Source organism: Streptomyces sp. NPDC046862, assembly GCF_040704615.1.
Lineage (GTDB): Bacteria > Actinomycetota > Actinomycetes > Streptomycetales > Streptomycetaceae > Streptomyces.
Genome location: NZ_JBEYXP010000010.1, coordinates 115344 through 172590, shown reverse-complemented (window position 1 = coordinate 172590; position 57247 = coordinate 115344). Strand labels below are relative to the sequence as shown.

The window sequence follows — 57247 nt, the reverse complement described above, 5'->3', positions numbered from 1 at the left end:
GACGACGGCGTGCGGAGGTCCGGCCGGCGAGCGGACGAGGCCCAGGTACTGCTCGTAGAACGCCTGCGAAGCGTCGAGGTCGCGCACTTGGAACGAGATGAAGTCGGGGCCGGTGGCGGGCATGGTGACGCTCCTTCTTTTGATGTCAGTTTTCTGACATGCGGCAAGCTATGTCAGAATGCTGACATGAGTCAAGAAGGTGTCGGCGTCGACCTGGAGACTTCACTGGGCTACCTGCTCAAAGAAGCGTCGAGCGCGCTGCGCGCGGCCATGGAGGAAGTGCTGCGGCCGCTCGGGATGAGCGTGACGCACTACTCCTGCCTCGAACTGCTGGCGCAACGGCCGGGCTTGTCGAACTCCGAGCTCGCGCGGGGCGCGTTCGTGACACGGCAGACGATGAACGTGCTGCTCCAGGCCCTGGAACGAGACGGCTACGTGACCAGGCCCGCGGAGGCGCCCGTCGGGAAGGTGCTTCCCACGCGGCTCACGCCTCGCGGCCGACGAAGCCTCGAGAAGGCGAGCGCAGCCGTCCGGTCCGTCGAGGCCAGGATGCTGGCCGGCCTGACCGGGACCGAGCAGTCAGAGGCGTTCCGGATCCTGCAGAGCATGATCCATTCCCTGCGCGGTGACAACGAGGGTGCATAGCTCGTTCCGCGGCGCACGTCTCGTCGCGCTCGGACAGGAGTGCAGCCGAGCCTGAAATCCGTGTCGGCGACCTCGAAAACCGGCAGACCCCGACTGCACCCTCTCCTGCGACGAGCCCCTGAACCCGGCCCATCGTCCGACCCCGGCCACGCCGACACGGGAGTGGCCGTCACCGTCAGGCGATGGCCCCCGGCCCGAAGCCGCCGTCGGCGACGATCTCGGAGCCGGTTGCGAAGCGAGCCTGGTCCGAGGCGGCGAACAGGATGAAGTCGGCGATCTCGTCCGGGGTGGCCCGGCGGGGGACGGCGAAGTTGTCGACCGGCACCAGTTCGTCGCCGCCGGGGCCGTAGGCCAGGGGTGTCTCGATGATGCCGGGGTGGACGGCGTTGACGCGGATGCCGTCGCGTACCAGCTCTTTGACGGCCGCGCGCATGAGGCCCCGTAACGCCCACTTGCTGCTGCTGTAGGCGACGAGTCCAGGAGCGACCGCGAGCCCGGCAATGGAGTTGACGTTGACGACCACGCCGCCGCCGGCCTTGCGCATCGACGGGGCTGCGGCGCGGATGCCGAGCAGTGCGCCGGTGAGGTTGGTGTCGACCACGCGCCGGAACTCGTCGACCGGGATGCTCTCCGTTGTGCCGACGCGCAGGTAGGCGGCGTTGTTGATCAGGATGTCCAGCGGTCCGAAGTGCTCCTCGGTCCGGGCGATCGCCTCGGCCCAGTCGGACTCGCTGGTGACATCGAGGCGAACTCCGAGACTGGAGGAGCGGCACACGTACGGCGGCTGTCCTTGTGGGCCGGGCTGGAGCGACAGCGGCCCATCGACGTGGAGGTCGAGGAGTACCGGCGGAACGTCGCCGCGATCAAGGCCGCTCAGGAAGCGGGCCAGGTCCGCGCCGACATTCCGGCGATAGAGCTGATGGCCATGGTGATCGCGTTGGTGATCAGCTGGGACACCGCCTCCTGGTCACTGAAGGCGCTGAGAGCGGAGACCGGTCACGCGTCCTTCACCGGCCGAAAGGCCGCAGTGGCGGCCGCCGTGGCCGGACTCGTCCAGCCGCCCCGGATCCACTCCTGAGGGTCGACTGCACGGCCGTCCCGGCGAGCACGCCGATGAAGCCGGCACGGAACCCCCGCGGATGCGGTCGGCCCTCGACGGCAACTCGGCGCCGCGCCGATCTCGGGGACCGGCGGCGCGGCCCTCAGGGGACGGGAATGGGTAGGGGCGGTGGGGGCGAGGAATCCTGGCCGGTCGCCGACGACGACTGCTCGGCCCCCACCCGCCCTCTCAACGGCGCTTCCCGCAACGGCACCGGCCGCGCGGCAACAGGCTCCGCGAGAGGCAGCGGCTGCCGCAGGGACGTACCCCCGACCGTAGACGTAGACGTAGACGTAGACGTAGACGTAGACGTGGACGTGGACGCAGACCCCGACCCGGACTCGGACCCCGACGCCGACCCGGACCCCGATCCGGACGAACACGCCGACGTGGGCCAGGAATCAGACTCGTCCCCACCCCCCGACACCTCCACCCGGGCCACCCCGCACGCCACCACCCCGGTCGCATACGGCAGTTGAAGCACACCCTCCCTGCTCCACCGCCCCGCCCCCACCAACCACCCCTCAGGCGCCGGAAGATGAAGGACCTGCCGCCCGGCAGGGCGCCAGACACCCACCCAGCTACCCCCCGCCCCGTCCACCCGAAGGGCCACCGCACAACTCTCCGGCGTCAACACCTGCCCGGGCTGAATCGCGAACGGCGTCACCACGCAGTCCCGCAACCGCAGACACTCGGGAAAACGAATCGGCAGCGTACTGCCCAACACCCCCCACCCCAGCCGGCCCTCCCCGGGCGAGGGCGCGTCCGAGCGGATCATCAGCAACCCGCTCTCGGCATCCGCGAGCAGCAGCCGATCGTCACTGTCCTCGGCGATCTGGAGCAGTGGAGACACCGCCCCGCCGTCCTCCAGATCCACCACCACCGTCTTCGTCCGCCCGCCCAGCGACCGGTCCAGGGCGAGCATCCGTCCCGTACCGTCCAGCCACACACCCCCCGAGCACCGCCCCGCCACCTCCGCCAACCGCTCGGGCCCGCCCGCCCCGCGTGCCCCGCCCGCCACCAGCCACACCACGCTCGAACTCGGCCCCACGGCCAGGGCGTACGCGCGCTCCCCACGCGGCGCGGGCGGCAGCAGCCGCAGCCGAACCGCCGCGTCCGGACACTCGACCGAGCCGAGCGGCAGCTCACCGGTCCCAGGACCCGTCGGATAGAGGAGCGAGAACAGATGCCGCCCGCCCGCGACCCGGTGGATCAGCACCCGCCCGTCACTCATCGGGAGCACCTCGGTACCGGGCTCCTCCGGCTGGTTCATGGGCAACGGCACCGCGTACGGCTCGGGGCCGTCCAGTGTCCAGCGCTCCGGGAACCAGGACTCGCCGGCGCGGGCGAGCCGTGCCGCGTACGTCCCGTCGGCGGTGATCACGCATCCGGGCCGTGGGACTCCGACTCCGCCGTCGTCGTTTCCCTCGGCCACCTCGGTGGCACAGACCGTCATTCTTCGGTCACCTCCGGCGACGAAGGTAGTTTTCGTACGCACAGACGTGGCACCGCCGAGCCGCCGCTTCACACATAAGGGTGTTCGTCGCGCGGTTCGCCTGAGGGAACGGGGGCGGGTGTGCTGGAGGTGAGGGGGCGGTCTAAGGTTAGGTTCGCCTAAGCGTGGCCTGTGGGCGACTTGTGGGTGACTTGTGCGGTGTCTGGGCGACGCGGCCCGGGCGCCCGGGTGTCGTGACGCCGTACGCCGTGCGCCGTGCGCGGTATGTCGTATGCGGTACGCGTTACGTCGTATGCGGTACGCACACCGCACACGCGCCCCGCGCCCCGCGACCGCCGCACCACCCGAGTCCGCCCCTTCCCCAGGAGCCCCCATGCCCGTCCGCACCCCCCACCGCGGTACCACCGCCCTCGCCCTCACCCTCGTCGCCGCGCTCTCCCTCGCGGCCTGCGGGGCCGGGGCCGGGTCCGGATCGGGTTCCGGGAGCGGCGGCTCCGGATCGGGCAGGTCCGACAACGGCGGCGGCAGCAAGTCCGTCGCCCAGGGCGGCGAGGACTTCGCGAAGGCGGCAGAGGAGACGGCGAAGATGGGGACCACGGCCAAGGCCGGCGAGTTCCCGCGGACCATCAGGCACGCCATGGGTGAGACCGAACTCAAGTCCCGTCCCAAGCGGGTCGTCGTCCTCGACGTCGGCGAACTCGACAACGTCGTGTCGCTCGGCGTGAAGCCCGTCGGGTACGCGCCCACCGAGGGCTCGGTCGCCATCCCCTCGTACCTGAAGAAGGACGCGGGCGACCCCAAGAACGTCGGCACGATCAACTCCCTCAACCTGGAGGCGATCGCGAACCTCCAGCCCGACCTGATCCTCGGCAGCGAGCTGCGCGCCGCGAAGCTGTACCCGCAGCTCTCCCAGATCGCCCCCACCGTGTTCTCCATCCGCCCGGGCTTCACCTGGAAGGAGAACTACCTCCTCAACGCCGCCGCCCTGGACCGCACGACGGAGGCGAAGGCCGAGCTCGACGCGTACGAGGAGAAGGCGGAGAAGCTCGGCGAGGACCTCGGCTCCGACAAGCCGACCGTCACCATGCTCCGCTACATGCCGGGCATGATCCGCCTCTACGCGAAGGCCTCGTTCATCGGCACGATCCTTCAGGACGCCGGTATCCCGCGCCCCAGGAACCAGCAGGTCAACGACCTCGCGGCGGAGATCAGCCCGGAACGGATCGACGAGGCCGACGCCGACTGGATCTTCACCGGCGTGTACGGCGACGCCAAGAAGACCGACCGGTCGAGCGTCGAGGACAACCCGCTCTGGAAGAAGCTGGACGCCGTGAGGAACGGCCACGCCGAGGACGTGCCGGACGAGACCTGGTACCTCGGCCTGGGCGTCACCGCCGCGGACAAGGTCCTCGACGACCTCAGGACCAACCTGATCAAGTGACCCGCGGCCGGTTGGGCACGGACGCGGGGCAGGTAGCCTTTTGTGCGTGCCCCGTCTGTCTGAAGTCATCGCCGCGCTCGACGCCCTCTGGCCGCCCGAGAGGGCCGAGGGATGGGACGCGGTCGGGACGGTCTGCGGAGACCCCGACCAGGAGGTCTCGCGGGTCCTGTTCGCCGTCGACCCCGTCCAGGACATCGTGGACGAGGCGGTGAAACTGGACGCCGACCTGCTGGTCACCCACCACCCGCTCTATCTGCGCGGTACGACGACGGTGGCGGCCTCCACCTTCAAGGGCCGTGTCGTGCACACCCTCATCAAGCACGACATCGCGCTGCACGTCGCCCACACCAACGCCGACACCGCCGACCCCGGAGTGAGCGACGCCCTCGCCGGGGCGCTGGACCTGAGGGTCGTACGCCCCCTCGTACCGGACCCCGCCGACCCCGACGGCCGCCGTGGCCTCGGCCGCGTCTGCGAGCTGGACCACCCGGTGACCGTGCGGGAGTTCGCGGCCCGGGCGGCCGAGCGGCTGCCCGCCACCGCGCAGGGCATCCGCGTGGCCGGCGACACCGAGGCGCTCGTGCGCACGGTCGCCGTGAGTGGTGGCAGCGGCGACAGCCTCTTCGACGACGTGCGGGCCGCCGGCGTCGACGCGTTCCTCACCGCGGACCTGCGCCACCACCCGGCGTCCGAGGCCCGCGCTCACAGCGCCCACAGCCCACTCGCGCTGCTCGACGCCGCGCACTGGGCCACCGAGTGGCCCTGGTGCGAGCTGGCCGCCGCCCAGCTCGACGAGATCTCCGACCGGAAGGGATGGGGCCTGCGGGTCCACGTCTCGAAGACGGTCACCGACCCCTGGACCGCCCACGCGGCGTCCGCCCACCCGTCGCCTTCTTCGCCTTCTTCGCCTTCTTCTGACCCCCTGGGAGCCCCCAACTGAACGCCGAGCCCGCCGACCAGATCCGACTCCTCGACGTCCAGGCCCTGGACGTACGCCTGCAGCAGCTCGCGCACAAGCGGAAGTCGCTGCCCGAGCACGCCGAGATCGAGTCGCTGACCAAGGACCTCACGCAGCTGCGCGACCTGCTGGTGGCGGGGCAGACCGAGGAGAGCGACACCGCCCGCGAGCAGACCAAGGCCGAGCAGGACGTGGACCAGGTGCGCCAGCGCGCGGCCCGCGACCAGCAGCGCCTGGACTCGGGCGCGATCACGTCCCCCAAGGACCTGGAGAACCTCCAGCGCGAGATCGCCTCCCTCGCCAAGCGCCAGGGCGACCTGGAGGACATCGTCCTGGAGGTCATGGAACGCCGGGAGTCCACGCAGGAGCGGGTGGCCGAGCTGACCGAGCGGGTCGCGTCCGTGCAGTCGAAGATCGACGACGCCACGGCGCGCCGTGGCGCCGCGTTCGAGGGGTTCGACGGCGAGGCGGCTTCGGTGACGAAGGAGCGCGAGGTCATCGCCGCCTCCGTCCCCGCGGACCTGCTGAAGCTCTACGACAAGCTGCGCGAGCAGCAGGGCGGCATCGGCGCGGCCAAGCTGCACCAGCGGACCTGCCAGGGCTGCCGCCAGGAGCTGTCGATCACGGACATCAACGAGATCCGCGCGGCCGCGCCCGACACGGTGGTGCGCTGCGAGAACTGCCGCCGCATCCTGGTGCGCACGTCCGAGTCGGGCCTGTAGACGGCGGGGGAACTCGCGAGAGCATTCGGAGACTCGAGGACTGACGAGGACTGGCGAGGGCTGACGTCGTGCGGGAGTTCATCGTCGAGGCCGACGGAGGGTCCCGGGGCAACCCGGGACCCGCGGGCTACGGCGCGGTCGTCATCGACGCGGCGTCCGGCGAGACGCTGGTGGAGGTGGCCGAGTACATCGGCGTCGCGACGAACAACGTGGCCGAGTACCGCGGTCTGCTGTCCGGCCTGAAGGCGGCCCGCGAACTCGACCCCTCCGTCTCCGTCCGCGTTCACGTCCGCATGGACTCCAAGCTCGTCGTGGAACAGATGTCGGGCCGCTGGAAGATCAAGCACCCCGACCTGAGGCCCCTGGCGACGGAGGCGGCAACCGTCCTCCCCGCCTCGCAGGTCACGTACGAGTGGATCCCCCGGGAACAGAACAAACACGCGGACCGCCTGGCCAACGAGGCGATGGACGCGGGGCGACGGGGCGAGCAGTGGTCCGCGTCGACGTCGACGGCCGAACTGGACGCGCGTTCGGCGAGGCCCGCGACGAAGAACGAGGCGGCTGCGAAAGCCGAGGCGGATCTGCGTGCCGCGCGGAACGTGGCGGCTGCGGCCGGGCCCGACCTCGGGGCGCCCGCCACCTTCGTACTGCTGCGGCACGGGGAGACACCGCTGACGCCGGAGAAGCGGTTCTCGGGGAGCGGCGGATCGGATCCGGCGCTGTCCGACGTCGGACGCCACCAGGCGGAACGGGTCGCCGCCGCCCTGGCCGCCCGCGGCACGATCCAGGCGATCGTGTCGTCGCCGCTCGCCCGCTGCCGCGAGACCGCCGGGATCGTCGCGGCCCGGCTCGGACTCCAGGTGGCCGTCGAGGAGGGCCTGCGGGAGACCGACTTCGGCGCCTGGGAAGGGCTGACCTTCGGCGAGGTGCGCGAACGCCACCCCGAGGACCTGAACGCCTGGCTCGGCTCACCTGGCGCCCGGCCCACCGGCGGCGGCGAGAGCTTCGAGGCCGTGGCCCAGCGCGTCGCCGCGACCCGGGACGAGCTCGTCACGGCGTACGCGGGCCGCACCGTCCTGCTCGTCAGCCACGTCACCCCGATCAAGACCCTCGTGCGACTGGCCCTCGGCGCGCCGTCGGAGTCCCTCTTCCGCATGGAACTGTCCGCCGCATCCCTCTCGGCAGTGGCGTACTACGCCGACGGGAACGCCTCGCTACGGCTCCTGAACGACACGTCCCACCTGCGCTGACTCGCCTGCGTACGGGAGCCGTGTACGGGAGCCGTGTACGGGAGCCGTGTACGGGAGTCAGCCCCTCAGTCAGCGCCGTCAGCCCCTCAGCGCCGCCGCCTCCCGCGCCAGCTTCTCGACCCGCTCCCAGTCCCGCGCCGCCAGCGCGTCCTCGGGGACCAGCCAGGTTCCGCCCACACACGGGACGTTGGGCAGCGCCAGGTACTCCGGCGCCGTCGTCGGCCGGATCCCTCCGGTCGGACAGAAGCGCGCCTGCGGCAACGGCCCGGCCAGCGACTTCAGATAGGCCGTACCACCCGCCGCCTCCGCGGGGAAGAACTTCATCTCCCGCACCCCGCGCTCCAGCAGCGCCACCACCTCCGAGGTGGTCGACACCCCCGGCAGGTACGGCACCCCGGCCCCCTGCATCGCCGACAGCAGCAGATCCGTCCAACCGGGGCTGACCAGGAACCGGGCACCCGCGGCCACCGACTCCGTCACGTGCTCCGGCGAGATGACCGTGCCCGCCCCGACCACCGCCCTCGGCACCTCCGCGGCGATCGCCCTGATCGCGTCGAGCGCCACCGGCGTCCGCAGCGTCACCTCGATCGCGGGCAGCCCACCCGCGACCAGCGCCCGCGCGAGCGGCACGGCGTCATCGACGTCCGCCACGACCACCACGGGGATGACGGGGGCCAGGTCCAGTACGGAGGGAGGCAGGGCCGAGGAAGGCTGGGGCGAAGTCATGGCGACATCCTGCCCAGGGAAAGCAGTATGCGCAAAGGGCGTTGCACGTACTGCAATGCCTGCCACGCCTGTGGCATGAATCCGCTCAGTGAATCTCCGACACCACCACGTCCAGCGCCCACGCCTTCCCCGCCCGGGCGGGCGGCTCCGCCTCCACCACATACCCCAGGTCCCGCAACGCCTCGACAAGCTCCGCCGGGCTCTTGGGCGCCGCACCGTCCGTGAGCAGGGACCGTACGATCCGGCCCTTCGTCGCCTTGTTGAAGTGGCTGACGACGGACCGTTTCTCGACTCCCGTCGCCGCGTCGACCTGCGCGTGCAGCACACGCACGGTCGCCGTCCGCCCCGCGACCTCACCCTTCGGCTTCCAGGCGACCGCGTACGCCGACGAACGCAGATCGAGGACGAGCCCGTCGCCGGCCGCCTCGGGCAGGGCCGCGGCCATCGGCTCGCGCCAGTACGCGGCGAGCGCCCCCAGGCCGGGCAGCTTCACCCCCATCGAGCAGCGGTACGAGGGAATGCGGTCGGTCACGTGCACGGCGCCCCACAGGCCGGAGAAGACCAGCAGCGAGCGCCCGGCCCGCCGTTTCGCGGCCGTGTCCAGGGACGCCAGGTCCAGCGCGTCGTACAGCACACCGGTGTAGATCTCCCCGGCGGGCCGCGCCCCCGCCGTCCGCAGCCCGGCGTTCTTGGCGACCTCGCCCCGCAGGCCCTCGCTCAGGCCGAGCACCTCGCGCGCCTTGCCCTCATCGCCCGCGCACAACTCCACCAGCTCACCGAGGACGGCCTCGCGCGCCTCCGTGAGCGCCGGCAGCGACAGTGACGCCGGCTTCACCGGGGCGCCGCGGCCGGAGGCGGCCTTGCCTTCGGAGGGCGGCAGCAGGACGAGCATGGTTCTCCTAGCGAGGACGTGCGGTGAGGGCTCGCGCCAGGTTACGTGGTGGGTGCTGGGCGCACCCGCCGGACCTCCGCCACCAGCACGTCCGGCTCGTCCGCGTGGAAACGCACCAGCCGTACGGTCCGGCGCCGCCCGAAGAAGGTCAGGTACGTGACGGGCTCGGACAGTTCGAGAGTGACGGACGTCTGCGCGCCGACCACCAGATCGATCTCGCCCTCGCGCTTCTCGTGCGTCGTACGCAACTCGCGGTGCACGGCGGCGACGGAGCCGAGCGGCACGCACAGGTCGAGGGCGGCGAAGCGGCGCAGCCGCAGGGTTGTGGGGGAGAGGACGTGCGGACGGGTCACCGAGGCCGCGTGCAGTCCCACGACGATCAGGACCGTGTAGAGGTCGAGCACCAGGAAGACCTGATGCAGAAGAGGGAAGCCGCGCAGCAACACGGACAGGGCGACCGTCTCGATCACACACACGAACCCGAAGCCGAACATCATGGCCCCCTGCCCCCGCGCGTACCCGAACGCCCGCCGCCCGTCACCGAGCCCGTGCGTCCGCCGCCCCACCCACCGCACGATGCTCGCCAGCAACAGCAGCTCATGCCGTACGAGGACGGACGCGACGCGCACCGCGACCCCGACCCCGACGCCGGCCCCGACGCCGGCCCTCACCCTCGTCCCTCCGTGACCATCCGCAGCGCACGCCGGACGACCTCGGCCTGGGCCGGGGCGAAGTCGGCGTAGAGGGCCCGCAGGACACTGTTGTGCTCATCGAGGTCGCCGTTGTCCGGGACCAGCGTCTCGGGGATCGAGCCGGCGAGCATCCGGGCCGCCTCCTCCACCCGAGGATCGTCGGTGTCCGCGTCGGCGAGGTCGTCCAGCAGCGCGTACATCTGCCGCGCCCGCTCCACCGCGCCCGGCATCTCGAACGCGGACCGCAGCGAGGCCATCATCCTCTCCCGCTCCTCCGGCCCCGCCGCGGTCTCGAGGAACGCGAGCACCTCGCGGTCCTTGGCGGCCATGGCGGAGGCGTACCCTTCACCATCCCTTCCGGTCATCTCCCGGAACAGGGCGGCGAGTTCGGGCGACACGGGCCCTTCGGCGGGCAGCCGCCCGTGCTCGGCCTCATTCATGAGCGCACCCAGCCGCTCCCGCCGCTCCCGGATCGCGATCTCCTGCCGCGCCAGGTCCTCGTCCAGCTCGGCGAGCACCTCGACGAGGTCCCGCCCCGCGTCGTCCGCGAGCACGTCCCGCACCTCGGCGAGCCCGAGCCCCAGCTCGGTCAGCCGTCGGATCCGTGCGAGCACGACGGCGTGCCTCAGCGAGTAGTCCCGATACCCGTTCGACCGCCGCTCCGGCTCCGGCAACAGCCCCAGGTGGTGGTAGTGCCGCACCGTCCGCGTGGTGACACCGACGGCCGTGGCCAGCTCTCCGATCCTCATGCCCCTCAGTAGAGACGTTGACGTTGCGGCAGGGTCAAGGGAGGCAGGGTCAAGGGAGGGGGACGCGCGGGAACGAACCGCCACGATGACCGTGCCCGTGTGCCACGATCGAGGGAAGGGTTCCCGATCTCACGGACAGGTGATCCGGCGATGTCCGAGTCTGGCGAGCGACCGAAGGAGGGGCGTGACATGACTGCCATGGCCCACGAGCCGCTCACGCAGGAAGAGGTCCTGCTGGAGGGCTTTCTCGCCCTGGACACCCCGGAGGGTTTCCGGGCGGAGTTGATCGAGGGGGAGATCGTTGTGGCGCCGCCGCCGGACGGGGAGCACGAGCGCTACATCAGCCGGATCGTGAGGCAGGTGATCAAGCGGTCTCGGACCGACATGGACTTCTCCGGGAACAAGGGCCTGAAGCTGAGGAGCGGGGAGGCTGGCCCGAAGAATCACGCGATCCCGGACGTCACTCTCGCTCCTGTGGAGCTGGACATCTTCGGGACCGCCGGCTCCTGGATGCCCTGCGACGGCGTCACCATGGTGATCGAGGTGACGTCCACGAAACCCCGGACCGACCGCGAGGCCAAACGCCGCTGCTATGCCCGCGGTGGCATCCCCCTCTATCTGCTGGTGGACCGCGAAGCCTCCTCGATCACGCTGTTCAGCGACCCGGAGAAGGACGACTACCGCCAGCACTGCACCATCCCCTTCGGCAAGCCGTTGCCGCTCCCGGAACCCTTCGCCTTCGACCTGGAGACGTCGGACTTCCTCTGAGCCCATCGCGGAGCCCTTTTCGCGGAGCCCTCTCGTGAGCTGCCGGGCGTAGCCTGGGGCGGCCGGTGGAAGGGGGCGCGAGATGAGCGGACGCGGCGGCAGCGGCGACCTGCAACAGACCCACTGGACGCGCGCCCCCCTCGGCCGCGACGGCAGCCCCCTCGACCTGCTCACCGCCCGCTTCGCCCGCCACCGCTACGCCCCGCACATGCACGAGGAGTTCAGCGTGGGCATCTGCGGGACCGGCGCGTCGTTCATCGACTACAGGGGAGGCCGCGTCCACGCGGGCCCGGGCGCGATCATCGTCCTGGCCCCGGGAGAGGCACACACCGGCATCTCCGACCCCAACGGCTACGCGTACCGCGCCCTCTACCCGGCCCCCGCCCTCCTTGCCGACGGCACCCTGACCGGCACCCCCCACTTCAACGACCCGGTCATCGACGACCCGGAACTGGCCAGGGCCCTGCGCACCGCACACGCCGAACTCAGCGCCTGCCCGGACCCTCTGGAGACGGAATCCCGCCTTCCCTGGCTCCTCACGGCCATGGCCCGCCGCCACTCGACAGCCCGCCCGGCCCCGGACACGATCCCGGGAGCCGGCACCCTCGCCCGCGCCGTACGCGACCGCCTCGCCGACGAACTCCTCGCCCCGCCCTCCCTCGCCGACCTCGCCGCCGACCTGGACCTGTCCCGCTACCAGCTCCTGCGCGCCTTCCGTACGACGATGGGGATGCCGCCGTACGCCTGGCTGGCCCAGTACCGCGTCACCCGGGCCCGCACCCTCCTGGAAACGGGCGGACGCCCCGCGGAGGTGGCCGGACAGGTGGGCTTCGCGGACCAGGCGCACATGACGAGGTGGTTCAGGCGGGTGCTGGGGGTGACGCCGGCGGAGTACCGCACGGGCGTGTCCCTCAGGCGGTAGGGGCGCAACAGCGTTCAAGACGCAAGCGGCGGCCCGGGCCGAAACTCACCACATGACTGCACGCGGCTGGCTTCTCTTCTCCCTGATGGGCGTCCTCTGGGGCATCCCCTACCTGATGATCAAGGTGGCGGTGGACGCCGTGTCCCCGTCGATGGTGGTGTTCACGCGCTGCGCACTCGGCGCGGCCCTCCTCCTCCCCTTCGCCCTGCGCCAGGGAGGACTGGGCCGGACGCTGCGCACCCACTGGCGCCCCATGCTCGCCTTCTCCGTCATCGAGATCATCGGCCCCTGGTGGACCCTGACCGACGCCGAACGCCACCTCTCCAGCTCCACGGCGGGCCTGCTGATAGCGGGCGTACCGATCGTCGGAGTGATCCTGGCCCGCTTCTTCGGCGACACGGAGCGGCTGGGCGCCCGCCGAGTGATCGGCCTGACCCTGGGCCTGGCGGGGGTAGGTGTCCTCACGGCCCCGCACCTCACCGGCGGCGACGCCCGCTCCCTGGCGGAGGTGGGGGTGACGGTCCTGGGCTACGCGACAGCCCCCTTGATCATCGCCCGCCACCTCAAGCAGGTCCCCACGCTCCAGCTGATCGCCCCCTGCCTGGCCCTGTCGGCCGTGGTCTACGCCCCCGCGGCGGCAGCAACCTGGCCGACAACAATGCCCTCTGGGCCTGTCCTGGCCTCCCTCCTCGGCCTGGGCGTGATCTGCACGGCACTCGCCTTCGTCGCCTTCCTGGAACTGATCAGGGAGGCGGGCCCGACCCGAGCCACCGTCTTCACGTACGTCAACCCGGCGGTGGCGGTAGCGGCGGGCGCGATGTTCCTGGACGAACAGATCACGGCGACCGTCCTGGCCTCCTTCGCCCTGATCCTGGCGGGCTCGTTCCTGGCCACGGCGGCTGCGCCGAAGACCCCTGGGCGCCCGGTAACATGGTCGACACGGCAGACGAGCCGGGCGGACGGCCGCGTGGAGTCCCCCTGACGGGGAGCTCCCCGAGGAACGTCCGGGCTCCACAGGGCAGGGTGATGGCTAACGGCCACCCGGGGTGACCCGCGGGACAGTGCCACAGAAAGCAGACCGCCCAGCGCTCCGGCGCTGGGTAAGGGTGAAACGGTGGTGTAAGAGACCACCAGTGCCCAGGGCGACCTGGGCAGCTAGGTAAACCCCACCCGGAGCAAGGTCAAGAGGAGCCGCCTCTTCGAAAGAAGGGCGGCTCTGCGCGGACGTTCGAGGGCTGCCCGCCCGAGTCCGCGGGTAGACCGCACGAGGCCGGCGGCAACGCCGGCCCTAGATGGATGGCCGTCGCCGGGGAGTTCGTGAGGACTCCCCGGAACAGAACCCGGCGTACAGCCCGACTCGTCTGCCCCACTGCCCGGCGGGAGCGGGATGGGCGGCCCGAGGGCGGGGCGCCCCGAAACGGGCGCCCCGCCACAGGTATCGATCAGTGCACGGAGTCGGCGGCGGCGACGATGGCACGATCGACCGCTTCTGGGCTGATCGATGGAACATCATGGCCCGAGCGCGTGTAGATGAGGTGGGCGCCCACTCGGTTGGCCTCGAACTTCTGGGCGGCCGTCGGCACAGCGTGGTCCTCGGTCGCGATGACCGCCCACTTCGGCGTCTTCGCCGGCGGATTCACCGTGGCCTTGTCGGTGAACGCCGAGGATACGATGGGCTCCTGAGTCACCGAGGCGACACGGACGGCTGACTTCGACAGCCCGTTGCCGTACACGGTCCCGTACTTGTCGGCCTTGATGTACACGTCGGTGTCACCGCCGGGCAGGGGAACGGTGCGCAGGTTCTCCGGAGTGAGCCGCGACCCGGGGAACTGTCCGATCAGGGAGTTGGCCGAGTCTCCCACCTTCGGGATCAGAGCCGCCACATACACGAGGGCCTTGACCTTCGACGTCTCCGCGGCGACCTGGCTGACGACCTCTCCCGCGTAGGAGTGACCGACCAGCACCACGGGCCCCTTGATGGTCTTGAGCTGAGCCTCGACATAGGCGCTGTCGAAGGACAGGCCGCGCAGCGGGGTGTCGATCGCGTAGACCGGGTAGCCGTGACGTCGCAGGTAGCCGACCTCGCGGTTCCAGCTGGAGGAGTCGGCGAACGCCCCGTGGACCAGGACCACCGTCGGTCTCGCGCGGTGCCCCGTCTGCGAGGCGACGGCGTGACCGTTCGTCCCGGTCGTGACGGCGCTCGCGTTCGTCACGGCCAGCGAAGCTAAGACCGAGCCACTCACCAGCCCGGCAGCCGCCAGCGCTTTGATTCGAGCGGTGGAATTCATGTGGCGTTGTTCCTCTCGAGTTTTTCAGTCGAATTAGGTAGGGGAAGCGGCGTGGGCCACATGGACACGGAAGCCTTATGTGTTGCGGTCCGCAGCGCTTCGCAACATCGACTATGGCGGCCGCATCTACGGTCCGCCAATGCCGTTCCTGCTTCCCTTCATGCCGATCCGGCATTCTGAATTTCTGACGTCATGCCTGATCGGCATGACGCTTCGGGGAATCGGCATTGGCGTGACGAGTCGTGGTCCGCAATGCTCGGCGGAAGAGGAACCCTGAATGCGAAGGCACGGTAGTAGTGAAGTTTTTGTGGCGGATGGTGGATGAAACGCTCGTCGGAGCAGTGATCCATGCACTCACGTGCAGGCTGCCCCGCGGCTTGCCTCGTACGGGCGTCATCCGGGCGAACGCACAACAACCCCGAACGCCTGTACGCCGGGGCTGAAGCCCATGGGCGCCGACGCGGGCGCCAGGCTGCAACCGCCTTCCGTCTGACTGGCGGAGGGCCCGAACATCGAGAAGGTTTTCCTATGCCGAGCACTCAATGGCGCGAAGTGTTCCTGCCCGACGAGAGAACCCACCATGCGGAACAGGTGCATGTTTTCAGTGAACTGCAACGTAAGCGTCTGAAAAAACATGGCCACGGGAGAGCGCTGCACCGCAATCAAGTGGCCGCCCTGAAGGCCGCCCTCGCGGTGGAAGAAAATCTTCCTGATTATGCGAGGCAAGGAATTTTTGCCGCTCCCGCTGTCTATGAGGCGCATGTTCGGCTGTCCAACGGAAACTTCTCCGCCGACCGGGCTCCTGACATCCGCGGATTCGCGATCAAGGTGCTCGGAGCCTCGACGCCGTCGTCCGCCGGTGTCGAGCAGAACTTCACCCTGGTCAGTCAGGAGACCCTGAACGTCCGCGGCAGCGCGGACGTCGTCGGAATCGTCGATCTCTCCACGAGTGCGCCCGGCGCCGCGCTTCGCAAGGCCGCGATGAAGCCGCAGCTCACACGCAGCGCTGTCGCGAACGTACGGGACATGGTGAAACCGTTCAGCGGATTCGCCACGCATGACTTCTTCAGCATCATGCCCATCACGTTCGGGGACTACGCGGCACGGTTGAAGCTGGGCGCCGCATCGACGAAGATCAACAAAGCAGCCCGCAAGGATCTGGCCGCCGACATCTACGGGCGACTCGCGGACGACGACCTGGAGTTCCTTTTCCAAGCCCAGTTCTTCGAGGACGAGAGCCGTACGCCGATCGAAGACTCCTCGGTCCGGTGGGACGCGCCCTGGCTGACCGTGGCGCGACTGCGCCTGCCTCGGCAGGCACCTGACGAGGCGTTGGCCGAGACCGTCGAGAAGAGCAGCTTCAACCCTTGGATCGCGGCAACGGAGCATCGACCTCTCGGAGAACTGATGCGTGCTCGCCAAGCGGCCTATGCGCTCAGCTGGCGCAACCGGGGTGTCTCCAACTGACATCTGGTCCGTCATCTGGTCTGTCATCTAGTCCGTGAAGCGCGGGCTGATCTCCCGATTCACGGCACTCGCCGGCTGTCGCGTCATGGGTGCTGTGACGGGTGCGGCTACGATGCGCCCCATGGACCTCGATTTACGGCGGGTGCGCTACTTCGTGGCCGTGGCCGAGGAGTGCAGCTTCGTGCGGGCGGCGAGCCGCCTCTACATGACCCAGCCGGCACTCAGCCGTCAGATCCGGGCCTTGGAGGAGGATCTGGACGTGGTCCTCTTCCTGCGTGACCGGCAGGGCACCGTACTGACGCGGGCGGGGCACCAGTTGCTGGAGGACGCCCGGCCGATGCTGGCGATGGCGCAGGCGGTCCAGCAGCGGGTGCGGACGGCGAGCCGGGAGGTGAACCAGTTCACCATCGGCTTCATGCCGGGGGTCATCGTCACTCCCATCGTGCGGGAGTTCGCCGTGATGGCGCCGCAACTCGACATCGATGTCGTACACACCTCGATCACCGACCAGGTCGACTTCCTGCTCGACGGGCGGGTCGACGTGTGCTACGTGCGGCTGCCGCTGCCCGAGGACATGTTCGAGGTGGTCCCGCTCTTCCCGGAGCCCCGTGTGGTGGCGCTGTCCAGTGAGCACCCGTTCGCGGAACTCAAGGCGGTGCACGTCGAGGACCTGCGTGACATGACCTTGCTGCAGGATCCGCGGGACGTACCGGAATGGCGCGGGCGTGTCCCGAGCGATCCGGTGGCGCCGCCGGGGGACACCGGACGGTTCCCGGCGACGATCGAGGAATGCCTGCAGACCGTCGCCTTCGGGTCCGGATGCTATGTCATGCCGGCCGGCATGGCCGGCTTCTACCGCCGTGACGACGTCGTCTACCTGACGCTGGAGGGCGTCGCTCCCCGCATGGTCGCCCTGGCCTACTCCAAGCACCGGACCATGCCCGAACTGCTCCAGTTCGCCGAGCTCTCGCGTCGCATGCTCGGCCCGGGCCCGGGCTGACGCCCGGCGTCGGCCGTCCGGCCGCGCCCGGGGCCGGATACGAGCGCCTCGCCGTGTACGCGGAGGGCACTCTGCCGTGACCCATCCGCAACGGGGACCCCCGTGTACGTCTACTGCCCATAACGGCTCCTCTCGTTATCCTGGAGGGTCACGGCGCAATCACTGTGCGTTCTTACGGGGGAAACACGGTGTATGACGTATTCATCTCCTACGCGGCTGATGACGGTGACTGGACCGGCATGCTCGCGGAGCGTCTCAGCGCACATGGTGTGCGTGTCTTCTTCGACAGATGCAGCCTGCGGCCGGGTGACATCGTGGTGCACGAGCTCGAAGAGGCGATCCGTGCGTCCAAGCACGGGATTCAGGTCGTCGGCCCGGGGACCATGACCGAACCGTGGGCGCGGCAGGAGTACGCGGCGCTCGTGCAGGCGTCGGCCAGGCGCGGGCTGAGGCTGATCCCGGTGCTCTGCGGCGGTGGCGATGTTCCCGACTTCGCCGCGACACGGGTCTGGGTGGATTTCCGCAAGCTGAGCGGGCCGGCGTTCGATGCCAAGGCCGCCGAGCTGGCCGGCGTACTGCGCGGCGGGGAACAGGTCCGCAAGGCCCGCGCGGACACGGAATTGCTCGATCTCGCACGTCCGCGGACGCGGCGGCCGCCCGCGGAGTCCGCGGAGTCCGCGGAGCCCGCGTTCGTCGTCTGCTATGCCCGCGCCGATGTCGCCTACGGGGAGCGGCTGGTGGACCAACTCTCCGGTTCGGGGCTGCCCGTGTGGTCGCTGGGACACCTCAAGTGGGGCGACGACTACCTCTGGACGATTCGACAGCGGCTCCGGCACGCCCTTGCGGTCGTGGTCCTGATGTCGCCCGAGGCGGAGGAGTCCGAGGACGTCACGCGGGAGATCCTCGAAGGACAGCGCCACAGCCGCGAGTTCTTCCCCATCCTGTTACGTGGAGAACGTAACTACCTGCTCGCCAGCAGCTGGTACCTCGACGCCAGAAACGGTGATCTGCCCGGAACCGATGCGCTGCGCCTGCTGCGCCGCCTCCATGACTCCCACCACTTCCGCGATTCCGACCACTTCCGCGACTCCCGTCACTTCCACGACTCCGACCGCCCTCATGCGTCCCAGCTCTCCCACCTCTCGGACCGGCGGTCCCTCGCCCCGCGGACTGCGCCCGTCGTCCGCTCTCCCGTCCGCGGGTCGCTGATCACGCTCGAAGCCCTGCTCGCCGAGCGCGAGACCGAGCACGCCGATCTGCTGACGACGACACTGCTCCTGGAGGCGGTCGACAGACTCGGAACCGGGTGGCTGCGCCGCTCCGACGGGAAACGCCTGCCCGAGGACCTGCTCTGCGGGATCGACTCCCTCTGGTCGCGATTCTCGGACGGAGCCCACGGCTTCGGTGCGCAGGTGCGCCGCGCCCGGGTGAGAGGCGGTCGGCACGCGGACTTCATGGCGCTCTCCATGGCGTACGGCTGGCGTTCCTCGCCGCACGAGACCGTGCCGAAGTACCAGCACTTCACTGGCGGGGCCGGGAACCACGCCTTCTTCCCGACCCTGCGCAACCCCCAGAGCGAGCAGTACCGGGACTGGTACGACCAGTGGACCGAGACGGTGCTCGCCATACATCTGCGGCTTCGCGAGAGGGGATGAAGGGAATGAAGGGGACGACGTTGATCGTGTTCCTGGTGCTGTTGTTGGTCGTGGGGGCCGCGGCACTGAGCAGCCTCATCGCCTACGGGGCGGGCAGATCGAAGCGTGGGCAACCAGCGCGTTCAGCGAAGCCGTCCGGCGCCCTGGCCGGGTTCGGAGCAGGCGTGCTGGTTTCCTGGGCGGGTCTCTGCGTGGTGCCCGCGGGGCATGTCGGCATCGTCCACAAGAGGTTCGGGAGGGCCCATCCGGACCAGCGTTTCAAGAGGATCACCCCGCATGACGCGCGCGGTGTCCAGGCGCGCGCCCTGCTCCCGGGCCGGCCGTACTGGCTCACCCCCTTCATCCACAGCGTCGAGTTCGTACCGCGGATCCATGTTCCGGCGGGACGGATCGGACTCGTCGCCGCCGCTGAGGGCGCCAAGCGCGATCCCGGCCGAGTCCTCGGGCGGTACGTGGAGTGTGACAACTTCCAGGACGGGCAGGCGTTCCTGCTCGGTGGCGGCGAACAGGGCAGACAACTCGCGTTCCTCCGTGGCGACAGCTCGTACTACATCAACACCGCCCTGTTCCAGGTCGAAGTCGTACCTCGGACCTACGTGGAGCCGGGCACGGTCGGACTGGTCATCGCCAAGGACGGCGCGATCCGGCCCCCGGACCGTCCTTTCGGCCGGTACGTGGAGTGTGACAACTTCCAGGACGGTCAGGCGTTCCTGCTCGGCGGCGGCGAACAGGGCAGACAACTGGCGATCCTCACCGGCGGTACGCACTACGACATCAATCCCTACCTCTTCGAGGTGATCACCGGCAGCAGCGTGGGCCGTTCGGGGCGGGGCGGCTCGGACGGTCTCGGTGCCGGGCAACTGAAGGAGATCGCGATCCCCGTCGGCCATGCCGGGGTAGTGATCACCCTGGACGGCGCCGAGCCCGACCGGGCAGAGCGCAGGGTCGGTCCGATCATCAAAGGCCACAGCAGCTTCCGTCTGCCCTGGGTGTTCCTGGCGAGCGGAGGGTGGCGGGGCGTACAGGAGGAGACCCTCGGCGAGGGCTCGGTCTACGCGCTCAACCCCTGGTTCGTACGCGTCGTCCTCATACCGACCCGCCTGCTCATCCTGGACTGGAGCAACAAGGGCGGTTCCCAGGCGGACAACAACTACGACGCCGCGCTCGACCGGATCAGTGTCAACGTCCAGGGGCACCGGCTCCAGGTGGAGCTCCGGCAGACGCTGAACATCCCCGAGGCCGCCGCTCCCCGGCTGGTCAGCGAGTTCGGCGACTCCTCGACGTCCGGGATGGGCGGCTTGGTCAACAACCCCGCCCCGGTGCAGCGGTTCGTCGAACGGGTGCTCGGCGGCGCCGTGGACACCTACTTCAACGGCATCGCAGCCGAGTCCACGGTGGAGGAGTTCCTCACCCGGTACGCCAGCATCCGCACGGACCTGGCGGCGCAGGTACGCAATGCCCTCGCCGGGTGGGGAGTCGAAGCGGCGAGCACCAACCTGGGCGAGTTCGAATCCCTGGACGACGACCTCGACAAGGCCCGCAAGAGGGTGTTCGACGCGCAGATCCGCACCCAGGAGTTGGAGGAGCAGAAGAAGAACGCCCAGATCAAGTCGGATATCCGGCACATAGAGCTCGCGGCCGAGCGGGAATACGTGCTGCTGGACGTCGTGAAGCTGGAGCGCAAGATCGAGCTTCTCGGCCGGGACACCGTCGCCATGCACTTCTTCCTGGCGGAACTCAAGCACATGCAAGTGCCGCAGGTCGTCAGCGGGGACGCGGAATCCTTGCTGAAGTACCTGCCCATGCAGCGTGCCCTGGAGATCATCGACGGGGCGAAGCGGCATGCAGAACAGTCCGCCCTGCCGGAGAGCGTCCCGGTCGGCGAGGAGCTTGGGGTCGGCCAGGAGTTTGGAGTCGGCGAGGAGCTTGGGATCGGTGACAACGGGCCTGAGTAGGGCTCCCCTCACGTGGGACCGCTTACCGGTCGGGCCACGTCAGCGGTCGCGCAGGGCCCGCGCGATCTCGTCGACCCGTCGCTCGTACACGCCGTCCTGCCCTGAACCGTCGCCCGCCCCGCGGAAGTCCGCGACATACCGGGTGGCGGCGAACTCCGGCAACTCCACGTCCCCCACCACGACGGGGATGAACAGCCGGCCGGACTCGATCGACGGCTGCATCAGGGCGGCGTACTCCTGCCTGACCCAACCGCTGCTCATCGACGCCGGACTGAACACCAGCAGCCCGTGCGCCGCCTCACGGATCGCGGTCTCGACCGTGTGCACGCGGATCCCTCCCGGCCTGCTCACGACCTCGTCGTACGCCACGCTCAGGCCCTTCTCGCGGAGCCGCGCCGCGAACGAACGCACCCAGTCGGCATCTTCACGGCCGTACGAGACGAACACGTCGTAGCGCGCGGAGCCTTGGGCGGGCGGCGTCGGTGCGGGCGGTGGTACGGGCAGTGGTACCGGCGGTACAGGGCTGTGCCGACGCCTGGACAACTGGTGGCGAACCGCCACGTAGGCGAAGTAGGCGCTGACGACACCGGCGACCGTGCCGACCGCGCTCAGGACTAATCCTGTCGTGTCCACAGGCATCAGGCTAATGGCGTGCGCAGCATTTCAGGTCCACACACTCGCGTTAGTGTCACTTAGTGACGTACTGTCGTTTGAGGACACGAGCTGCGAAGGGTGACGAGGCGTCATGACGACGGAGAAGCGCAGCGGAGGGGGAATGAGTGAGCAGCGGCGTGCGCGGCTGCGGCTGGAGATCTCCCGGGAGGCGGCTCGTCTGTTCTGGGAGCAGGGAGTGGCCGCTACGAGTGGTGACCAGATCGCGGAGGCCGTGGGCCTGTCCACGCGCACCATCTGGCGGCACTTCCGCAGCAAGGAGAGCTGTGCCGAGCCGATCGTCATGCAGGGCGTGGTCACTCTGCTGAGCGTGCTGCGCAGTTGGCCCCGGGAGAGCTCGCTCGAAGACCACCTGGCCGCGGAACTGGCCGGACTCCGCCGAGGAACGCCGCCCGTCGATCTGGCCGACGAGATGCTCGCGATGAAGATGATCCGGCTCGCCGACACCGAGCCGGCGCTGCGCACGGCGTGGCTGATGGCCTGCAACCAGACGGAGCTGGAGATGCGCGTGATCATCGCTGACCGCCTTGAGCGCCAGGCCGGCGATCTGCAGGTGCTGATACACGCCGCAGCCGCTGCCGCGGTCGTGCGGGTGCTGGAGGAACACATCGGCGCCGCCTACCTCGACGGCCAGGACATCACGGAGTTCACCGACGTGACGGCCCTCTCCCGGCGCTACGCCCACGCGATCCGCACGGCCACCGGCGGTGCCGTCGGCGACCCGGTCGCCCGAGCCCCCGAGCCCGAAACAGCCCCCTGAGCGAACGGGGACGAACCCAGAAGGAGTGTCTGTATGCCCGCTGTGCCCGCCACATCCGCCACGCCCGCCACCGCGCAAGGCGTCCCGCACCTCACCGTCGAGGCATTATTCGGCTCGCCCGTCCGTGTCGGCGCGTCGATCTCGCCCGACGGCACCAGGATCGCCTTTCTGGCGCCGTGGCGGGGCCGACTGAACGTATGGGTGGAGAGCGTCGACGCGGGCGAGGAGGCGCGCTGCGTCACCGCCGACGACAGCCGTAGCGTGCACACCTACCACTGGACGGATGATCCGCGCTGGCTGCTCTACGAGCAGGACGGCGACGGCGACGAGAACTGGCACGTCTACCGGGTCGACCTGGAAGACCCGGATGCCGGGGCGGTCGATCTCACCCCCTTCCCCGGGACCACGGCCGTGGGCTTCGAGACGACCGCCTCCCGGCCGGGCAAGGCGCTCCTGCATCTGAACCGCAGGAATCCCGCCGAGTTCGACCTCTACGAGCTCGACATCGCCACGGGCGAGCTGACGGTCCTGGCGGAGAGCCCCGGTCAAGCAGCCGGCTGGCTGTACACGCCCGATGGAGACCTGTACGCCTACACCCTGACGGCCGACGGTGACATCGAGCTGGCGCGGTGGGACGCCGGGGCGGGGACGCTGCGTCCGGTCATCACGTTCGACGGCGCCGACCACCCGCTGGGCATCCAGCCGTTCCAGCTCACCCCGGACGGTACCGGTGTGTGGATGGGCTCCAACCGGGACACCGACCGGACCCGGCTGGTCCGGCTCGATCTGGCCACCGGTGAGGAGACGGAGGTCGACAGCCACCCCGTCCTCGACCTCGACCCGCGCTCCACCGTCTTCCCCACGCTGCCGTCGCCCCTCATCCTCAGTCGGCACACGGGAGAGCTGCTCGGCGCGCGCTACCTCGGCGAGCGGCAGGTGATCCACCCGCTGGACCCGCACTTCGCCGCGGTGCTGGAGAACCTGGAGAAGCTGCACGACGGCGACCTGGGTGCCGTGTCGTCCGACGAGAGCGGGCAGCGCTGGGTCGTCGGCTTCACCCATGACCGGGACCTCGGTGTCACCTACTACTACGACCATTCCACGGGCGAGAGCCGGGTGTTGTTCCGGTCGTTCCCGCACCTGGCCCCCGAGGTCCTCGCCCCCATGAGGCCGGTCACGATCACCGCACGCGACGGACTGGCCCTCCCCTCGTACCTGACGCTGCCCCTGGGGGTCGAGCCCGCCGGGCCGGCCGGGCTGCCCATGGTCCTGCTGGTCCACGGCGGCCCCTGGCATCGCGACAGCTGGGGCTACCACCCCGTGGTGCAGCTCCTGGCCAACCGCGGCTACGCGGTGCTGCAGGTCAACTTCCGCGGCTCGACCGGCTACGGCAAGGCGTTCCTCAAGGCCGGCATCGGGGAGCTGGCCGGGAAGATGCACGACGACCTCGTCGACGCCGTCGACTGGGCCGTCGCGGAAGGGTACGCGGACCGGGACCGCGTCGCGATCTTCGGCGCCTCCTACGGCGGTTACGCCGCCCTGGTCGGCGTCACCTTCACCCCCGACGTCTTCGCCGCCGCGATCGACTTCTGCGGCCCTTCGAACCTCGTCACCTTCCTGCGGACGGTGCCGGTGTTCGCGCGGCCCCACCTGGTCAACAACTGGTACCTCTACGCCGGCAACCCCGACGATCCGGAGCAGGAGGCGGACCTGTTGGCCCGCTCGCCCATCGGCCGTGTCGATGACATCCGCACGCCGCTGATGGTGGTCCAGGGCGCCAACGACGTCCGCGTCGTCAAGGCCGAGTCCGACCGGATCGTCGACGCCCTCCGTGCCCGCGGGGTCGAGGTCGAGTACATGGTCAAGGACGACGAGGGCCACGCCTTCGTGAACCCGGAGAACAACATCGACGCGTACCGCGCGGCCGACCGCTTCCTCGCCCGCCACCTGTGCGGACAGGCGGGCTCGGAGTAGCCGCGCCTCCCGAGCGGAGCGGCGGGACGTGCGTGGTGCGCGGTGCGTGCCTGCGTCGGCGACCCGCGGGCCTCAAGCCCCGCAGACAAACGACTACTTGACGAGTTGATCCCGCATGACTGAACCCACACACCCCTCTCACCCGGCGCCTGGTCCGCATATGCCGGACAGGACCTCAGAACGTCCGGTGAAACGCACACCGCTGGAGCAGATGGGCGGCACGGCGGGACTCGTGTACATGATGCTGCCGATCGTGGCCTTCGTCCTCGCCAACGCCTCCTTCGGGCTGACGGCCGCCATCTGCACCGCCGTCGGCGTCGCGCTGGCGATCAGCGCGCTGCGTCTGGTGCGCAAGGAGCCCCTCCAGCCCGCGATCTCCGGCCTGTTCGGCGTCGCGGTCGCCTCGTTCGTCGCCTGGAAGACCGGATCGGCCAAGGGCTTCTTCCTGACGGGCATCTGGAGCAACGTCGCCCTCGGCGTGTTCTTCCTGCTCTCCGTCCTCGTACGTCGGCCGCTGGCCGGAATCGTCTGGGGTGTGCTCAACGGCACCGGGACCGCCTGGCTCAAGGACAAGCCCTCACGGCGCTACTACGACATCGCCACGCTCACACTGGTGGGAGTCTTCGCGGTCCGGGTAGCCGTCTGGCAGTGGCTGTACGACGAGGACCGCACGGGCTGGCTGGCCGTCGCGAGGATCGCGATGGGCTACCCGCTCCTCGCCCTGGCCCTCCTGGTGGTCCTGTGGGCGGGCCGGCGCTCGGCCCGGCGGCTCACGGCCCTGGCCGGACAGCCAGTCCCCGCCGACCTGGCCGCGTGGACGGCGAACACGGACCCATCGAGCCGGCACATCGAGCCGGCACACCAAGCAGAAGGCATCGCCCCCCGGTCGGCGGTCTACCCGGAGAGGGCACCGGCATCCCCGACCACGAAGGAGAACGTGACTGATGACCAGCGCTGACAGCGGATTTCCCCGACGGTCCCTGTTGGGCGGCGTCGCCGGCCTAGGAGTGGCGACAGCCCTGCCCACGGCCGCCGCGCGGGCAGCTCCCGCGTCGGCCGAGACCGCGCCCCTGGGGCGCCACCCGTCGAACTGGCCCGATCCCGAGCCCTACGGACTCGCCGACACCCGGCCGGACCTGTGGCCGCGCGAGGACAACTCCTTCGTCCTCCCGCTCGAACTGCGCCCCCGTGACGAGAACCTCGGCCGCGTCTGGATACGGGACACCTACGTCAACTGCTTCGTCGTCGACGGCCGCCCGGTCTACGTCGCCACGGGCACCACGCGCTCGCCCGGGCTCGACGGCCCCGCCCCGTGGAACGACGGCATCTTCGTCTGGGTGTCCCCGTCTCTCGAGGGGCCGTGGAAGCTGGCCGACACCACCGGCATCCGGCCCGGCGCCGAGAAGGGCAAGGTGTGGTCACCAGAGTTCGCCGGCGAGAACCGACCGGGACGCACGGTCGTCGCCCCTTGGCAGGAGTACTGGCACGACGACCGGTTCGGCAAGCGCGGCGAGGCATGGGCCCCGGAAGTGCACTACTTCCGCGGGAAGTGGTACATCGTCGCGTGCACGGGTGACCACTCCCGCAAGGTGGGCTCGTTCATGCTCGTGAGCGAGGGCGGCGTCGAGGGCCCGTACCGGATCGTCGAGGGCAACATCGAGAAACCCTTCGGCGACCCGGTCACCGGCGGCCCGGACTTCATCGAGCCCGGCGCCTACTTCCACATCGACGGGAGCCTCTACAGCGAGGGCCAGGACGCGTGGCTCGTGCTGCACAACGACCTCTACGCCAGGTTCCGTGACGACATGGAGGACATCGTCCCGACCACGAACCTCCCGAAGTTCCAGCAGAAGCCCTACGCACCCGAGCCGTACCTCGAAGGCGCCTACGTGTTCAAGTACGAGGGCAGGTACTACCTCGTCCAGGCCGCCTGGGACCGGACGTCGGACAACCCCGACGGCACCAGGCGGTACGCCTACGACAAACCCGGACCGGGCCGCCGGGAACACCAGTACGACGCGGTCGTCGCCGTCTCGGACACCTTCGAGGGCCCGTACTCCGAGCGGTGGACGGCGGGTGTCGGCGCCGGCCACAACAACTTCTTCGTGGACCACCACGGCCGCCCGTGGTCGACGTTCTTCCTCAACCCGAGCGCCGGCCACTGGTCGGATCCCTCACGCAGGGCCGACGCCGCCGTGCCCGGCGTCGTCCAGCTGGAATGGACCGGCCCGGCGGGCAACCGCCTGTACGTCAAGCGCCGAAGCCTTGGTCGCACAGGCAACGGTTGACCACACGACGGGGCCCTGACCTGCGCTGACCGCCAGGTTGGGGCCCTTTCGCATGTCAAGCGCCCCCTTGCCCCCCTCTGCCCCACGAGTTGACGTGTCCTCTGAAACTCGTGGGAAACAAGGTCTTGTCCCCGGCTTAAAACGAGGGTTAATTTAACCGCCATTCGAAGCCCGCCCTGATCGTTGGGAGATCGTCGGGCAGCCTCCAGGGCGCTCCAGGGCGTGTGCACACTTCAGGGAAGGGCAGTGCGATGACGCTTGCCGGAACGCAGTTTTCTCGTCGGGGTTTTCTTGGGCTGGGGGTCGCGGCGGGCGTCATCACGCTCACCGCGTGCGGCTCCGGGGCGGGTTCGAGTGACGCGCCACTCGTGATGACGGTGTGGGGCGGCGACCCCGACCGCAAGACGTACCAGGCCCGCATCAACCTGCTGGTCAAGAAGTACCCGGACCTGAAGGTCAAGCTGCAGCTGATCCCGGGCGACTCGTACCCGCAGAAGGTGCAGACGATGATCGCCGGCGGCAACGGGCCGGACATCATGCAGGTCGCCGAGAGCGTCAACACGTACTCCAGCAAGAACCAGTTGCTGGAGCTCGACGACCTCGCCAAGAAGGCGAACCTCGACCTCGATCAGCGGTTCGGCCCGGTCGGGACCCTCTACACGTACCAGGACAAGCTCTACGCGGTTCCGGACCGCTCCGGCGCGGTCACCGTGTTCTACAACAAGGACATGTTCGACAAGAAGGGCATCAAGGCCCCCACCGCGGACTGGACTTGGGACGACGCCCTCGACGCGTTCAAGGAGCTGACGGTCCCCGGCAAGGTGTGGGGGTACAGCGGCGCGGAGTGGTTTCCGCAGTGGTGGAGCCTCGCCTACCAGAACGGCGGCACCATCATCGACGGGAACGGCCGGCCCGCCGTCGACAGTGACGCCGTGGTCGAGGCGCTCCAGTGGGCGGGCGACCTGGTCTTCAAGCACAAGGTGGTGCCGAGCAAGGCGGACTACGCCGACATGGGCCCCGACATCGGCGGCGACCAGGCCTTCCCCAACCAGAAGGTCGCCACCCACGCCAACGGCTTCTGGGTCATGTCGGGTCTGACGAAGGTGACGTTCGACTGGGACATCGCGCCGATGTGGCGCGGCAAGAAGCAGGCCGTGTCCGCGTTCGGCAGCGGTCTCGCGATCTCCCGCACCTCCAAGCAGCGCGACAAGGCCTTCAAGGCGATCGACTTCCTCACCGACGTCGAGGCGCAGAAGGCGATCATCGCCTCTGGTCAGGACGTGCCGGCCAACCTGGGGGTGCAGAAGAGCCAGGCGTTCCTCAAGCCGTCGTGGATGAAGACGGACGTCGACATGGGCGCGTTCGCCGAGTCGAGCGCGTTCGTCTTCCGGGCGCCGTTCATCCCCGAGTGGCAGGAGATGATCGACACGATCTCGAACGGCCTCGCCAACTTCTGGCTCGGCAAGGAGCGCAGCGCCAAGAAGGCGTTGACCGCCGTACAGAAGGACCTCGAGTCCCTCATCAAGTCCGCGGGATGACCGGAGATGGCGACCACGACGGAACCCATCCCCAAAGCCTCTCCGGCGGCCGCGAAGGAACCCGCGTCGGCGAAGAAGCCGAAGCTCTCCAAGCGGCGGCGCCGTGAGGCGCTCTCCTTCTACCTGTTCATCTCACCGTGGGTGATCGGCTTCCTGGTCTTCCTGCTCGGGCCGATGATCGCGTCGATCTACTACTCCCTGACCGACTGGGACTCCTTCAACGCGCCGAAGTGGGTCGGCTTCCAGAACTACGTCACGGCCCTCACCGACGACCCGGTGTTCTGGAAGGCCCTGGGGAACACCTTCTACTACGCGGCGATCTCGGTCCCGCTGGGCCTGGTGCTCGGGCTGTGGCTGGCGAACCTGCTCAACAAGCAGGTCAGGGCCCGGAAGTTGTTCCGCACTCTCATCTATCTGCCGACTCTGATCCCGCTGGTCGCCACAGCGATGATCTTCCGTATGGTGCTCGCGCCGAACGGCCCGATCAACGACTTCCTCGGCACGTTCGGCGTCTCAGGCCCCAACTGGCTGTACGACGGCCCCTGGGTCAAGCCCGCCCTGATCCTGATGTCGGCGTGGGGCGCGGGCGCCGCGACCGTGCTGCTGCTCGCCGCCATGAAGGGCATCCCGCGTGAGCTGTACGAGGCGGCCGAGGTCGACGGCGCGAGCGCGACGCGGCAGTTCTGGAGCATCACGCTGCCGCATCTGACGCCCATCATCTTCTTCAACCTGATCATGGGTCTGATCAACGCGTTCCAGATCTTCTCGCAGGTCTACATCCTCATCCCGAAAGGCAAGAACCCCGCGGGCTACGAGGCGGCCCAGACTCTGGTGCCGCTCCTGTTCGACCAGGCGTTCAACTACTACCACATGGGTTACGCCTCGGCGATCTCCTGGCTGCTGTTCCTGGTGATCCTGGTGTTCACGGTGATCGCCTTCCGTACCACCCGGCGCTGGGTGTTCTACGAGACCGAGGTGAAGTGATGGCGGTCCTGGCGACCCCCCTCAGCAAGAAACGCCAAGAGGCCCCTGCCGTACGGGCGTTCCGCGCGACACCCTTCAGCTACGGCACCCTGCTGATCGTCGCGGCGGTCCTGACCACCCCGCTGGTCTTCGTCGGTTCGATCGCCCTGTCCAGCGACGCCACCGTGAACTCCGGTTCGTTCACGGTCATCCCGCGCGAGTTCCACTGGGACAACTTCTCCCGGGTCTTCGGCACCGAGCTGCCGGTGGGCACCTTCCTGCTCAACTCGGTGCTCATCTCGCTGTTCTCGGTGGCGGGGCAGGTCCTCTCCAGCGGTCTCGTCGGTTACGCCTTCGCCCGGCTGCGGGCGCCGGGCAAGAACACGATCTTCCTCGTCGTCATCGCGACGATGATGATCCCGACGCAGATCACGATGATCCCCCAGTTCATCCTCTTCCGGGACCTGGGCTGGGTGAACACCTTCCTGCCGCTGATCGTGCCGAACTTCTTCTCCAACGCCTTCAACGTCTTCCTGGTACGGCAGTTCGTCTCCCGGCTGCCCAGCGAGCTCGACGAGGCCGCCATGATGGACGGCCTGGGCTTCTTCGGCATCTACCGGCGGATCATGTTCCCGATGCTCAGGCCCGTCCTGATCGCCATCGGCATCTTCACGCTCACCCACACCTGGGGCGACTTCATGGGCCCCCTGATCTACCTCAACGACGAGTCGAAGATGCCGCTCGCCCTGGGCGTGCAGTACATCACCGCCACCTCGCAGGCGGGCCAGGCCCCGCCCTGGAACCTGGTGATGGTCGGCTCGATCCTGCTCGCCCTGCCGATGATCCTCGTCTACTACCTGGGCCAGAAGTACCTGTACGAGATGGACATCAGCGGTGGAAGCGCGGGGGTCAAGTGAGTAGCAGTAGTCCGACGACAGTGCTCAACAGTGCCATCGAGTTCGACGCCCGGGGCATCCGGATCGAGGGCGGTCCGCGCGTCGTGCTGTGCGCGTCGCTGTTCTACTTCCGCCTTCCGCGCGAGCAGTGGCGTGCCCGGCTCGAACAGGTACGGGACTCGGGATACACCTGCGTGGACGTCTACCTGCCGTGGAACTTCCACGAGACGGCACCCGGCCGCTGGTCCTTCGAGGGCCGGCGCGACGTCGCCGCCTTCCTGGACCTCGCGCAGGAGACCGGGCTGTACGTCATCGCGCGGCCGGGCCCGTACATCTGCTCCGAGTGGGACGGCGGCGCGCTGCCCGCCTGGCTGGGCCTGGACCCGGAGTTGAGGGTCCGTCAGAACGAGCCGCGCTTCCTCGCCGGGGTCACCGCCTGGTTCGACCAGGTGCTGCCCCTGCTCGCCGAGCGTCAGTACCCGGCGGGCGGCACCGTCATCATGGTGCAGCTGGAGAACGAGCTGGACTTCTTCGACTGCGAGGACCGCACCGGGTATGTGACCGCCCTGCGCGACCAGGCGATCCGCCACGGCATCACCGTGCCGCTGATCGCCTGCTCCGGACAGGGCGACATCGAAGGAGCCACCGGAGACGTCCCCGGCGTCGTACCGGCCTGCAACTTCTACCCGGACGACGACTCCCCGGACATCGAGCCGGAAGTACGGCGCTACGCCGAGCTGTTGTCGGCCCGCGGCCTGCCCCTGCTGATCACCGAGACGAACCGGCGCCACCGGACACTGCGGCGGCTTCTGGCGAGCGGCGCCTCGCTGATCGCGCCGTACCTGCAGTCGTCCGGGTGGAACTTCGGGTACACGCCGTCCACGGGGAACTGGGGCACCCCCGCCAACTTCATGAGCCACGGCTACGACTTCGGCGGCTACGTCTCGTCCACCGGCGCCGAACGGCCCGAGTACACCCAGGCCCAGGTGCTCGCCCGCGTGATCGACACCCTGGGGCCGCGACTGGCGCTCGCCACCTCGACCGTGCCGGGTGTGAGGGTGAGCGCCGACTTCCCGACCAGCTCTTCGCCGTCGGCCCTGGACCTCGACGAGGGCGGTCAACTCATCGCCGTACCGCATCTCGGCGGTGCGGATACCACGGACACGGCGGCGGGTACGGCCCCGGGCACGGCGGTCGTGAACGGCGTGCCGGTCGCCGTCGCCGCGGACTCGTGTCCGCTGATGCTGGTGGACGTTCCGCTGCAGACGTGGGGGTACGACGGGACGCTCACCCTGGCGTCGGCGGATCTGGTGGCGGCGTCGGACGGAGTGCTGACGTTCTCCTCCGAGGTGCCGGTCACCGTCGTCCTGGACGGGGCCCGGGTCGAGATCCCGGCGCCGACGGCGGGCGCGCCCGAGCGGGTGACTGCCGGGGGACTGACGCTTGTCGCGGTGATGCCCTCGGACGCCGTACGGCTGCGCGCGGCGCCGATCCGGCAAAGCGCGGCGCCGACCTGGCAAAGCGCGGCGCCGATCCGGCAAAGCGCGGCGCCGCCCACCACCGTACGGGCCGCACGACGGCGACCGGACGGCGCTCCCGAGCAGCCGGCCGGCAGCCACGAACTGCCGCCCACGCTGGAGTCGATCGGCGTGTACCGAGGGCGCGGAACCTACCGGACCACAGCTGATCTGACGGATGTCGACGAACTCCTGCTCGTCGGCGCGGCGGACATCGTCGACCTGTCGATCGACGGGCGTGCGCGTCCGACGATCGCCGGGTTCGGCGCGGCACAGCGGATCGACGTGCGTGAGGCGACCGGTCCTGTCGCCGTCGAGGCCGTCGTGGAGATCTGGGGGCACGCGAACTTCGACGACGCGCGCCTGCCGGCCCTCCGCCTCGGCGCGCTGCGCGGACTCGGCACGCCGTGGACGGTCCGGGACGTGACGGACGTGTCGGCCCTGTGGTCGGTGCGCGGCCACTGGGCGGGCCTGCCGACGCCCGTGCGCGTGCTCGGCGGCTGGAGCAGTACCCGTGTCGGGCTCCCCGTCACCTACACGCGCGACATCCGGTCGGACACCGCGTCGGCGCTGCATCTGCGGGGCGTGGTCGAGCCGTTGCGTGTGAGCGTGGACGACGGCGAGCCGCGCACCGTCACCGCCGAGGACCCCTGGGTCCTGCTGCCCGCCGGAACCCATCAGGTCGCGGTCACATTGCCGCACCACCCCAGTGGCGGCGGCCTGGGCGCCGAGTTGCTCGGCCTGGAGCCGGTGACGGGCTGGTCGTGCTCCGTGCAGGACGACGAGCTGCTGACCCGTTTCGCTGCGGAGGCCGGGCGTGCGCAGGACATCCGGCTGCCGCTGGCCCTGGAGCCGGGGGAGGAGGCGTGGCTCGACGTCGACCTGCCGACGTCCGACGACGGCTTCGTGGTACGGCTGGACGGGGAGCAGATCCGCGTGACCGGATGGGCTGCCAGGGATGCCGGGGACGACGACGAGGGCGACGGGGAGTGCGTGGGCCGCGTCTGGGTCGGTGACGATGACAGTGACGGTGACGGTGACGGTGACGGCGGTCGGCCGGCCTTCTCCGGCGGGGATTCGAACATACTCTGGATCCCGTCGGGCTGGTCCGGGCTGACCCTGCTGGTGCGGGGCGCCGCCGGACCGGGCAATCCGGAGCTCCGTACACTGCGGCTGGAGTCTCCAGACGGCTGAGGGAGCAGTTGGGGCATGGCGATGCGGCGTACGGCCCGGGATCTGCGCAGCGAGAACCGTTTCCAGGTTCTGCACGCTTTGTTCGAACTCGGGTCGTCCACCCGTCAGGAACTCGCCCGGCACACCGGACTCAGTCCGGCGACCGTGGCCACCCTGGTCACCGAGTTCCTGTCCGAAGGCGTCCTGCGCATCGCCACCGTGGAGAACAACACCGGGGGACGGCCGCAGGAGCGGCTCACCATCGATCCCGACCGCGGCCGCATCGTCGGCGTCGACGTGGCCGAGACCTACGTCGACGCCACGGTGTACGACCTCGCGCTCGGCGCCCTCGGCCAGGGCGAGGTCGCGCTCGACGAGGACGAGAACGACCCGGCCTACGTCGTCGACGGCATCGTCCGCGCGATCGAGTCGGCCGTCGGGGCCGGGGGAGCCGAGCACGAGCACGTCATCGGCGTCGGAGTCAGCATGCCGGGGCACGTCCATCCCGAAGCCGGTGTCTCGGTCTTCGCGCCGAACTGGGACTGGCGCGACGTGCACATCGAGAAGATGCTGGCGAGCGGCCTCCTGGTCCCCGTGTACGTCGACAATCCGCTCAAGGCGGTGGTCCTGTCCGAGATGTGGTTCGGGGTCGGGCGCGTGGTCGACACCATGGCCGTCGTCAACCTCGGCACAGGCGTCGGCGCCGGCATCGCCATCGACGGTTCCCTGGTCCGCGGCACCACCAACAACGCCGGTGAATGGGGGCACACGCTCCTGCAGCTGGACGGACGGCCGTGCCGCTGCGGTCGGCGTGGCTGCGTCGAGGCGTATCTCGGCGCACCCGGTCTGCGGACGACCCTCGCCGAGATCGACCCGGAACACCCCACGCTGCGGCTGCCACGGCAACGTGACTTCGTCGGGGCGGTCGCCGACGGTCTCGCCGCGGGCGACCCGGCACTGAGGGAGCTCGCCCGCCGCACCTCGCACTACCTCGCCGCGGGCCTCGGCGACCTGGTCAACATGCTCGACGTCCCCAGCGTCACCCTCACCGGCTGGGCCTCCGAGGCCCTGGCCGGCTGGCTCCTGCCCGCCGTGCGCGAGGAACTTCCCCGGCACGTCATGCCAGGCTCGCTGCCGGATCTCACCGTCGAGCCGTCCCGGGTCCCGGGCAACGCCGTGGCCCTCGGCATGGCGGCGTTCACGCTGCAGCAGTTCCTCACCCGTCTGGGACTGGCCAGCCCGGCGGGGACGCGGCCACGGCCGTAGGACATGTGCGGCAAGCAAGGGGATGTACGGCAAGCAAGGAGATATGTGGAGATACTTCATTCGGCGTCGTCGGAGCGTCCGGGACGCGTCGTGTGAGGCAGGCCGCGTGCGGCCGGGCGGGAGCGATGTTGATCCGTGTTCTTCTCGTGGAGGAGGCAGACCTGGTGCGCGGGGCGCTCACGGCCCTGCTGACACGCGAGGAGGACATCGAGGTGGTCGCGGCGTCACCGGGGCCCGGGCAGACCCTCGCACGGGCGCTGTCGTACCGGCCCGACGTGGTCGTCATCGACGTCGACGGCGGCTGGGACGGGGCGCTGAGCACATCGCGGGAGCTGGCCGCCCGGCTGCCGGACACCCGGACCCTGCTGGTGGTCGAGTCGGCGCCGCCCCTCGAACGTCTGCGACAGGCGCTGCTGCGTGTCGCGGGCCTCATGGGCAAGAACAACCCCCACGACATCCTGGCCCAGGCCGTCCGCAAGGTGGCGGCGGGCGAGCGGTTCATCGACCCCGAACTGGCGCTGCTGGCGCTGTCCTCGGCCGAGAGCCCCCTGACCCCGAGGGAACTGGAGGTGCTGCGGCTGGCGGCGGACGGCACGCCCACGCGTGAGATCGCCGAACGGCTGTCGCTGTCGGTGGGCACGGTCCGCAACCACCTGAACGCGGTCTCCAGGAAGACAGGGGCCCGCAACCGCATCGACGCCATCCGGATCGCCCGGGAGTCGGGCTGGCTGTAGTCCGGCCCGGCAGCGCGGATCAGCGCCCGACGTCGGCCACCGCGCGGTCCCAGTGGCCGAACAGGTCACGGTAGAGGGCACTGTCGGCCATCAGCCGGTCGTGCGTGCCGAGGTGGCAGCGCGGGCCGTCCATGACGAGGACGAGGTCGGCGCGCAGGGCGGAGCTGATCCGGTGGGCGCAGACGATCAGGGTGGCCGGGCGGTGGGCGAAGGCCTGTTCGGCGACCGCCTCGGCGGCCGGGTCGAGGTGGCAGGTGGCCTCGTCGAGCAGGACCAGCCGGGCGGGCGGCAGCAGGGCGCGCACGAGGGCGATCAACTGGCGCTCACCGGCGGACAGCTGGGCCGGATCCACGGCCGCGTCGTAGCCGCCGAGGCGTTCGGTGAGCCCGTCCGCCCCGATGGCGCGGACCGCGGCGTCGAGGTCGGCCGGGGTCGCCGTGGGCCGGAGGTAGGCGATGTTCTCGCGCAGGGTGCCGGCGAAGACGTACGCCTCCTGCGGGATCAGCACACGGGCCCGGGCCGGCCCACCGGTGTCGAGGGACCCGACCGGGACACCACCGAGGCGGACCTGGCCGGCCTGCGGGTCGAGCACCCCCGCGATGAGCGCGGCGAGAGTGGACTTGCCCGCACCGCTGGGGCCGACGACCGCCAGGTGGGTGCCCGAGGGGAGGGACAGGTCCAGATCCCGCACGACCGGTTCGGCGGAGCGCGCGTAGCCGAAGGTGACACCATGCAACTCGACATGGCCGTCCCCGGGCTCCGCTCCGGTCGGGGTCGGGGTGGTGTCTGTCGGGGTCGGGGTGGCTGCTGTTGAGGTCGGGGCGGTCTCTTTGGGTTCCCTCGCCCTCACTGCCCCAACTGCCCCCACTGCCCCCACTGCCCCCACTGCCCCCACTGCCCCCACTGTCTCGGCCGTCTTGGCCCCCGCCCGCACCGACCCCGACGCCTCCAGAATCCGCCCGAGAGTGACCAGCAGCCACAGCCCGCTTCCGCCGACCCCCTGGACGAAACCCCGCAGGGCCGGCTGCAGGCTCTGTGACACATAGGTCAGCGCGCCCAGGATCGCGCCGGGCGTGACTCCGTCGTGGACCAGCCACGGGGCGCCGACCAGGATGAGGACGACCGGCAGCCAGCCGCCGACGCCCAGTGCGGTGGTGCGCAGGGCGGTGAGCCGGGCCAGGGCGCGAGCCGCGCTCGCCGCCGTATCCACGCGGGCGCCGACCCGGTCGCGTTCGAGGTCCTCGGCACCGCAGGCCGTCACGTCCCGCAGCCCTCCGGCCACCACGCCCAGGTGCTCGGCGATGGCCTCGTCGGCGAGGACGACCGCCCGCTGCCGGGCGGCCATGGCCCGCAGGGCCAGCAGGAAGACAACGAGCCCGGCCGCGAGGGGCGGCGCGACGAACAGCAGGAGCGCGGGATCGAGCGCGGCCAGCCCGAGCAGCACGCTCACCGCCGTGACGGTGAAGGTCTGCACGAACATCACGACCGCCCCGTACGACTCGCGGGCGATCTCCACCTGCTCGGTCAGCCGTGCCACGCCCGCCGTGTCGGCGGGCTGCCCGGGACGCGCGGAGCGTTTCAGTGTGCCGGCGGTGACGAGGGTGACCAGGTCGTCGCGGAACGGCTCGACCACCCCGGCCAGTTCGAGCGTGGCCTGCCGGGTGCCCCAGGCACCGACCAGGACGGCGCAGGCCAGCAGCCCGAGCCAGCCGAAGCCCTCGGCCGCACGGCCGGTGAGGAAGCCGTCGTCGACGGCGCGGGCGACCAGCCAGCCGGACAGCAGCGCGGGCACGGCCTGGACCAGCGACCACCCGGTGAGCCGGAGGAACTCACGGCGCCGCGTGCGCAGTGCGGAGCGCAGCAGACCGCGTGCTCCCCGGATCACGGCATGCCCCCGCCGAGCCCCCGCTCCGGACGCAAGGGGCCCCGCTCCGGACGGAAGATGGCCCGGTACTCCGGATCCGCCCACAGTTCGCGGTGCGTACCCCGCCTCCGGACGCGGCCCCCGCCCATCCAGACGACGAGGTCCGCGCGAGCGGCGGTGGACACCCGGTGGGTCACGACCAGCCGCGTACGGTCGGCCAGGGCTCCGGATCCGGTGAGCACCTGCCCGATCTGGTGCTCGGTGACCGTGTCGAGGCTGGCCGTCACGTCGTCCAGCACGAGAAGCCGGCCGCACGGGTCCGTCTGCACGAACGCGCGTGCCAGGCCCACCCGTTGGGACTCCCCGCCCGAGAGCGGGGCCGCGGTGAGCCTGGTGGCGTAGCCCTCGGGCATGGTCCGGATGAAGGAGTCGGCGCGTGCGGCGGCGGCCTGGGCCGACACCTCCGCGTCCGAGGGCGTCCGTGGCCCGAACCCGATCGCGTCGGTGAACGTCTCGCCCAGCAGCACCGGGCGTTCGAAGCCGTATGCGACGGACCGTCGCAGCTCCGCGCGGTCCACGGCGGCGAGCGGCACTCCGTCGAGCCGTACCTCGCCGTCGTCCGGGTCGGTCAGCCGCCCGGCCAGCGCTGCCAGCAGGGACTTCCCGGATCCGGAGCGTCCCACGACGGCGGTGAGGCTGCCCGCCGGCACGTCCAGATCGACGCCGTCCAGTACGGTCCCGCCCTCTGCGGTGCGGACGGTGATCCGGCGGAACTCCAGCCGCCCGCCGCCTGCCGAGGGCAGTCGCGCGTCGCCGTGGGCGACCGTGGGCTCGCCCAGCACCTCGGCGACCCGTCCGGCGGTGGCGCGCGCGAAGGCCAGCTTGTTCACCGAGGCCACCAGCGAACTCACACCGGTGGCCAGCAGCACGTACTCGCTGGCGGCGAGCATCTGGCCCGGAGTGACGCGGCCCCGGGCGAGTTCTAGCCCGGCCACGGCGAGCACGGCGACCTCCAGCAGGGGGACGATCGCCGCGTCCCGCGCGGAGACCCGTGCGAACGCCTGCCACATCCCCACGCCGTGGCGGTGCAGTTCGGGCAGCGGTTCGAGCACCCGGCCGGTCTCGCGGGCTGTCGTCCCGGCGGCGGTGATGGTGCGGATTCCGGTGAGGGCGTCGCCGAGCCGGGCGGCGATACGGCCCTGCGTGGCGAAGTAACGGTCGTTGAGATCGGAGACGTCGCGCACGAAGGCACGGACCACCAGGACGATCAGCGGCAGTCCGGCCACGAAGGTGAGGCACAGCCAGGGGTCGATGAGGGCCAGGGCCACCACGGCCCCGACCGGGGGGATCAGTTCGGTCACCGCCCACACCAGGCCCGACGGCGCGCTGCCGGCCTGGGCGGTGTTGCCCACCAGGCGCGCCACCAGGTCCCCGGGGGTGTAGCGGCGGACGGCGCGGGTGCCCATGCCGAGGACGTGCCCGAGCAGGGTGTGACGGAGCCACGCGGTGGAGCGCGAGTTCGCCACGGCGCCGGCGTAGTCGTCCGCCGTGTCGCACACCACCAGCAGTGCGACCGCGACGGCGGACAGGGTCAGCCACAGCGCGGAGTCGCCGTGCCCGAGTACGGCGTCGACGGCGCGGCCCATGACGGCGGGCAGAACGACGTAGACCCCGGCGAGCAGGAGGGAAGCGGTGGCGAGGACGCCGCCCCAGGCGCCGCCTCGCCGGACCGCCGCCAGCAGCAGACGGTCCGCCGCACGTCGGTCCACGGGCCGCTCCCGTCGTCGTACGTCGCAGCGGACGGGGCGGGGGCGCGGGGCCCCCGCCATCACGGTCAGAGGCCTGGCCCCTAACAGAAGATGATGCTGAGCAAGCTGCCACCTATGAAGCAGCCCTTGCTTGCCCGGCTGCCCGGCGGCGGCTTCGCGCCGGTCTCGGGCTCGATGGTCAGGCCCTGCAACTCGAGGAGCGACATACGTCTTCACCTCCTCTCTCTTGCCTCTCTTCTCTTGCCTCTCTGGTCTCTTTCGTTTCTTTCGTTCTGGTCAGGAACGGCAGTCCGGTCGGCCGCGGGTGGAGGGCGGCGCCCAGGGCCAGCAGGACCCCCGCGCCACCGGTGGCCAGGTCCATGGACAGCCGCATCAACTGCTCGCCCGGGAAAGCGAGCCGTCCGTCGAGTACGCAGGCGTGGCGGGCCAGACGGCGTACGTGGTCCGCGACCACGGGGTCCCGCGCGGCGGCCGTGCCGGGTGGATGGGCGTGGCTGAGGTGGAGGATCATCCCGGCGGCACCGTCGAAGAGCCCGGGTTCGACGTAGAAGGACGCTGTGGCGGCCCTGCGGATCGCGTCGGCGGCTGTCGCGAACTCCTCGTCCGCCCGGTGTGCCAGGTAGCCGTCGAGGACCATGCCGATGCCCACGCTGCCGTCGGCGAGGTAGGGCATGGTGCGCCAGCCCTCGTTCACCTCCATCGAGCCCTCCTCGCGCACCACGCAGCGTCGCAGGTCCTGGCGCAGCGCGGTGGCCGCCAGGTCGAGGTGCGCGGGGTCGCCGCCGTACTCGTACAGGCGCAGGAACAGCAGCGCGGGCCCGGATGATCCGTACATCAGCCCCGCTCGCGGATGGTCGCCGCCGCTCGTCTCGGGTACGGAGTCGGCTGGTCCCAGACGGTCGGCGACGGTCTGCGCCACGCGGTGGGCGGCGTCACGGCAGGCGGCGTCGCCGGTGGTGGCCGCGAAGTGCAGCAGGTTGAGCCCGATGCCGGACAGGCCGCCCTTGAGGTCCAGGGCGAGGGCGTCCCAGCGTTCGCCCAGGCACATGTCGAGGATCTTGACGGCCTCCTCGCGGTGCCCGAGGTGGTCGAGGACGTAGGCGGTGCCGTGCATGCCGTCGTAGAAGCCGAGGTGGGTGCCGGGTTCCGGGGTGAGCGCGTGCCGGATCAGCCAGTCCTCGTGGCCGGGGTGACGTCCGGCGCCCGTCACGTCCAGCGCGTACAGCACGCCCGCCGCGCCGTGGGCCACGTTCAGTCCGCCGCCGGGAAAAGCGAACTGCTCGATGTCGCCGGGGAAGAGCCGGTCGTGGCGCTCGGGTGTGGCGGCGGCCAGGACGGCGCCGCTGATCGACTCCCGGGCGCGGGGCCAGCCGGAGAGGTCGGGCTCCAGCCGGGGCTCGTCGTACGCCTCGGCTGTCGCCCTGGCCGTCGCCCCGGCGGTCGTCCAAGCGGCCTTCCCGCCGTCGCCGGCGACCGTGCGGACGGCCTCGTCCAGGAACGGGCTGGGGACGGGGAACAGACGCGCGGCTTCCGCGGCGAGCTGCCGCGCCTTGCCGCGGTCCAGCTCGATCAGGCCGGTCAGCGGCATGAAGAGGGCCAGCCTCAGGCAGGCCATCGCGTACCGGTCGATGTCGAAGCCGGTCGTCCCGTCGGGGGCGAGGAAGCCCGGCGCCGCCAGGATCTGGTGCCGCGCGTCCGCCACGTCCGACGCGCCCTCGAAGTCGATGAGGACCACCCTGCCGTCGGGCCGGACCAGCACGTTGTACATGTGCACGTCCCCGATCACGATGCCCCGGTCGTGGACGGCCGCGACGGCGTCCTCCACCCGCTGGTACACGTCGAGCGCCCAGGCGGAGTGCTCGGCGAAGGCGGCCGGGGCCGGATCCAGCGCGGCGAGCGGATAGCGCTCGACGAACAGCCTGTGCAGGGGCTTGCCCTCGATGAACTCCTCGACGAGGAAGTGGTGACCGCCCAGTTCGAAGTGATCGCGCAGGGCCGGGACGCAGGGCAGCCCCCGCAGCCGCTCCAGGGCCTTCCGCTCACGCTCCAGCCGGGCCACGGCGTCCGCTCCGTCCGGCGTGAGCCCCGCGTGGGGCCGGGCCTCCTTGAGGACGACGCGCTCGCCCGTACGGGTGTCGACCGCGGCGTACAGCCCGCCGCCGTTGGAGAAGTGCAGCGCCTTCTCGATCCGGTAGGGCAGGTCGGCGACGGTGGTCCGCCGGCTCTCGGCGAGGTGGGGTGCGAGGAATCCGGGCAGCCGCACCCACTCCGGCACGTGGAAGGTGGGGCCCCGCACATCGGGCACCAGACGCCCCGAGGGGTCCTCCACCGCCTGCTCCAGCACACCGTCGGCCGACACGCAGTACCGGTCGGCGAAGGCCCCGTACCTGACGTAGAGCGGACCGTCCCCCCAGCGCAGATCACTGAGGATGTACGGTCCCGGCCGCCCGTCGAGGAGGCCGCCCAGCTCGGTGAGCACCCGCTCGCACTGGGTCTCGTCCACGGGGTAGACGGTGACGAACTTCCCGCTGGACCCGCGGTGCGCGTACTTGGCGTTGGCGAGGAACAGGGCGTCCCTGCCGGGGAGGAACTTGAAGGGGACGCGGCGCGGGACGCAGTAGCCCCACACGTCCTCGACGACCGCCTCGGCATTCTCCAGACACGCCGAGACATGGACCTTCCAGCCCTGCGGGGGAAGCACGGCGTCGGCGGGGCGGCACACCACCCAGTCACCGACTTCCTCCCGCACCCACCCCTCCGGGACCTGGCGCCGGGCCTGCCGGAAGCGGCCACGGTCGTCCCGTGTCCGGTCATGGTGCGGCGCGTCATAGAAACGCGGATCCCTGAGGCAGTACACCTCGTACCGCTTGTCCACGGGGGCCTCCAGAAGGGCGAGCGCTCTCCTCCTCGAGCGGGCTGCCTCGCATGACGGCGCGGGGGCCGGGAACGGGCGGCCGGATCTCCGAACCGAGGTGCCGGGCCGCCTTCCCGGTGCCTTCGTCTCCCCACGATTGCAGAGTGCGGGGGTGGCGGTCATCGTTCGTCTGTCATCGGCGGGGCGTGGGATTCGCATGGCCTGTCCGTGTGCGTCACACAGGGGCCTGTGCGAATCTCACAGGGCTCGCTCTGGCAGGCCGGACGCCACTTGAGGCCATTGGCGTGCGCAACGCCACGTTCCGCCTCAGGCGGATTCCAGCAGCCCCGGAAGGTCCGCGAACGAGTCCAGGACGTGATCCGGTTCCGCGCTCGCCGACCGATGGGTCTCCGGCAGGTACTTGCCCGTTCTGACGAGGACGCCGGTGACGCCCGTGCGCTGGGCCGCCAGTACGTCGGACTCGATGTCGTCGCCGACCATCAGTGCCTGGCCGGGCTCGGCGCCCACGTGGGACAGGGCGGCTTCGAAGAACGCGGGTGCCGGTTTGCCCGTGATCTCGGCCCGTGTGCGGGCGGCCTCCTCCAGGCCCAACAGGAAGGCGCCCGTGTCCAGTTGCAGGCCCTCGTCGGTGCGCCAGTACAGGTTGCGGTGCATGGCGACCAGGTGAGCGCCCCGCTGGAGGTGGGCGTAGGCGCGGTTGAGGGTCGAGTAGTCGAACTCTGGGCCCGCGCCGCCCACCACGACCACGTCCGGGACGGTGTCCGTGTCGTCGGGGTCGTTGGGGTCGATGAGGTCCACGCCCGTGAGGTCTTCAGCGATGTCGCCGCTGTTCAGGAGGGAGCACCTCGCGCCGGGGAAGTGTTCGGCCAGGTACGCCGCCGTCGCCGCGGGTGCCGTGAGGATGTCCTGCGCCGTCACGGGGAAGCCCGCCCCGGCCAGCGAGTCGGCGAGGGACGCGCGGGTGCGGGACGTGGTGTTGGTGAGCAGGGCCACGTCCAGGCCGGAGTCCCGTACCTGTCGTAGCGCCTCCACCGCGCCCGGCAGCGGCTTCCACGAGACCGTGAGGACGCCGTCGATGTCGATCAGCACCGCACGCGTCGAACGCGCCGATTCCCTGTCCATACGCGGACGATAACCGCTCGTCTAGGATTGCTGGAGCACCTCGCGTGCCGCGGCGGCGAAGGCTATGACGGACTCCCAGAACGGGGCGCGGGACGCCGCGAAGCGGTCGGCCGCCGAGGGATCGGCCGCCGAGGGATCGCCCTCGATCATGGCCTCCAGCGCGCGGAACGGAGGGGTCGTCGCGTGCCGCAGCGCGTCGGCCGCGTCGGCCACCGTCTCCGGGCCCTCCAGGGACACGATCCACACACAGTGCCGGAGCCTGCTGTACTCGTCCCGCTGGCGCTCGCGCAGATCCACCAGGCGGGCCCGGTCCGCCGCGGTCCCGCCCTCGGCACTCAGGTCGGACACCTGCCGGTACAGGTCGCCCAGGCGCTGCGCCTGCTCGAGGAGATCCGCGTACGCCGTGCGCCGCGCCTCCCGCCGCCGCTCCTCGCGTTGGGCCGTCGTCACGGTGTCGGCCTGGATGCGGGCCGCGCGTGTGGTGCCCCAACTCGTGACCCAGCTGGCGAGCACGGCGGTGCCGGCGGTGAGGGAGGCGATCCAGAGCGCGTTGTCGGACATGGCGGTCGTCATCGTACGACGCCAAGTCCCGCCCTTCGTCAGGGCGTTGCCCGGGACCGGGAACCCAGCGAACGTTCCCTGACGGCCGTCAACCGGGCCGCGAAGACCTCCTGGGCCTCGGGAGTGAGGCTGCGCAGCGCCACCAGGGCCGTGATGATCACGTCGCACAGCTCGGACTGGACGTCGTCCCAGGTGTGGGTGGTCCCCTTGCGCGGGTTCTGGCCCGTCGCGCCGATGACCGCCTGGGCGACCTCGCCGACCTCCTCCGAGAGCTTCAACATCCGTAGCAGCAGGCCCTGTTGGCCGTCGTGTCGGCGGTTCTCGTCCAGCCAGGTGTGGAGGAGCGCGACGGATTCCCAGAGGTCGGGTTCCGGGGCGCCCGGTTCGAGGTGATCACTCATGGGCGCAGGGTGTCACGGGCGCGGGGGCGCCCGACAGACGTCCTGCACCGAGCCACGCGCTCCCTCCTCCCCCCTTCCCCCTCCCCCCTCCCCGCTCAGTCCTCGAACAGCGGCTCCTGCTCGCCCTCCTTGTCCTTGCGCACCCGCTTGGTCCGCGCCCCCACCACCAGCGCCGTGGCCGCGCCCGTCGCGGCGAGCGCCGCCGGCACCATCCAGCCGCGGTCGAAGACGTGGCGGAACGCGTGGTCCAGGGACAGCCGGCCCGGTCCCGTGATCGCGAGCCCCGCGGCGGCCAGGCCGAGGGTCGCCGCGTACTCGTAGCCGCCCTCCGTGTTGAAGAAGCCGTTCGGCGTGTGCACCGCGGCGGCGCCCGCCATGGCGCCCGCGGCGGCCGCACCCGCCGCCGGCGTGGCGAGGCCCAGCGCGAGCAGCGTGCCGCCGCCCGTCTCGGCCAGTCCCGAGGCCCTCGCGCTCGCCTTGCCCGGTTCGTATCCGACGGACTCCATGAAGGCTCCCGTGCCCTCGATGCCGTGCCCGCCGAACCAGCCGAAGAGCTTCTGCGTGCCGTGCGCGGCCAGCACCCCGCCCGTGCCCAGACGGAGCAGCAGCAGCCCCAGGTCGTGTCGGTTGAACTTGGTCGCGTTTGTCGACTTCTTCACAGCGGCTCCTGAGCACAGTGGACAACGAGCGGACAACGAGCGGACGACGAGCCGGCGACGAGCGGACGACGACCGGCTGAGGAGTGGACAGCGACTGTCACGTCCCTGACGTCCCCTCCCGCGTTTCCACCGTCGCACCGATGACACCTTCCGCACCGCCCCTCGCGGCCGATCGGGTGTCTCCGCACGTTCCCCGCAGGGCTGTCCCGGGCCCCGCCACCCGTACCGCCCTCCCAGGTGGCGGGCCCCCTGACCCGGTGTGAGGCTGGCGAGCATGACGATTCAGGTGGCCAGGCTCAAGGACCCCACGGTCCGCGCATTCGTCAGCGCCGTGAACGCGCATGACCGTCAGGCCTTCCAGGCGATCCTCGCCCCGGACGCGACCATGTCCGACGACGGCTCCGACCGCGACCTCGACGAGTGGACGGAGGAGGAGATCTTCTCCACCCACGGCCACATGGACGTCGACAACGAGTCCAGGGGCGGCCGCGCCCTCATCGCCCGCTACAGCAACGACACCTGGGGCGAGATGCGCACGAGGTGGAACTTCACCGTGGACGACGACGGCAGGATCACCCGCTTCGAGACCGGCCAGGCCTGAACGAGCCGACGATCGTCCGGAAAAGACCCCTGCCAGGCCCTTGCCCTAGCGCGCACTCCAACTCCTAGCGTTCCCGGGCATGGAGACCAGCGAGCAGGTCGAGCACAGCGAGAACAGTGAACACAGCGAACACGGGGCGACACGCACCCTGGGACGCAGCGGCATCCAGGTCAGCGCACTCGGCTTCGGGTGCTGGGCCATCGGCGGCGAGTGGCAGCGCCCCGACGGGCAGCCCCTGGGCTGGGGCAAGGTCGACGACGAGGAGTCCGTACGGGCGATCCGGCGCGCCCTCGACCTGGGCGTCACCTTCTTCGACACGGCGGACGCCTACGGCACGGGGCACAGCGAGCGGCTGCTCGGCCGTGCCCTCGGCAAGCGCCGGGACGAGGTCGTCGTCGCCACCAAGTGGGGCAACCTCTTCGACGAGCACACCCGGACCGCCGACGGACAGGACGACTCCCCGGCCCACGCGCGCCGCGCGCTGACCGCGTCCCTGGAACGGCTGGGCACCGACCACATCGACCTCTACCAGTTCCACATGAACGACGGCGACCCCGAGCGGGCGGCCGAACTGCGCGAGCTCTGCGAGGAGTTCGTACGGGAAGGGCTCATCCGCTCGTACGGCTGGAGCACCGACGACGCCGAGCGGGCGGCCGTGTTCGCCGAGGGCCCGCACTGCACGGCCGTGCAGCACGCGATGAACCTGCTGCAGGACGCGCCCGAGATCGTCGCGCTGTGCGAGAAGCTGAACCTCGCCAGCGTCAACCGCAGCCCGCTCGCCATGGGCCTGCTGACGGGCAAGCACACGGCGGGCAAGCGCCTGGAGGCCGGGGACATCCGTAGCGCGCCGCCCGCCTGGCTGCCGGGGTTCACCGAGGGAACCGGCGCCGACGCGGACTGGCTGGGGCGCGTCGAGTCGCTGCGGGACATCCTCACCAGCGAGGGCCGTACGCTCGCCCAGGGCGCCCTCGCCTGGCTGTGGGCGCGCAGCCCGCGTACCGTCCCGATCCCCGGTTTCCGCTCGGTCGCCCAGGCCGAGGAGAACGCGGGCGCCCTCGCGAAAGGGCCGCTCACCGCCGGGCAGATGGCCGAGATCGACCAGGTGCTCGGCCGCTGAGCGACCCTGTCAAGGCGTCAGCCCACGCGCTGCTCCGTCAGCGTCAGCTCCCCCGCCTTGATGGTCGCCAGCCGGGGCGACCTGCGGGCGATCGACGAGTCGTGCGTGACCAGCACGAAGGTGAGGCCCTGCTCCCGCCACAGCCCTTCGAGCAGGGCCATGATCTCGTCGCGGGTGCCCTCGTCGAGGTTGCCCGTCGGTTCGTCGGCCAGCAGCACCTTCGGCTGCTTCACCAGCGCCCGCGCGATAGCCACGCGTTGCTGCTGGCCGCCTGACATCTCGGACGGCACGTGGGTCAGCCGTTCGCCGAGGCCCACGGAGCGGAGTGCCTCGGCCGCCCGCTCGCGCCGTTCGGCCGCCTTGACGCCGAGCGGGACGAGCGCGGTCTCGACGTTCTCCTGCGCGGTCAGCGTCGGAATGAGGTTGAACGACTGGAAGATGATGCCGATCTTCTCGGCGCGCAGCCGGGTCAGCCTGGCCTCGCCGATCGTGGCGAGGTCCACGCCGTCCAGTTCGACGCTGCCCAAGGACGGGCGGTCCAGGCCGCCGATCATCTGCAGGAGGGTGGACTTGCCGCCGCCCGTGGGGCCCTGGATGACGAGTTGGTCGCCGTCCTCGATGGCGAGGTCGATGCCGCGCAGCGCCTCCACCGTCTCCTTGCCCCGCGTGTAGCGCTTGGTGACGCCGGTCAGCTTGTACATGGGGATCCGTTCTCCGTACGTCGAAAGGGGAGGGCGTAAGGGAGTGGCTGCTACGACACGCTGCGCAGAGCGTCCGCCGGCCGCATCCGCGACGCCCGCCAGCCGCCCATCGCCCCGGCGACCAGACCGCCGGTGATGGCGAGGCCCGCCGCGAGCGCGATGGTGGTGAGGGAGACCGGCGCGGACAGGGCGATGTCCAGGGTGTTGGCCGCCGCCTGCTGACCAGGGCCGCCGCCACCGCCGGGCCCGCCGCCCATTCCCCCACCGCCACCGCCACCGCCACCGACACCGCCGCCCGCACCCGCGCCCAGTTGCGCGGTGAGGGTCGGGCTGATCGCGGTCACGGTGTACGCGGCCGCGAGCCCGAGGCCGATGCCCAGCGCGCCGCCGAGCAGACCGTTCACCATCGACTCGCCGACGACCTGTCGGGTGACCCGGCGGCTGGGCCAGCCGAGCGCCTTCAGCGTGCCGAACTCACGGACCCGGCGGGACACCGCCGACGAGGTGAGCAGCGCGGCCACCAGGAACGCGGCGGCCAGCACCGCGATCGACAGCCACTTGCCGACGCCGGCCGCGAGGTTCGAGGCCGTGGTCAGCGAACCGGAGACGGTCTCGGCGAGGTCGGCGGAGGTCGTCACCGTCGTACCGGAGATGTTCTTCTGGATCGTCGACTTGACGGCCGTGATCTGCTGCGAGTCGGTCGCCTTCACGTAGATGGTGGTGACCTTGTTCTTGGCGTCGCCCAGCGTCTGCGCCTGCTTCAGCGGCAGGTAGACGTCGGTGGTCGACTCGCTGCTGTCGGGCGTGGCGATGCCGATGATCTTGTACTTGGTGCCGGAGATCTTGAAGGTCTCGCCGACGGTGTACTTGTTCTCCTTGGCGTACGACTTGCTGACCACCGCGACCTTCGCGTTGGTCTGGGAGCTCGTGAACGCCGCACCCTTGGTGATCTTCGAGGTGGCGAGCGGGCCGAGGTCCAGGTTCGTGACGTCCACGCCCGCGACGGAGTACGAGTTCACGCCGAAGGAGGCCCCGCCGCCCTGGACCTGAGGCTGACCGCTACCGCTACCGCTGCCCGAGCCGCCGGAACTGCCACCGGGGCCGCCCTGACCGCCGCCCTGCTGCTGCGAGGAGTTGTCGGTCTGCGCCTTGCCCCGGGTGAAGGAGCCGTCGACCTTGGTGACGTTCAGGCTCAGCGCGCCCACCGCCTCCGCCACGCCCTTCTGGTCGGCCACCTTCGTGACCAGCGACGACTTCAGGGTCTGCCCGCCCTGAGTCATCACCCGGTCGGAGCTCTGCTGCTCGTCGTCGTCCGAGCTCGCGTCGAACTCGAATCTGGGTCCGTTCTGCTGGTCGTTGCCGGAGGGGGCCTGACGGGCCTTGGTGACGGTCATGTCGGTGCCGAGGCCGTAGAGCGACTTCAGGACCTTGTCCTGCGCCTGCTGCATGCCGGCCGACACCGAGGTGACGGTGATGACGAGTGCGATACCGAGCGCCAGACCCATGGCCACGAGCAGGGCCGCCTTCTTGCGCCGGCTCAGCTCGCGCTTGAGATAGATGCCAAACATCCCGTTCCTCGAAAGGTTCTTGGCGCCCGCTGTGGGCGCGGCCACAAGCTAGGGAGGAACCTTTGAGGAGACATAAGTAAGGGATGTGTGTGAGCTGAGAAGTGAGTGTCCTGCATCATATTTCGATAAGACAGCCCATCCTCAGACGGTCGAGGGCGTACTGCCAGGAAACCCCTGTTCGCTGGTGTCCCGGACGGCCTTGCCGGGCCCGTCGCCGCGGCCACCCCGGTGGTGTTTCCGCCTTTCCTTGGTCTTTCTGTGACCGTGCCATGACCCGGCTTTTGCCCTGCCGTTGTCGGTAACCATGGATTGCCTTGTACGGTCCCCGAATGCGCGCAACCTCTACGCATCCTCCGAGTACCGCCGGCCCGCGTACCGCCCAGCTGTCCCGCCGTGCCGCCCTCGGTCTCGGTCTGGCAGCGGCCCTCCCGGTGGCGGCGGCCGGGCCCGCCTCCGCCTCGGCCGCTTCCGTCATCGGTGGCGAACAGCTCGCCCGTGACGGAGTCCAGGTGCGCGGAGCCTCCGGGCCGCCCGCCGTCACGGCCCGCGCCTGGCTGGTGGCCGACCAGCACAGCGGCGAGGTGCTCGCCTCCTACCGGGCACACCGGCGTCTGGCGCCCGCCTCCACGCTGAAGATGCTCTTCGCGGACACCGTGCTCGCCAAGTTCCCGCACACCACGAAGCACACGGTGACCGCCGAGGACCTCGCCGACATCCCGGCGGGCTCCAGCCTCGTCGGCATCCAGGCCGGCACCACGTACACCGTCGAACAGCTGTGGCAGGGCGTGTTCCTCCGCTCGGGCAACGACGCGGTGCACGTGCTGAGCCACATGAACGGCGGCGTCGCCCGGACGGTCGCCGAGATGCAGGCCAAGGCCAAGGACCTCCAGGCCCTGGACACGCACGTGGTCAGCCCCGACGGCTTCGACCACAAGGGGCAGCTCTCCTCGGCGTACGACCTGACGCTCTTCGCCCGCCAGGGGCTGCGGAACGACGACTTCCGTGCCTACTGCTCCACGAGGACGGCCGACTTCCCGGCCGGCGGCAGGAAGACCTTCCAGATCCAGAACACCGACCGTCTGCTGACGGGCGCGTGGGGGATGCCCACGTACGACGGCCTGATCGGCGTCAAGAACGGCTACACCACCGACGCGGGCAACACCTTCACCGGAGCCGCCACCCGCGACGGCCGCACCCTCCTCGTCACCGTCCTGCATCCGAAGCCCGCCGGGAACGGCGTGTACGAGGAGACGGCCGCGCTGCTCGACTGGGGGTTCCGGGCGGCCGGACGCGCCGAGCCCGTCGGCACCCTGGTCAGGCCGGTGAGCGAGGGCGGGGCCGCGGATACGGCCACGGACGCGCCCCGACAGAAGGCGGGGAGGACGGCGGCGGCCGGAGCCCCCGGCGCCGCGGGTCCCTCACCGTGGAGGCTGGCGGAGGGGGGCGCGGGAACGGCCGCCCTGCTGGCGGCGGGGGTGTACGCGCTGCGCAACCGCGTGCGTGGACGTGAGCGCGGACGCGAGCGCGCGGAAGCCGCTCGGGCGGGCGGCCGGCACCGGCGCTGAGGCGCGGCCCTGCCGGCTGAGGCCGAGGGGCCGTCGTGGGGCCCTCGTGGGGCCGCGATGGGGCAGCCGTAGGCAGCTGTGGGGAGTCGTGGGCAGTCGTTCCACGGTCCGGTGCTTCCTCGCGGTCCCACGCGAGATCCGCCCCCAGTCCGGACCATGGAACGACTGCCGCCATCCCCCCTCGCCATGGATTGCGGAAGCCTTGTGCTCCAAGTGTGAAGCTTTGGTGCAGGAGTGTTGAGCATAATCCCGCCACATGCCCAAACGGTCCGGAGTTCTACATTCCGCTTGTGTGGATCTGGAAGTCGCGGCTTCCGCTGCCGCTGTCAGCCGCGTCCCACGTACGGCATGTTCGTCGCCAGCACCGTCGCGAACTGCACGTTCGCCTCCAGTGGCAGCTCCGCCATGTGGCGTACCGTGCGCGCCACGTCGGCCACGTCCATCACGGGCTCGGCCGCGAGCTGCCCGTTCGCCTGGAGCACCCCCTGCTGCATCCGTTCGGTCATGTCGGTCGCCGCGTTGCCGATGTCGATCTGGCCGACGGCGATGCGGTACGGCCGGCCGTCCAGTGACAGCGCCTTGGTGAGGCCGGTCAGCGCGTGCTTGGTCGCCGTGTACGCCACCGAGTGCGGGCGGGGCGCGTGCGCCGAGATCGAGCCGTTGTTGATGATCCGGCCGCCCTGAGGGTCCTGCTCCTTCATCCGGCGGTACGCCGCCTGGGCGCACAGGAACGCTCCGTTGAGGTTGGTGTCCACCACGTGCCGCCAGGCCGAATGGTCCAGTTCCTCGACCGGCACGCCGCCCGGCCCGAACGTCCCCGCGTTGTTGAAGAGCAGGTCCAGCCGGCCGAACCGGTCGTGCGCGGCGGCGAAGAGGGCCGCGACGTCCTCGGCCCGTGAGACGTCGGTGGGAACGGTGAGCGCCTCCGGGTGACCGGCCGCCGTCTCGGCCAGCTTCTCCTCCCGGCGGCCCGCGAGCACCACCGACCAGCCCGTCCGCAGGAGCTCCTGCGACACGGCACGACCGATTCCGGAGCCCGCGCCTGTCACGATCGCGATCTTCGTTTGCGTACTCTTCATGAAATCGCAGCGTAGGCGAGCGTCCGCCATACGGAACTCACCTGTCCGACATCTGACTGTTGTGTACGTGACAGGTTCGCGTCGACCCTGGCCACTCCAATGCCTCGTACAACCACCGTCAGGGGAGGGCCAGATGACACCCGCAGCCCATCAGCCACCGCACACCCCCTCACCGTCCGACGCCTCGCGACACGACCACGAACTCCGTGCCGCCGCGCGTCACCTGGGGCGCCGCCGCTTCCTCACCGTCACCGGTGCCGCCGCCGCGCTCGCCTTCGCCACCAACCTGCCGACCGCCGGTGTGGCGAGCGCCGCCGAGCTCGACGCGGCACAGATCACCGAGAACCCGTTCACGCTCGGCGTCGCCTCCGGCGACCCGCTCTCCGACTCCCTGCTCCTGTGGACGCGGCTCGCCCCGTCGCCGTACGAGCCCGACGGCGGACTGCCCGCCGAACGGGTCACCGTGCGCTGGGAGCTGGCCCACGACGAGAACTTCCGACGCGTCGTCAGACGCGGCACCGCCACCGCCCACCCCGAGTTCCAGCACTCCGTGCACGTCGAGATCGGGTTCCTGGAGCCCGGGCGCGTGTACTACTACCGCTTCCGCGTGGGTGACTGGATCAGCGAGACGGCCCGTACGCGCACCGCGCCCGGCCGCTACGGCCTCACGACCCCGCTCACCTTCGCGGCCGTCTCCTGCCAGGCGTACCACGACGGCTACTACACCGCGTACCGGCACCTGGCGGCCGACGACGTCGACGTCGTCTTCCACCTCGGTGACTACCTGTACGAGTACGCCGTGAACTCCGTCGGCGGAAACCGCAAGTACACCGACCGCACGCTGCCCGCCGTCTTCAACCGCGAGACGGTCACCCTGGAGGACTACCGCCTGCGGTACTCCCTCTACAAGAACGACCCCGACCTGCGGGCCGCCCACGCCGCGCACCCCTTCGTCGTCACCTGGGACGACCACGAGACCGAGAACAACTACGCCGGCGACGTCGACGAGAACGGCAACCCGCCCGAGGAGTTCCTGCTGCGCCGCGCCGCCGCGTACCGCGCGTACTGGGAGAACCAGCCGCTGCGCAGCCCGCAGCGCCCCGACGGCCCCGACATGAAGCTCTACCGCCGCCTGCACTGGGGCCGCCTCGCCCAGTTCGACATCCTCGACACCCGCCAGTACCGCGACGACCAGGCCAACGGCGACGGCTGGCAGCCCCGAACCCCCGAGTCCGAGGACCCCTCGCGCACCCTGACCGGCGCGACCCAGGAGCGCTGGCTGCTGGACGGCTGGCAGAAGTCGCGGGCCGTGTGGAACGTCGTCCCGCAGCAGGTCACCTTCTCCCAGCGCCGCAGCACCACCGGCGCCACCTACACGGTCTCGATGGACTCCTGGGACGGCTACCCCGGCTCGCGCGAGCGTCTGCTGGCGGGCGCCCAGGCGGCTGGCATCGAGAACCTGATGGTCCTGACCGGTGACGTGCACGTCGGCTACGCCTTCGACATCAAGCGCGACTTCGACGACCGCTCCTCCCGCACGGTCGGCACGGAGATCGTCGCCACGTCCATCACCAGCGGCGGCAACGGCTCGGACAAGCCCGCCAACTGGGACACGTACATGGCGGCCAACCCGCACATGAAGTTCTACAATGGGCGGCGCGGCTACGTGACCGTCGCTCTGGACGAGGGTGCCGCGCGGGCCGACTTCAAGACCCTGACCGCGGTGACCACTCCGGGGGCGGCCCTCACCACGGTCGCGTCCTTCGTGACGGAGGCGGGGGAGCCGGGGCTCAAGCCGGCGTAGCCACCGGCCCGGACTCCTCCGGCGCGGTCTCCTCCCGCTCGCCCGGGTAGCGGACGCCGACGCGGTCCCGTATCGCGTCGAGCGTCCGCATCACGGCGAGGGTGCCTTCCAGGGGAACCAGGGGCGACTCGGTCTCACCGGCGCGCAGGGCGCGCATGACCTCGCGGGCCTCGTGCTTGAGGCTGTTGCGGGGGCCGTCGGCCGGGTCCGCGGCGAAGGTCTCCGGGTCGCGCCCGTCGCGGTGCAGGACGAAGTGGTCCGGGAAGAAGAAGCCGTTCGGCACGTCGATACGGCCCTTCGAGCCGGTGACCGACGCGGACGTGGACGTGCCGCCGGTGATGGAGCAGTGCACCGAGGCGAGAGCACCGCTCTCCCACGAGAGCAGCGCACCCGTCTGCAGATCGACGCCCTCGTCGGAGAGCACCGCTCGCGCCGTCACGTCCGAGGGCTCCCCGAGCAGCAGGTGGGCGAAGGAGACCGGATAGACGCCGAGGTCCAGCAGCGCGCCCCCGCCCTGGGCCGGGTCGCGCAGCCGGTGCGACGGCGGGAACGGACCCGCGAGACCGAAGTCGGCCTGCACGGTGCGGACCTCACCGATCACCCCGTCGCCCACCATGCCCGCCAGGCGCCTCACCAGCGGATTGCAGTACATCCACATGGCCTCCATCAGGAAGCCGCCGCGCTCCTTCGCCAGCGCGACGAGCTCACCGGCCTCCCGCGCGTTCAGCGTGAACGCCTTCTCGCACAGCACGTTGCGCCCGGCCTCCAGGCACATCCCGGCGGCGGCCCGGTGCGCGGCGTGCGGCGTGGCGACGTACACGACGTCCACGTCGTCGTCCTCGGCGAGGGCGCCCCACTCGCCGTACGCCCGCGCTATCCCGAACCGTTCGGCGAACGCCTTCGCCGACTCGGGACTGCGCGACGCCACCGCCACGACCTCGGCGTCCGGCAGGTCCACCAGGTCGGCCGTGAACGCCGCCGCGATCCCTCCGGTCGCCAGGACTCCCCATCGCACCGGTCGGCCGGCCATGTCCCACCCCTTGATCAGTGACCCCGAACACTCTGTTCGAACTGAGAGCATAGGTGGCGGACCGAACGGAGAGGGAGGGGCACATGCCCGAGCGTGGCCGTACCACGCGGGACCAGGAAGGCCCTCAGGGGCACATACCGAACACGGCGGTGGCGGAACCGGCACCGGACATGGCTGGAAACCCAGCCGGAAACACGGCCGGAAACACGGCCGGAAACACGGTCAGGATCACAGCCGGAAACACGGCCGGAGACCGGGCCGGCGAACCCGCACCGCCGTCGAGCGGACCGGGCCGCGACGCGCTGCGCCGCACCGGCCTCCTCGTCACCCTTCTCCTCGGCGGCCTCACCGCCACGCCCCCGCTGGCGATGGACATGTACCTCCCGTCCCTGCCGGAGGTCACCAACTCCCTGCACGCGCCCGCCACGACCGTCCAGCTCACCCTCACCGCCTGCCTCGCCGGCATGGCGCTGGGCCAGATGATCGTCGGCCCGATGAGCGACCGCTGGGGCCGCAGACGGCCCTTGCTGTCCGGACTGCTCGTCTACGTCGTCGCCACCGCGCTGTGCGCGCTCGCGCCCACCGTGGAGTTCCTCATCGCCTTCCGGCTCGCCCAGGGCCTCGCCGGGGCGGCCGGGATCGTGATCGCGCGGGCGGTGGTCCGCGACCTGTACGACGGCGTGGCCATGGCCCGCTTCTTCTCGACCCTCATGCTGGTCTCCGGGGTGGCGCCGATCGTCGCGCCGCTGATCGGCGGTCAGATCCTGCGCGTCACCGACTGGCGGGGCGTGTTCGTCGTCCTCATCGTCCTCGGGCTCGCGCTGACGGCCCTCGTCTGGTGGCGGCTCCCCGAGACCCTGGCCCCCGCCGAACGGCACCAGGGAGGCGTGGGCGAGACCCTGCGCGCGATGCGCCGGCTCCTCGCCGACCGCGTGTTCACCGGCTACACGCTGACGGGCGGGTTCGCCTTCGCCGCGCTGTTCGCGTACATCAGCGCCTCCCCCTTCGTGATCCAGGAGATCTACGGCGCCTCACCGCAGACGTTCAGCCTGCTCTTCGGCGTCAACTCCGTCGGCCTCGTGATCGCCGGTCAGATCAACGGCAAGGTCCTGGTCGGCCGCGTCGGCCTGGACAAGGTGCTGGCGACCGGCCTCGCGATCGTGACGCTGTCGGCGACCGCGCTGCTGCTGATGTCGACCGGCGTGTTCGGCGAGGTGGGGCTCTGGCCGGTGGCGACGGCCCTGTTCGTCCTCATGACCGCGATGGGCATCACCCTGCCCAACACCCAGGCCATGGCCCTGATGCGGGTAAGGCACGCGGCCGGTTCGGCGTCCGCGCTGCTCGGCACGTCCTCGTTCCTCATCGGCGCGATCGCCTCGCCGCTCGTCGGCGTCGCGGGCGAGGACACCGCCGTCCCGATGGCCGTCGTCCAACTGGCGGCCGTACTGGTGGCCGTCGCCTTCTTCATGGCACTCTGCCGCCCCTGGACCACACGAGCCACCGAGAGCCTGGGAGAGGACAGCTGAGCGCCCCGAGACTGCGCACCGGCACCCCGGAACGGGCCGGTCTTGACCCCGGCCACCTGCGTCACCTCGTGGACGAGGTCAGGGCCCGCACGGAAGGGTCCCCGACCGGGGCCGGGCAGGAGCGCCCGTGGGCCGCGGGCGCCGTCGTGGTCGCGGGGCGCGGCCCCGTCGTCGCCGTGGAGGAGGCGATGGGCTGGGCGGTGCGGTACGCGTCGTACGACGAGACGAGTGACACGGCGGTGGAGCTCCCGCCCGAAGGCCGCGTGGCGGCGACCGTGGACACGCCCTTCGACCTGGCCTCCCTCACCAAGCTGTTCACGGCGGTCGCCGCGGTCCAGCAGATGGAGCGGGGCACCCTCGGGATCGACGCGCGCGTGGGGGCGTACCTGCCGGACTTCACGGGCGCCGCCGAGCACGACGTGACGGTACGCCAGCTCCTCACCCACACCTCCGGCCTGCGCCCCGAGCTCCCGCTGTACGACTGCCCGACGGACGAGGCCCGCCTGGACCTGCTGCGCGCGGAGACACCGACGACGCGGCCGGGCACGGAGTACCGCTACTCGGACCTGAACATGCTCCTGCTGCAACACCTCCTGGAGCGCCTCACGGGCCGGGGACTCGACATCCTGATCCGCGACGGCATCACCCGCCCCCTGGGGATGACGTCGACCACCTTCGGCCCGTGCCCCGGCGCGGCGGCCACGGAGGACCAGCGCCGCCCCTGGGCCAAGGCGGACCGCGGCATGCTCCGCGGCGACGTCCACGACGAGAACGCCTGGGCCCTCGGCGGGGTCGCGGGCCACGCGGGCCTGTTCTCCACGGCACGGGACCTGGCGGTCTTCTGCCGCACCCTGCTCGCGGGCGGCTCGTACGGGCCCGCCCGCATCCTCGGCCCCGACCTCGTCGAACTCATGCTCACCCCACCGGGCCTGGGCCTCGCCCTGGACCAGCCGTGGTTCATGGGCGAACTGGCCGGCCGCGGCGCGGCCGGCCACACCGGCTTCACGGGAACGTCCCTGGTCCTGGACCCGGCCACGGACACCTTCCTGGTCCTCCTGGCCAACACGGTCCACCCCCGCCGCCGCGCGCTTCCCGACAACCGGGTCAGGGCGAGGGCGGGGACGCGGGTCGCCCGGGCGGTCCGGGGGGCGTGAGGGCTGACCCGGCGGTGGTCGCCGGGTGAAGCCGGTGCGGGCATCGGCGAGGGCTCCGGGCAGTCCGCCGCGCGCCATAGAATCGGCCACGTGAACGTCCCCGTCTCCCCAGCCGATTCCCTGCGTGCCGCTCTGGACGGGCTGCTCGACGGGCTGCCGCCGAAGGTGGCCTCGCAGGCGGTCGAGCGGTTGATCGCGAACTACCGGGGGCGGACGCCGACGGACGCGCCGGTGCTGCGGGACCGGTCGGACGTCGTCGCGTACGCCGCGTACCGGATGCCGGCGACGTTCGAGGCGGTGTGCTCGGCGCTGGAGGCGTTCGCGGAGACCGTGCCCTCGTGGATGCCCGGCAGTCACGTGGACGTGGGCGGTGGTACCGGCGCGGCGACCTGGGCCGTCAACGCCGTGTGGGCGGGGGAGCGGCCGGTCACGGTGCTCGACTGGGCCGAGCCCGCGCTGGCGCTCGGGCGGGAGATCGCCGCGGCCAACCCGGAGTTGAAGGGCGCCGAGTGGCGGCGTTCTCGTATCGGAGCGGCGCTCGCCATCGAGAGCACTGATCTCGTCACCGTCTCCTACGTCCTCGGCGAACTGACCGACGCCGACCGCGATGCCGTCGTGGACGCCGCCGCGGCCGCGGCCCCGGCCGTGGTGATCATCGAGCCCGGCACCCCCGGCGGGTACGCCCGCGTCATCGAGGCCCGCGCCCGGCTCGTCCGCGCCGGATTCCGCGTCGCCGCCCCCTGCCCGCACAGCGCGGCCTGCCCCATCGTGCCCGGCGAGGACTGGTGCCACTTCTCCGCCCGGGTCAGCCGCTCCTCCCTCCACCGCCAGGTCAAGGGCGGGTCACTCGCGTACGAGGACGAGAAGTTCAGCTACGTCGCCGCCGTACGGGAGCCGGACACCGGAGAGCCGGAGACTGGAGAGTCGGACACCGCGGGGCCGGAGACCGAGCCGGCGCCCTCCCGTATCGTGCGCAAGCCCCAGATCCGCAAGGGCCAGGTGCTCCTCGACCTGTGCGAGACCGACCCCTCCCTCCGCCGCTCCACCGTCACCAAGCGCCACGGGCCGCTCTACAGGGCCGCCCGTGACGCCGACTGGGGGGACGCCTGGCCGCCGGCCGGGGAGCGCGGCTGAGGGCGGAGAGTCCTGGCCCCGCCCTCGGCCTCTTCCCGGTCACGACTTCTTGCCGGTCGCGCGTCCTTCCTGGAGCTTGCGCAACAGCTCCCGTTTCTGGGCCTGGGCGTCCTGACCGCCGCCCACCGCGCCTGAGCGGCCCCCGCCCCGGAGGGCCCTGCGGCTGATCTTGCTGCGGGTGCCCCCGACTCCCAGCATGTTTCCGGCTCCGCCTCGGGTCATGGCGGGCCTCCCTTCGTCTCGGCGTCCGT

General features: G+C 70.7%; 51 protein-coding genes, 1 other RNA gene and 2 pseudogenes (1 of these 54 running past the window's edge). 32 read left to right on the top strand and 22 right to left on the bottom strand.

Translation table 11 applies throughout. From position 1 onward, the window contains the following. Nucleotides 1-123 carry the 5' portion of a VOC family protein gene (locus AB0959_RS13835; protein WP_366826594.1) on the bottom strand. It extends 246 nt beyond the left edge of the window, so only the first 123 of its 369 coding nucleotides appear in the window; the start codon lies at nucleotides 121-123; its stop codon lies off the left edge, out of view. Between the two features lie 63 nt (nucleotides 124-186). Here AB0959_RS13835 and AB0959_RS13830 point away from each other — a divergent pair, with 63 nt between their 5' ends. Then, entirely contained in the window at nucleotides 187-645 is a 459-nt protein-coding gene (locus tag AB0959_RS13830; protein WP_366826593.1) for a MarR family transcriptional regulator, read from the top strand. A 175-nt stretch (nucleotides 646-820) separates the two neighbouring features. Here AB0959_RS13830 and AB0959_RS13825 read toward each other — a convergent pair whose 3' ends face one another. Beyond that, nucleotides 821-1420 (bottom strand): SDR family oxidoreductase, encoded by a 600-nt coding sequence (locus tag AB0959_RS13825; protein ID WP_366826592.1) that lies wholly within the window; start codon nucleotides 1418-1420, stop codon nucleotides 821-823. Nucleotides 1421-1435: 15 nt separating this feature from the next. Between AB0959_RS13825 and AB0959_RS13820 the strand changes: the two genes are divergently transcribed. Further along, complete coding sequence (locus AB0959_RS13820) at nucleotides 1436-1723, top strand: hypothetical protein (RefSeq protein ID WP_366826591.1); 288 nt, start codon at nucleotides 1436-1438, stop codon at nucleotides 1721-1723. Between the two features lie 124 nt (nucleotides 1724-1847). On the opposite strand, the gene AB0959_RS13815 is transcribed toward AB0959_RS13820, so the two are convergent. Then, on the bottom strand, nucleotides 1848-3200 hold the full coding sequence (locus AB0959_RS13815; RefSeq protein ID WP_366826590.1) for a hypothetical protein: 1353 nt from the start codon (nucleotides 3198-3200) through the stop codon (nucleotides 1848-1850). A gap of 373 nt (nucleotides 3201-3573) precedes the next feature. Here AB0959_RS13815 and AB0959_RS13810 point away from each other — a divergent pair, with 373 nt between their 5' ends. The 4 genes from AB0959_RS13810 (at nucleotide 3574) to AB0959_RS13795 (ending at nucleotide 7571) form a co-directional block, all read left to right on the top strand. Next, nucleotides 3574-4641: an iron-siderophore ABC transporter substrate-binding protein gene (locus AB0959_RS13810; protein ID WP_366826589.1), complete on the top strand. Its 1068-nt coding sequence runs from the start codon at nucleotides 3574-3576 to the stop codon at nucleotides 4639-4641. A gap of 46 nt (nucleotides 4642-4687) precedes the next feature. Next, nucleotides 4688-5581, top strand: coding sequence for a Nif3-like dinuclear metal center hexameric protein (locus AB0959_RS13805; RefSeq protein WP_366826588.1), 894 nt, complete (start codon nucleotides 4688-4690; stop codon nucleotides 5579-5581). Then, entirely contained in the window at nucleotides 5578-6321 is a 744-nt protein-coding gene (locus AB0959_RS13800) for a C4-type zinc ribbon domain-containing protein (RefSeq protein ID WP_366826665.1), read from the top strand. Before AB0959_RS13805 ends, AB0959_RS13800 begins: the two co-directional genes overlap by 4 nt. 68 nt (nucleotides 6322-6389) lie before the next feature. Beyond that, nucleotides 6390-7571, top strand: a complete 1182-nt coding sequence (locus AB0959_RS13795; RefSeq protein ID WP_366826587.1) for a bifunctional RNase H/acid phosphatase — start codon at nucleotides 6390-6392, stop codon at nucleotides 7569-7571. A 78-nt stretch (nucleotides 7572-7649) separates the two neighbouring features. Here the strand turns inward: AB0959_RS13795 and eda are convergent, their stop codons facing one another. The 4 genes from eda to AB0959_RS13775 form a co-directional block, all read right to left on the bottom strand. Then, a complete protein-coding gene (eda, locus tag AB0959_RS13790; protein ID WP_366826586.1) occupies nucleotides 7650-8297 on the bottom strand; it encodes a bifunctional 4-hydroxy-2-oxoglutarate aldolase/2-dehydro-3-deoxy-phosphogluconate aldolase in 648 nt (215 codons plus the stop codon). Between the two features lie 85 nt (nucleotides 8298-8382). Beyond that, nucleotides 8383-9189 (bottom strand): peroxide stress protein YaaA, encoded by an 807-nt coding sequence (gene yaaA, locus AB0959_RS13785; protein ID WP_366826585.1) that lies wholly within the window; start codon nucleotides 9187-9189, stop codon nucleotides 8383-8385. A gap of 41 nt (nucleotides 9190-9230) precedes the next feature. Beyond that, nucleotides 9231-9860: a hypothetical protein gene (locus AB0959_RS13780; RefSeq protein WP_366826584.1), complete on the bottom strand. Its 630-nt coding sequence runs from the start codon at nucleotides 9858-9860 to the stop codon at nucleotides 9231-9233. Next, nucleotides 9857-10630 carry a MerR family transcriptional regulator gene (locus tag AB0959_RS13775; RefSeq protein WP_366826583.1) on the bottom strand — a complete coding sequence of 258 codons (774 nt, stop codon included), beginning with the start codon at nucleotides 10628-10630 and terminating at the stop codon, nucleotides 9857-9859. The genes AB0959_RS13780 and AB0959_RS13775 overlap by 4 nt, the downstream gene beginning before the upstream one ends. Before the next feature lie 189 nt (nucleotides 10631-10819). On the opposite strand from AB0959_RS13775, the gene AB0959_RS13770 reads away from it, so the two are divergent. The 4 genes and pseudogenes from AB0959_RS13770 to rnpB all read left to right on the top strand — a co-directional run bounded on the left by AB0959_RS13770 (nucleotide 10820) and on the right by rnpB (nucleotide 13684). After that, entirely contained in the window at nucleotides 10820-11398 is a 579-nt protein-coding gene (locus tag AB0959_RS13770; protein ID WP_366826582.1) for a Uma2 family endonuclease, read from the top strand. An 82-nt stretch (nucleotides 11399-11480) separates the two neighbouring features. Next, on the top strand, nucleotides 11481-12320 hold the full coding sequence (locus tag AB0959_RS13765; RefSeq protein WP_366826581.1) for an AraC family transcriptional regulator: 840 nt from the start codon (nucleotides 11481-11483) through the stop codon (nucleotides 12318-12320). 52 nt (nucleotides 12321-12372) lie between these two features. Continuing rightward, a pseudogene (locus AB0959_RS13760) lies at nucleotides 12373-13152 on the top strand (DMT family transporter); the annotation flags it as partial. Between the two features lie 115 nt (nucleotides 13153-13267). After that, nucleotides 13268-13684: RNase P RNA component class A (rnpB, locus tag AB0959_RS13755), an RNA gene on the top strand. Nucleotides 13685-13762: 78 nt separating this feature from the next. Here the strand turns inward: rnpB and AB0959_RS13750 are convergent. Then, the gene (locus tag AB0959_RS13750) at nucleotides 13763-14533 is read right to left on the bottom strand and encodes an alpha/beta hydrolase (RefSeq protein WP_366826580.1); all 771 of its coding nucleotides are present in this window, start codon (nucleotides 14531-14533) and stop codon (nucleotides 13763-13765) included. A 214-nt stretch (nucleotides 14534-14747) separates the two neighbouring features. Here AB0959_RS13750 and AB0959_RS13745 point away from each other — a divergent pair, with 214 nt between their 5' ends. The 5 genes from AB0959_RS13745 (at nucleotide 14748) to AB0959_RS13725 (ending at nucleotide 20685) form a co-directional block, all read left to right on the top strand. After that, on the top strand, nucleotides 14748-14885 hold the full coding sequence (locus tag AB0959_RS13745; protein WP_366826579.1) for a hypothetical protein: 138 nt from the start codon (nucleotides 14748-14750) through the stop codon (nucleotides 14883-14885). 251 nt (nucleotides 14886-15136) lie between these two features. Beyond that, entirely contained in the window at nucleotides 15137-16075 is a 939-nt protein-coding gene (locus tag AB0959_RS13740) for a hypothetical protein (RefSeq protein ID WP_366826578.1), read from the top strand. A gap of 121 nt (nucleotides 16076-16196) precedes the next feature. Beyond that, nucleotides 16197-17075, top strand: coding sequence for a LysR substrate-binding domain-containing protein (locus tag AB0959_RS13735; RefSeq protein WP_366826577.1), 879 nt, complete (start codon nucleotides 16197-16199; stop codon nucleotides 17073-17075). 188 nt (nucleotides 17076-17263) lie between these two features. Beyond that, on the top strand, nucleotides 17264-18730 hold the full coding sequence (locus AB0959_RS13730) for a TIR domain-containing protein (RefSeq protein ID WP_366826576.1): 1467 nt from the start codon (nucleotides 17264-17266) through the stop codon (nucleotides 18728-18730). A gap of 5 nt (nucleotides 18731-18735) precedes the next feature. Continuing rightward, a complete protein-coding gene (locus tag AB0959_RS13725) occupies nucleotides 18736-20685 on the top strand; it encodes an SPFH domain-containing protein (RefSeq protein ID WP_366826575.1) in 1950 nt (649 codons plus the stop codon). Between the two features lie 39 nt (nucleotides 20686-20724). Here AB0959_RS13725 and AB0959_RS13720 read toward each other — a convergent pair whose 3' ends face one another. Further along, complete coding sequence (locus AB0959_RS13720; protein WP_366826574.1) at nucleotides 20725-21318, bottom strand: toll/interleukin-1 receptor domain-containing protein; 594 nt, start codon at nucleotides 21316-21318, stop codon at nucleotides 20725-20727. A gap of 142 nt (nucleotides 21319-21460) precedes the next feature. On the opposite strand from AB0959_RS13720, the gene AB0959_RS13715 reads away from it, so the two are divergent. The 10 genes from AB0959_RS13715 to AB0959_RS13670 all read left to right on the top strand — a co-directional run bounded on the left by AB0959_RS13715 (nucleotide 21461) and on the right by AB0959_RS13670 (nucleotide 34466). Next, complete coding sequence (locus tag AB0959_RS13715) at nucleotides 21461-22117, top strand: helix-turn-helix domain-containing protein (RefSeq protein WP_366826573.1); 657 nt, start codon at nucleotides 21461-21463, stop codon at nucleotides 22115-22117. Between the two features lie 33 nt (nucleotides 22118-22150). Further along, a complete protein-coding gene (locus AB0959_RS13710; protein WP_366826572.1) occupies nucleotides 22151-24091 on the top strand; it encodes a S9 family peptidase in 1941 nt (646 codons plus the stop codon). Nucleotides 24092-24278: 187 nt separating this feature from the next. Beyond that, nucleotides 24279-25049, top strand: a complete 771-nt coding sequence (locus AB0959_RS13705; RefSeq protein WP_366826571.1) for a DUF3159 domain-containing protein — start codon at nucleotides 24279-24281, stop codon at nucleotides 25047-25049. Further along, nucleotides 25036-26379 carry a family 43 glycosylhydrolase gene (locus tag AB0959_RS13700; RefSeq protein ID WP_366826570.1) on the top strand — a complete coding sequence of 448 codons (1344 nt, stop codon included), beginning with the start codon at nucleotides 25036-25038 and terminating at the stop codon, nucleotides 26377-26379. Before AB0959_RS13705 ends, AB0959_RS13700 begins: the two co-directional genes overlap by 14 nt. 251 nt (nucleotides 26380-26630) lie before the next feature. Then, on the top strand, nucleotides 26631-27917 hold the full coding sequence (locus AB0959_RS13695; protein WP_366826569.1) for a sugar ABC transporter substrate-binding protein: 1287 nt from the start codon (nucleotides 26631-26633) through the stop codon (nucleotides 27915-27917). 6 nt (nucleotides 27918-27923) lie between these two features. Next, entirely contained in the window at nucleotides 27924-28901 is a 978-nt protein-coding gene (locus AB0959_RS13690; protein WP_366826568.1) for a sugar ABC transporter permease, read from the top strand. Further along, nucleotides 28901-29797 carry a carbohydrate ABC transporter permease gene (locus AB0959_RS13685; protein ID WP_366826567.1) on the top strand — a complete coding sequence of 299 codons (897 nt, stop codon included), beginning with the start codon at nucleotides 28901-28903 and terminating at the stop codon, nucleotides 29795-29797. The genes AB0959_RS13690 and AB0959_RS13685 overlap by 1 nt, the downstream gene beginning before the upstream one ends. Continuing rightward, the gene (locus tag AB0959_RS13680) at nucleotides 29794-32487 is read left to right on the top strand and encodes a beta-galactosidase (RefSeq protein ID WP_366826566.1); all 2694 of its coding nucleotides are present in this window, start codon (nucleotides 29794-29796) and stop codon (nucleotides 32485-32487) included. Before AB0959_RS13685 ends, AB0959_RS13680 begins: the two co-directional genes overlap by 4 nt. A 15-nt stretch (nucleotides 32488-32502) precedes the next feature. Next, nucleotides 32503-33732: an ROK family transcriptional regulator gene (locus tag AB0959_RS13675; protein ID WP_366826565.1), complete on the top strand. Its 1230-nt coding sequence runs from the start codon at nucleotides 32503-32505 to the stop codon at nucleotides 33730-33732. A gap of 128 nt (nucleotides 33733-33860) precedes the next feature. Further along, nucleotides 33861-34466, top strand: coding sequence for a response regulator transcription factor (locus tag AB0959_RS13670; protein ID WP_366826664.1), 606 nt, complete (start codon nucleotides 33861-33863; stop codon nucleotides 34464-34466). 19 nt (nucleotides 34467-34485) lie between these two features. Here AB0959_RS13670 and AB0959_RS13665 read toward each other — a convergent pair whose 3' ends face one another. The 8 genes and pseudogenes from AB0959_RS13665 to AB0959_RS13630 all read right to left on the bottom strand — a co-directional run bounded on the left by AB0959_RS13665 (nucleotide 34486) and on the right by AB0959_RS13630 (nucleotide 43717). After that, nucleotides 34486-36351, bottom strand: a complete 1866-nt coding sequence (locus AB0959_RS13665) for an ABC transporter ATP-binding protein (RefSeq protein WP_366826564.1) — start codon at nucleotides 36349-36351, stop codon at nucleotides 34486-34488. Beyond that, complete coding sequence (locus tag AB0959_RS13660) at nucleotides 36348-38099, bottom strand: ABC transporter ATP-binding protein (RefSeq protein WP_366826563.1); 1752 nt, start codon at nucleotides 38097-38099, stop codon at nucleotides 36348-36350. Before AB0959_RS13660 ends, AB0959_RS13665 begins: the two co-directional genes overlap by 4 nt. An 80-nt stretch (nucleotides 38100-38179) precedes the next feature. Continuing rightward, entirely contained in the window at nucleotides 38180-38305 is a 126-nt protein-coding gene (locus tag AB0959_RS13655) for a SapB/AmfS family lanthipeptide (RefSeq protein ID WP_366826562.1), read from the bottom strand. After that, nucleotides 38278-40974 (bottom strand): class III lanthionine synthetase LanKC, encoded by a 2697-nt coding sequence (gene lanKC, locus AB0959_RS13650; protein ID WP_366826561.1) that lies wholly within the window; start codon nucleotides 40972-40974, stop codon nucleotides 38278-38280. The genes AB0959_RS13655 and lanKC overlap by 28 nt, the downstream gene beginning before the upstream one ends. A gap of 306 nt (nucleotides 40975-41280) precedes the next feature. Then, nucleotides 41281-42099: pseudogene (locus AB0959_RS13645) on the bottom strand (HAD-IIA family hydrolase); the annotation flags it as partial. 18 nt (nucleotides 42100-42117) lie between these two features. After that, the gene (locus AB0959_RS13640; RefSeq protein ID WP_366826560.1) at nucleotides 42118-42657 is read right to left on the bottom strand and encodes a hypothetical protein; all 540 of its coding nucleotides are present in this window, start codon (nucleotides 42655-42657) and stop codon (nucleotides 42118-42120) included. A 38-nt stretch (nucleotides 42658-42695) separates the two neighbouring features. Next, nucleotides 42696-43058, bottom strand: coding sequence for a MazG-like family protein (locus AB0959_RS13635; RefSeq protein ID WP_366826559.1), 363 nt, complete (start codon nucleotides 43056-43058; stop codon nucleotides 42696-42698). A 95-nt stretch (nucleotides 43059-43153) separates the two neighbouring features. Beyond that, entirely contained in the window at nucleotides 43154-43717 is a 564-nt protein-coding gene (locus AB0959_RS13630; protein ID WP_366826558.1) for a DoxX family membrane protein, read from the bottom strand. A 274-nt stretch (nucleotides 43718-43991) separates the two neighbouring features. On the opposite strand from AB0959_RS13630, the gene AB0959_RS13625 reads away from it, so the two are divergent. Both AB0959_RS13625 and AB0959_RS13620 read left to right on the top strand, forming a co-directional pair. Continuing rightward, nucleotides 43992-44318: a nuclear transport factor 2 family protein gene (locus AB0959_RS13625; RefSeq protein ID WP_366826557.1), complete on the top strand. Its 327-nt coding sequence runs from the start codon at nucleotides 43992-43994 to the stop codon at nucleotides 44316-44318. 79 nt (nucleotides 44319-44397) lie between these two features. After that, nucleotides 44398-45435: an aldo/keto reductase gene (locus tag AB0959_RS13620; RefSeq protein ID WP_366826556.1), complete on the top strand. Its 1038-nt coding sequence runs from the start codon at nucleotides 44398-44400 to the stop codon at nucleotides 45433-45435. Between the two features lie 17 nt (nucleotides 45436-45452). On the opposite strand, the gene AB0959_RS13615 is transcribed toward AB0959_RS13620, so the two are convergent. Together AB0959_RS13615 and AB0959_RS13610 are read right to left on the bottom strand one after the other, a co-directional pair. Beyond that, nucleotides 45453-46136, bottom strand: a complete 684-nt coding sequence (locus AB0959_RS13615) for an ABC transporter ATP-binding protein (RefSeq protein ID WP_366826555.1) — start codon at nucleotides 46134-46136, stop codon at nucleotides 45453-45455. Between the two features lie 50 nt (nucleotides 46137-46186). Then, nucleotides 46187-47704 carry an ABC transporter permease gene (locus AB0959_RS13610; RefSeq protein ID WP_366826554.1) on the bottom strand — a complete coding sequence of 506 codons (1518 nt, stop codon included), beginning with the start codon at nucleotides 47702-47704 and terminating at the stop codon, nucleotides 46187-46189. A gap of 329 nt (nucleotides 47705-48033) precedes the next feature. On the opposite strand from AB0959_RS13610, the gene AB0959_RS13605 reads away from it, so the two are divergent. Beyond that, complete coding sequence (locus tag AB0959_RS13605) at nucleotides 48034-49269, top strand: D-alanyl-D-alanine carboxypeptidase (protein WP_366826553.1); 1236 nt, start codon at nucleotides 48034-48036, stop codon at nucleotides 49267-49269. 326 nt (nucleotides 49270-49595) lie between these two features. Here the strand turns inward: AB0959_RS13605 and AB0959_RS13600 are convergent, their stop codons facing one another. After that, on the bottom strand, nucleotides 49596-50348 hold the full coding sequence (locus AB0959_RS13600; protein WP_366826552.1) for an SDR family oxidoreductase: 753 nt from the start codon (nucleotides 50346-50348) through the stop codon (nucleotides 49596-49598). A 133-nt stretch (nucleotides 50349-50481) separates the two neighbouring features. On the opposite strand from AB0959_RS13600, the gene AB0959_RS13595 reads away from it, so the two are divergent. Beyond that, nucleotides 50482-52152, top strand: a complete 1671-nt coding sequence (locus AB0959_RS13595; protein WP_366826551.1) for an alkaline phosphatase D family protein — start codon at nucleotides 50482-50484, stop codon at nucleotides 52150-52152. On the opposite strand, the gene AB0959_RS13590 is transcribed toward AB0959_RS13595, so the two are convergent. Then, on the bottom strand, nucleotides 52139-53182 hold the full coding sequence (locus AB0959_RS13590) for a Gfo/Idh/MocA family oxidoreductase (protein WP_366826550.1): 1044 nt from the start codon (nucleotides 53180-53182) through the stop codon (nucleotides 52139-52141). The genes AB0959_RS13595 and AB0959_RS13590 overlap by 14 nt on opposite strands. Nucleotides 53183-53265: 83 nt before the next feature. Here AB0959_RS13590 and AB0959_RS13585 point away from each other — a divergent pair, with 83 nt between their 5' ends. The 3 genes from AB0959_RS13585 to AB0959_RS13575 all read left to right on the top strand — a co-directional run bounded on the left by AB0959_RS13585 (nucleotide 53266) and on the right by AB0959_RS13575 (nucleotide 56996). Then, on the top strand, nucleotides 53266-54708 hold the full coding sequence (locus AB0959_RS13585) for a multidrug effflux MFS transporter (protein ID WP_366826549.1): 1443 nt from the start codon (nucleotides 53266-53268) through the stop codon (nucleotides 54706-54708). Beyond that, the gene (locus AB0959_RS13580; protein ID WP_366826663.1) at nucleotides 54657-55862 is read left to right on the top strand and encodes a serine hydrolase domain-containing protein; all 1206 of its coding nucleotides are present in this window, start codon (nucleotides 54657-54659) and stop codon (nucleotides 55860-55862) included. The genes AB0959_RS13585 and AB0959_RS13580 overlap by 52 nt, the downstream gene beginning before the upstream one ends. A gap of 90 nt (nucleotides 55863-55952) precedes the next feature. Continuing rightward, nucleotides 55953-56996, top strand: coding sequence for a small ribosomal subunit Rsm22 family protein (locus AB0959_RS13575; RefSeq protein WP_366826548.1), 1044 nt, complete (start codon nucleotides 55953-55955; stop codon nucleotides 56994-56996). A 39-nt stretch (nucleotides 56997-57035) separates the two neighbouring features. Here the strand turns inward: AB0959_RS13575 and AB0959_RS13570 are convergent, their stop codons facing one another. Continuing rightward, nucleotides 57036-57218, bottom strand: a complete 183-nt coding sequence (locus AB0959_RS13570; RefSeq protein WP_366826547.1) for a DUF6243 family protein — start codon at nucleotides 57216-57218, stop codon at nucleotides 57036-57038. Between the last annotated feature and the right edge of the window lie 29 nt (nucleotides 57219-57247).

Coding starts and splice junctions, on each gene's coding strand:
- AB0959_RS13830 (WP_366826593.1), top strand. CDS start 187: ATGAGTCAAGAAGGTGTCGGCGTCGACCTGGAGACTTCACTGGGCTAC.
- AB0959_RS13815 (WP_366826590.1), bottom strand. CDS start 3,200: ATGACGGTCTGTGCCACCGAGGTGGCCGAGGGAAACGACGACGGCGGA.
- AB0959_RS13810 (WP_366826589.1), top strand. CDS start 3,574: ATGCCCGTCCGCACCCCCCACCGCGGTACCACCGCCCTCGCCCTCACC.
- eda (WP_366826586.1), bottom strand. CDS start 8,297: ATGACTTCGCCCCAGCCTTCCTCGGCCCTGCCTCCCTCCGTACTGGAC.
- yaaA (WP_366826585.1), bottom strand. CDS start 9,189: ATGCTCGTCCTGCTGCCGCCCTCCGAAGGCAAGGCCGCCTCCGGCCGC.
- AB0959_RS13775 (WP_366826583.1), bottom strand. CDS start 10,630: ATGAGGATCGGAGAGCTGGCCACGGCCGTCGGTGTCACCACGCGGACG.
- AB0959_RS13770 (WP_366826582.1), top strand. CDS start 10,820: ATGACTGCCATGGCCCACGAGCCGCTCACGCAGGAAGAGGTCCTGCTG.
- AB0959_RS13765 (WP_366826581.1), top strand. CDS start 11,481: ATGAGCGGACGCGGCGGCAGCGGCGACCTGCAACAGACCCACTGGACG.
- AB0959_RS13745 (WP_366826579.1), top strand. CDS start 14,748: ATGCCGTTCCTGCTTCCCTTCATGCCGATCCGGCATTCTGAATTTCTG.
- AB0959_RS13740 (WP_366826578.1), top strand. CDS start 15,137: ATGCCGAGCACTCAATGGCGCGAAGTGTTCCTGCCCGACGAGAGAACC.
- AB0959_RS13735 (WP_366826577.1), top strand. CDS start 16,197: ATGGACCTCGATTTACGGCGGGTGCGCTACTTCGTGGCCGTGGCCGAG.
- AB0959_RS13725 (WP_366826575.1), top strand. CDS start 18,736: ATGAAGGGGACGACGTTGATCGTGTTCCTGGTGCTGTTGTTGGTCGTG.
- AB0959_RS13715 (WP_366826573.1), top strand. CDS start 21,461: ATGAGTGAGCAGCGGCGTGCGCGGCTGCGGCTGGAGATCTCCCGGGAG.
- AB0959_RS13710 (WP_366826572.1), top strand. CDS start 22,151: ATGCCCGCTGTGCCCGCCACATCCGCCACGCCCGCCACCGCGCAAGGC.
- AB0959_RS13700 (WP_366826570.1), top strand. CDS start 25,036: ATGACCAGCGCTGACAGCGGATTTCCCCGACGGTCCCTGTTGGGCGGC.
- AB0959_RS13695 (WP_366826569.1), top strand. CDS start 26,631: ATGACGCTTGCCGGAACGCAGTTTTCTCGTCGGGGTTTTCTTGGGCTG.
- AB0959_RS13690 (WP_366826568.1), top strand. CDS start 27,924: ATGGCGACCACGACGGAACCCATCCCCAAAGCCTCTCCGGCGGCCGCG.
- AB0959_RS13685 (WP_366826567.1), top strand. CDS start 28,901: ATGGCGGTCCTGGCGACCCCCCTCAGCAAGAAACGCCAAGAGGCCCCT.
- AB0959_RS13675 (WP_366826565.1), top strand. CDS start 32,503: ATGGCGATGCGGCGTACGGCCCGGGATCTGCGCAGCGAGAACCGTTTC.
- AB0959_RS13655 (WP_366826562.1), bottom strand. CDS start 38,305: ATGTCGCTCCTCGAGTTGCAGGGCCTGACCATCGAGCCCGAGACCGGC.
- AB0959_RS13640 (WP_366826560.1), bottom strand. CDS start 42,657: ATGTCCGACAACGCGCTCTGGATCGCCTCCCTCACCGCCGGCACCGCC.
- AB0959_RS13635 (WP_366826559.1), bottom strand. CDS start 43,058: ATGAGTGATCACCTCGAACCGGGCGCCCCGGAACCCGACCTCTGGGAA.
- AB0959_RS13625 (WP_366826557.1), top strand. CDS start 43,992: ATGACGATTCAGGTGGCCAGGCTCAAGGACCCCACGGTCCGCGCATTC.
- AB0959_RS13620 (WP_366826556.1), top strand. CDS start 44,398: ATGGAGACCAGCGAGCAGGTCGAGCACAGCGAGAACAGTGAACACAGC.
- AB0959_RS13615 (WP_366826555.1), bottom strand. CDS start 46,136: ATGTACAAGCTGACCGGCGTCACCAAGCGCTACACGCGGGGCAAGGAG.
- AB0959_RS13610 (WP_366826554.1), bottom strand. CDS start 47,704: ATGTTTGGCATCTATCTCAAGCGCGAGCTGAGCCGGCGCAAGAAGGCG.
- AB0959_RS13605 (WP_366826553.1), top strand. CDS start 48,034: ATGCGCGCAACCTCTACGCATCCTCCGAGTACCGCCGGCCCGCGTACC.
- AB0959_RS13600 (WP_366826552.1), bottom strand. CDS start 50,348: ATGAAGAGTACGCAAACGAAGATCGCGATCGTGACAGGCGCGGGCTCC.
- AB0959_RS13595 (WP_366826551.1), top strand. CDS start 50,482: ATGACACCCGCAGCCCATCAGCCACCGCACACCCCCTCACCGTCCGAC.
- AB0959_RS13590 (WP_366826550.1), bottom strand. CDS start 53,182: ATGGCCGGCCGACCGGTGCGATGGGGAGTCCTGGCGACCGGAGGGATC.
- AB0959_RS13585 (WP_366826549.1), top strand. CDS start 53,266: ATGCCCGAGCGTGGCCGTACCACGCGGGACCAGGAAGGCCCTCAGGGG.
- AB0959_RS13570 (WP_366826547.1), bottom strand. CDS start 57,218: ATGACCCGAGGCGGAGCCGGAAACATGCTGGGAGTCGGGGGCACCCGC.